This window comes from Paraburkholderia sp. BR14374 (genome assembly GCF_040948685.1).
In the GTDB taxonomy this organism is placed as follows: Bacteria; Pseudomonadota; Gammaproteobacteria; order Burkholderiales; family Burkholderiaceae; genus Paraburkholderia; species Paraburkholderia youngii.
In genome coordinates this window covers 1-54,812 of the sequence record NZ_JBFPKF010000024.1, presented here as the reverse complement: position 1 = coordinate 54,812, position 54,812 = coordinate 1, and the positions used below count along the sequence as shown (strand labels likewise).

General features: G+C 62.6%; 60 protein-coding genes and 1 pseudogene (1 of these 61 running past the window's edge). 28 read left to right on the top strand and 33 right to left on the bottom strand.

The window, feature by feature from the left end; all coding sequences use genetic code 11:
* Nucleotides 1-121, bottom strand: the 5' end (the start) of a protein-coding gene (locus AB3X86_RS33325; protein ID WP_368599246.1) for a TIGR03118 family protein. 1,058 nt of this gene lie to the left of the window's left edge; only the first 121 of its 1,179 coding nucleotides appear in the window; it begins with the start codon at nt 119-121; its stop codon lies off the left edge, out of view.
* Nucleotides 122-431: 310 nt separating this feature from the next.
* Between AB3X86_RS33325 and AB3X86_RS33320 the strand changes: the two genes are divergently transcribed.
* The 4 genes from AB3X86_RS33320 (at nt 432) to AB3X86_RS33305 (ending at nt 3,919) form a co-directional block, all read left to right on the top strand.
* A complete protein-coding gene (locus AB3X86_RS33320; RefSeq protein WP_176122759.1) occupies nt 432-1,172 on the top strand; it encodes an ATP-binding cassette domain-containing protein in 741 nt (246 codons plus the stop codon).
* Nucleotides 1,173-1,314: 142 nt separating this feature from the next.
* Nucleotides 1,315-2,223 carry an ABC transporter permease gene (locus AB3X86_RS33315; protein WP_368599245.1) on the top strand — a complete coding sequence of 303 codons (909 nt, stop codon included), beginning with the start codon at nt 1,315-1,317 and terminating at the stop codon, nt 2,221-2,223.
* 116 nt (nt 2,224-2,339) lie between these two features.
* Nucleotides 2,340-3,332 carry a sugar-binding protein gene (locus AB3X86_RS33310; RefSeq protein WP_176380516.1) on the top strand — a complete coding sequence of 331 codons (993 nt, stop codon included), beginning with the start codon at nt 2,340-2,342 and terminating at the stop codon, nt 3,330-3,332.
* Nucleotides 3,333-3,379: 47 nt separating this feature from the next.
* Complete coding sequence (locus tag AB3X86_RS33305) at nt 3,380-3,919, top strand: SRPBCC family protein (RefSeq protein ID WP_368599262.1); 540 nt, start codon at nt 3,380-3,382, stop codon at nt 3,917-3,919.
* 25 nt (nt 3,920-3,944) lie between these two features.
* Here AB3X86_RS33305 and AB3X86_RS33300 read toward each other — a convergent pair whose 3' ends face one another.
* From AB3X86_RS33300 to AB3X86_RS33285, 4 genes are all read right to left on the bottom strand, one after another.
* On the bottom strand, nt 3,945-4,289 hold the full coding sequence (locus AB3X86_RS33300; protein WP_368599244.1) for a hypothetical protein: 345 nt from the start codon (nt 4,287-4,289) through the stop codon (nt 3,945-3,947).
* A gap of 132 nt (nt 4,290-4,421) precedes the next feature.
* On the bottom strand, nt 4,422-4,676 hold the full coding sequence (locus AB3X86_RS33295) for a hypothetical protein (RefSeq protein ID WP_368599243.1): 255 nt from the start codon (nt 4,674-4,676) through the stop codon (nt 4,422-4,424).
* Between the two features lie 109 nt (nt 4,677-4,785).
* Nucleotides 4,786-5,418, bottom strand: coding sequence for a LysE family translocator (locus AB3X86_RS33290; protein ID WP_176111699.1), 633 nt, complete (start codon nt 5,416-5,418; stop codon nt 4,786-4,788).
* Between the two features lie 15 nt (nt 5,419-5,433).
* On the bottom strand, nt 5,434-5,706 hold the full coding sequence (locus tag AB3X86_RS33285) for a hypothetical protein (protein WP_368599242.1): 273 nt from the start codon (nt 5,704-5,706) through the stop codon (nt 5,434-5,436).
* On the opposite strand from AB3X86_RS33285, the gene AB3X86_RS33280 reads away from it, so the two are divergent.
* From AB3X86_RS33280 to AB3X86_RS33265, 4 genes are all read left to right on the top strand, one after another.
* Nucleotides 5,707-5,877, top strand: a complete 171-nt coding sequence (locus AB3X86_RS33280; protein ID WP_368599241.1) for a LysR family transcriptional regulator — start codon at nt 5,707-5,709, stop codon at nt 5,875-5,877. It abuts the gene before it with no gap.
* A gap of 227 nt (nt 5,878-6,104) precedes the next feature.
* The gene (locus AB3X86_RS33275; RefSeq protein WP_018435075.1) at nt 6,105-6,512 is read left to right on the top strand and encodes an OsmC family protein; all 408 of its coding nucleotides are present in this window, start codon (nt 6,105-6,107) and stop codon (nt 6,510-6,512) included.
* Between the two features lie 184 nt (nt 6,513-6,696).
* Nucleotides 6,697-8,172 (top strand): hypothetical protein, encoded by a 1,476-nt coding sequence (locus AB3X86_RS33270; RefSeq protein WP_368599240.1) that lies wholly within the window; start codon nt 6,697-6,699, stop codon nt 8,170-8,172.
* Nucleotides 8,173-8,485: 313 nt separating this feature from the next.
* Nucleotides 8,486-8,890: a hypothetical protein gene (locus AB3X86_RS33265; RefSeq protein ID WP_368599239.1), complete on the top strand. Its 405-nt coding sequence runs from the start codon at nt 8,486-8,488 to the stop codon at nt 8,888-8,890.
* Nucleotides 8,891-9,126: 236 nt separating this feature from the next.
* Here the strand turns inward: AB3X86_RS33265 and AB3X86_RS33260 are convergent, their stop codons facing one another.
* On the bottom strand, nt 9,127-10,626 hold the full coding sequence (locus AB3X86_RS33260) for a trypsin-like peptidase domain-containing protein (RefSeq protein WP_368599238.1): 1,500 nt from the start codon (nt 10,624-10,626) through the stop codon (nt 9,127-9,129).
* Nucleotides 10,627-10,910: 284 nt separating this feature from the next.
* Nucleotides 10,911-11,822, bottom strand: a complete 912-nt coding sequence (locus AB3X86_RS33255; RefSeq protein ID WP_368599237.1) for a sterol desaturase family protein — start codon at nt 11,820-11,822, stop codon at nt 10,911-10,913.
* Between the two features lie 385 nt (nt 11,823-12,207).
* On the opposite strand from AB3X86_RS33255, the gene AB3X86_RS33250 reads away from it, so the two are divergent.
* Together AB3X86_RS33250 and AB3X86_RS33245 are read left to right on the top strand one after the other, a co-directional pair.
* Complete coding sequence (locus tag AB3X86_RS33250) at nt 12,208-13,038, top strand: 3-keto-5-aminohexanoate cleavage protein (protein WP_176380586.1); 831 nt, start codon at nt 12,208-12,210, stop codon at nt 13,036-13,038.
* 204 nt (nt 13,039-13,242) lie between these two features.
* Nucleotides 13,243-14,151, top strand: a complete 909-nt coding sequence (locus AB3X86_RS33245) for a LysR family transcriptional regulator (RefSeq protein WP_368599236.1) — start codon at nt 13,243-13,245, stop codon at nt 14,149-14,151.
* Between the two features lie 39 nt (nt 14,152-14,190).
* On the opposite strand, the gene AB3X86_RS33240 is transcribed toward AB3X86_RS33245, so the two are convergent.
* From AB3X86_RS33240 to AB3X86_RS33225, 4 genes are all read right to left on the bottom strand, one after another.
* Entirely contained in the window at nt 14,191-14,505 is a 315-nt protein-coding gene (locus AB3X86_RS33240; RefSeq protein WP_176122768.1) for a four-helix bundle copper-binding protein, read from the bottom strand.
* Nucleotides 14,506-14,651: 146 nt separating this feature from the next.
* Nucleotides 14,652-14,795, bottom strand: a complete 144-nt coding sequence (locus AB3X86_RS33235; protein ID WP_368599235.1) for a hypothetical protein — start codon at nt 14,793-14,795, stop codon at nt 14,652-14,654.
* Nucleotides 14,796-14,897: 102 nt separating this feature from the next.
* Entirely contained in the window at nt 14,898-15,158 is a 261-nt protein-coding gene (locus AB3X86_RS33230; RefSeq protein ID WP_184228661.1) for a hypothetical protein, read from the bottom strand.
* A gap of 397 nt (nt 15,159-15,555) precedes the next feature.
* A complete protein-coding gene (locus AB3X86_RS33225; protein ID WP_368599234.1) occupies nt 15,556-17,847 on the bottom strand; it encodes an FdhF/YdeP family oxidoreductase in 2,292 nt (763 codons plus the stop codon).
* A 190-nt stretch (nt 17,848-18,037) separates the two neighbouring features.
* On the opposite strand from AB3X86_RS33225, the gene AB3X86_RS33220 reads away from it, so the two are divergent.
* Complete coding sequence (locus AB3X86_RS33220; RefSeq protein ID WP_368599233.1) at nt 18,038-18,442, top strand: CBS domain-containing protein; 405 nt, start codon at nt 18,038-18,040, stop codon at nt 18,440-18,442.
* Nucleotides 18,443-18,504: 62 nt separating this feature from the next.
* Here AB3X86_RS33220 and AB3X86_RS33215 read toward each other — a convergent pair whose 3' ends face one another.
* The 11 genes from AB3X86_RS33215 to AB3X86_RS33165 form a co-directional block, all read right to left on the bottom strand.
* Nucleotides 18,505-18,747 carry a hypothetical protein gene (locus tag AB3X86_RS33215; protein WP_368599232.1) on the bottom strand — a complete coding sequence of 81 codons (243 nt, stop codon included), beginning with the start codon at nt 18,745-18,747 and terminating at the stop codon, nt 18,505-18,507.
* Between the two features lie 55 nt (nt 18,748-18,802).
* Nucleotides 18,803-19,294 (bottom strand): Hsp20/alpha crystallin family protein, encoded by a 492-nt coding sequence (locus AB3X86_RS33210; protein ID WP_368599231.1) that lies wholly within the window; start codon nt 19,292-19,294, stop codon nt 18,803-18,805.
* Between the two features lie 216 nt (nt 19,295-19,510).
* Complete coding sequence (locus tag AB3X86_RS33205) at nt 19,511-19,843, bottom strand: Rieske (2Fe-2S) protein (RefSeq protein WP_368599230.1); 333 nt, start codon at nt 19,841-19,843, stop codon at nt 19,511-19,513.
* Between the two features lies 1 nt (nt 19,844).
* Nucleotides 19,845-20,201, bottom strand: coding sequence for an SUF system Fe-S cluster assembly protein (locus AB3X86_RS33200; RefSeq protein WP_176365455.1), 357 nt, complete (start codon nt 20,199-20,201; stop codon nt 19,845-19,847).
* A gap of 26 nt (nt 20,202-20,227) precedes the next feature.
* Nucleotides 20,228-20,677, bottom strand: a complete 450-nt coding sequence (gene sufU, locus AB3X86_RS33195; protein WP_176111685.1) for a Fe-S cluster assembly sulfur transfer protein SufU — start codon at nt 20,675-20,677, stop codon at nt 20,228-20,230.
* The gene (locus AB3X86_RS33190) at nt 20,674-21,927 is read right to left on the bottom strand and encodes a SufS family cysteine desulfurase (protein WP_368599229.1); all 1,254 of its coding nucleotides are present in this window, start codon (nt 21,925-21,927) and stop codon (nt 20,674-20,676) included. The genes sufU and AB3X86_RS33190 overlap by 4 nt, the downstream gene beginning before the upstream one ends.
* The gene (sufD, locus tag AB3X86_RS33185) at nt 21,924-23,249 is read right to left on the bottom strand and encodes a Fe-S cluster assembly protein SufD (protein WP_368599228.1); all 1,326 of its coding nucleotides are present in this window, start codon (nt 23,247-23,249) and stop codon (nt 21,924-21,926) included. The genes AB3X86_RS33190 and sufD overlap by 4 nt, the downstream gene beginning before the upstream one ends.
* 42 nt (nt 23,250-23,291) lie before the next feature.
* A complete protein-coding gene (gene sufC / locus AB3X86_RS33180) occupies nt 23,292-24,074 on the bottom strand; it encodes a Fe-S cluster assembly ATPase SufC (protein WP_368599227.1) in 783 nt (260 codons plus the stop codon).
* A 14-nt stretch (nt 24,075-24,088) separates the two neighbouring features.
* Nucleotides 24,089-25,537, bottom strand: a complete 1,449-nt coding sequence (gene sufB / locus AB3X86_RS33175) for a Fe-S cluster assembly protein SufB (protein WP_368599226.1) — start codon at nt 25,535-25,537, stop codon at nt 24,089-24,091.
* A gap of 107 nt (nt 25,538-25,644) precedes the next feature.
* The gene (locus AB3X86_RS33170) at nt 25,645-25,797 is read right to left on the bottom strand and encodes a hypothetical protein (protein WP_368599225.1); all 153 of its coding nucleotides are present in this window, start codon (nt 25,795-25,797) and stop codon (nt 25,645-25,647) included.
* Nucleotides 25,798-26,072: 275 nt separating this feature from the next.
* Nucleotides 26,073-26,390, bottom strand: a complete 318-nt coding sequence (locus AB3X86_RS33165) for a hypothetical protein (RefSeq protein ID WP_368599224.1) — start codon at nt 26,388-26,390, stop codon at nt 26,073-26,075.
* A 550-nt stretch (nt 26,391-26,940) separates the two neighbouring features.
* On the opposite strand from AB3X86_RS33165, the gene AB3X86_RS33160 reads away from it, so the two are divergent.
* The 3 genes from AB3X86_RS33160 to AB3X86_RS33150 all read left to right on the top strand — a co-directional run bounded on the left by AB3X86_RS33160 (nt 26,941) and on the right by AB3X86_RS33150 (nt 30,492).
* Nucleotides 26,941-28,083, top strand: coding sequence for a porin (locus tag AB3X86_RS33160; RefSeq protein ID WP_368599223.1), 1,143 nt, complete (start codon nt 26,941-26,943; stop codon nt 28,081-28,083).
* Between the two features lie 12 nt (nt 28,084-28,095).
* Entirely contained in the window at nt 28,096-29,823 is a 1,728-nt protein-coding gene (locus AB3X86_RS33155; protein ID WP_368599222.1) for a tannase/feruloyl esterase family alpha/beta hydrolase, read from the top strand.
* Between the two features lie 153 nt (nt 29,824-29,976).
* On the top strand, nt 29,977-30,492 hold the full coding sequence (locus AB3X86_RS33150) for a hypothetical protein (protein WP_368599221.1): 516 nt from the start codon (nt 29,977-29,979) through the stop codon (nt 30,490-30,492).
* A 268-nt stretch (nt 30,493-30,760) separates the two neighbouring features.
* Here the strand turns inward: AB3X86_RS33150 and hmpA are convergent, their stop codons facing one another.
* Entirely contained in the window at nt 30,761-31,975 is a 1,215-nt protein-coding gene (gene hmpA, locus AB3X86_RS33145) for an NO-inducible flavohemoprotein (protein ID WP_368599220.1), read from the bottom strand.
* Between the two features lie 78 nt (nt 31,976-32,053).
* Nucleotides 32,054-32,356 (bottom strand): hypothetical protein, encoded by a 303-nt coding sequence (locus AB3X86_RS33140; RefSeq protein ID WP_368599219.1) that lies wholly within the window; start codon nt 32,354-32,356, stop codon nt 32,054-32,056.
* Nucleotide 32,357: 1 nt separating this feature from the next.
* Between AB3X86_RS33140 and AB3X86_RS33135 the strand changes: the two genes are divergently transcribed.
* Nucleotides 32,358-33,242, top strand: a complete 885-nt coding sequence (locus AB3X86_RS33135; protein ID WP_368599218.1) for a manganese catalase family protein — start codon at nt 32,358-32,360, stop codon at nt 33,240-33,242.
* A 27-nt stretch (nt 33,243-33,269) separates the two neighbouring features.
* Here AB3X86_RS33135 and AB3X86_RS33130 read toward each other — a convergent pair whose 3' ends face one another.
* Nucleotides 33,270-33,395 (bottom strand): hypothetical protein, encoded by a 126-nt coding sequence (locus tag AB3X86_RS33130; protein WP_265102377.1) that lies wholly within the window; start codon nt 33,393-33,395, stop codon nt 33,270-33,272.
* A 412-nt stretch (nt 33,396-33,807) separates the two neighbouring features.
* Here AB3X86_RS33130 and AB3X86_RS33125 point away from each other — a divergent pair, with 412 nt between their 5' ends.
* The 4 genes from AB3X86_RS33125 (at nt 33,808) to AB3X86_RS33110 (ending at nt 35,403) form a co-directional block, all read left to right on the top strand.
* Nucleotides 33,808-34,005, top strand: coding sequence for a hypothetical protein (locus tag AB3X86_RS33125; RefSeq protein ID WP_368599217.1), 198 nt, complete (start codon nt 33,808-33,810; stop codon nt 34,003-34,005).
* Between the two features lie 86 nt (nt 34,006-34,091).
* On the top strand, nt 34,092-34,349 hold the full coding sequence (locus AB3X86_RS33120) for a hypothetical protein (protein ID WP_368599216.1): 258 nt from the start codon (nt 34,092-34,094) through the stop codon (nt 34,347-34,349).
* 43 nt (nt 34,350-34,392) lie between these two features.
* Nucleotides 34,393-34,716, top strand: coding sequence for a hypothetical protein (locus tag AB3X86_RS33115; RefSeq protein ID WP_368599215.1), 324 nt, complete (start codon nt 34,393-34,395; stop codon nt 34,714-34,716).
* Nucleotides 34,717-34,803: 87 nt separating this feature from the next.
* Nucleotides 34,804-35,403: a hemerythrin domain-containing protein gene (locus AB3X86_RS33110; RefSeq protein ID WP_368599214.1), complete on the top strand. Its 600-nt coding sequence runs from the start codon at nt 34,804-34,806 to the stop codon at nt 35,401-35,403.
* A 31-nt stretch (nt 35,404-35,434) separates the two neighbouring features.
* Here the strand turns inward: AB3X86_RS33110 and AB3X86_RS33105 are convergent, their stop codons facing one another.
* Both AB3X86_RS33105 and AB3X86_RS33100 read right to left on the bottom strand, forming a co-directional pair.
* Nucleotides 35,435-35,722 (bottom strand): hypothetical protein, encoded by a 288-nt coding sequence (locus AB3X86_RS33105; RefSeq protein WP_176380489.1) that lies wholly within the window; start codon nt 35,720-35,722, stop codon nt 35,435-35,437.
* A gap of 101 nt (nt 35,723-35,823) precedes the next feature.
* Nucleotides 35,824-37,641, bottom strand: coding sequence for an HAD hydrolase family protein (locus AB3X86_RS33100; RefSeq protein WP_368599213.1), 1,818 nt, complete (start codon nt 37,639-37,641; stop codon nt 35,824-35,826).
* 138 nt (nt 37,642-37,779) lie between these two features.
* Between AB3X86_RS33100 and AB3X86_RS33095 the strand changes: the two genes are divergently transcribed.
* Genes AB3X86_RS33095 through AB3X86_RS33085 form a run of 3 tightly spaced genes read left to right on the top strand, consistent with a single transcriptional unit; the run spans nt 37,780 to nt 40,322 of the window.
* A complete protein-coding gene (locus AB3X86_RS33095; protein WP_368599212.1) occupies nt 37,780-39,216 on the top strand; it encodes a cytochrome ubiquinol oxidase subunit I in 1,437 nt (478 codons plus the stop codon).
* Complete coding sequence (cydB, locus tag AB3X86_RS33090; protein ID WP_368599211.1) at nt 39,197-40,213, top strand: cytochrome d ubiquinol oxidase subunit II; 1,017 nt, start codon at nt 39,197-39,199, stop codon at nt 40,211-40,213. The genes AB3X86_RS33095 and cydB overlap by 20 nt, the downstream gene beginning before the upstream one ends.
* A gap of 1 nt (nt 40,214) precedes the next feature.
* On the top strand, nt 40,215-40,322 hold the full coding sequence (locus AB3X86_RS33085; protein ID WP_368599210.1) for a DUF2474 domain-containing protein: 108 nt from the start codon (nt 40,215-40,217) through the stop codon (nt 40,320-40,322).
* Between the two features lie 51 nt (nt 40,323-40,373).
* Here AB3X86_RS33085 and AB3X86_RS33080 read toward each other — a convergent pair.
* From AB3X86_RS33080 to AB3X86_RS33070, 3 genes and pseudogenes are all read right to left on the bottom strand, one after another.
* Nucleotides 40,374-40,673, bottom strand: a pseudogene (locus AB3X86_RS33080) (membrane-bound PQQ-dependent dehydrogenase, glucose/quinate/shikimate family); the annotation flags it as partial.
* Between the two features lie 13 nt (nt 40,674-40,686).
* The gene (locus AB3X86_RS33075) at nt 40,687-40,908 is read right to left on the bottom strand and encodes a DUF2795 domain-containing protein (RefSeq protein WP_368599209.1); all 222 of its coding nucleotides are present in this window, start codon (nt 40,906-40,908) and stop codon (nt 40,687-40,689) included.
* 415 nt (nt 40,909-41,323) lie between these two features.
* Nucleotides 41,324-42,355 carry a glycosyltransferase family 4 protein gene (locus tag AB3X86_RS33070; protein WP_368599208.1) on the bottom strand — a complete coding sequence of 344 codons (1,032 nt, stop codon included), beginning with the start codon at nt 42,353-42,355 and terminating at the stop codon, nt 41,324-41,326.
* A 161-nt stretch (nt 42,356-42,516) separates the two neighbouring features.
* Between AB3X86_RS33070 and AB3X86_RS33065 the strand changes: the two genes are divergently transcribed.
* A complete protein-coding gene (locus tag AB3X86_RS33065; RefSeq protein ID WP_176122798.1) occupies nt 42,517-43,059 on the top strand; it encodes a DUF4142 domain-containing protein in 543 nt (180 codons plus the stop codon).
* Between the two features lie 51 nt (nt 43,060-43,110).
* On the opposite strand, the gene AB3X86_RS33060 is transcribed toward AB3X86_RS33065, so the two are convergent.
* Nucleotides 43,111-44,097, bottom strand: a complete 987-nt coding sequence (locus tag AB3X86_RS33060; protein ID WP_368599207.1) for a hypothetical protein — start codon at nt 44,095-44,097, stop codon at nt 43,111-43,113.
* Nucleotides 44,098-44,437: 340 nt separating this feature from the next.
* Between AB3X86_RS33060 and AB3X86_RS33055 the strand changes: the two genes are divergently transcribed.
* From AB3X86_RS33055 to AB3X86_RS33040, 4 genes are all read left to right on the top strand, one after another.
* Nucleotides 44,438-44,842, top strand: a complete 405-nt coding sequence (locus AB3X86_RS33055; protein WP_176122800.1) for a DUF427 domain-containing protein — start codon at nt 44,438-44,440, stop codon at nt 44,840-44,842.
* A gap of 276 nt (nt 44,843-45,118) precedes the next feature.
* Nucleotides 45,119-46,801 (top strand): alkaline phosphatase family protein, encoded by a 1,683-nt coding sequence (locus AB3X86_RS33050; RefSeq protein WP_368599206.1) that lies wholly within the window; start codon nt 45,119-45,121, stop codon nt 46,799-46,801.
* 189 nt (nt 46,802-46,990) lie between these two features.
* Complete coding sequence (locus AB3X86_RS33045; RefSeq protein ID WP_368599205.1) at nt 46,991-47,377, top strand: MAPEG family protein; 387 nt, start codon at nt 46,991-46,993, stop codon at nt 47,375-47,377.
* Nucleotides 47,378-48,436: 1,059 nt separating this feature from the next.
* A complete protein-coding gene (locus AB3X86_RS33040) occupies nt 48,437-49,474 on the top strand; it encodes a glycosyltransferase family 2 protein (protein ID WP_368599204.1) in 1,038 nt (345 codons plus the stop codon).
* 147 nt (nt 49,475-49,621) lie between these two features.
* On the opposite strand, the gene AB3X86_RS33035 is transcribed toward AB3X86_RS33040, so the two are convergent.
* Entirely contained in the window at nt 49,622-50,287 is a 666-nt protein-coding gene (locus AB3X86_RS33035; protein ID WP_368599203.1) for a trans-aconitate 2-methyltransferase, read from the bottom strand.
* A 96-nt stretch (nt 50,288-50,383) separates the two neighbouring features.
* Complete coding sequence (locus AB3X86_RS33030; protein WP_368599202.1) at nt 50,384-51,826, bottom strand: N,N-dimethylformamidase beta subunit family domain-containing protein; 1,443 nt, start codon at nt 51,824-51,826, stop codon at nt 50,384-50,386.
* 619 nt (nt 51,827-52,445) lie between these two features.
* Here AB3X86_RS33030 and AB3X86_RS33025 point away from each other — a divergent pair.
* A complete protein-coding gene (locus AB3X86_RS33025) occupies nt 52,446-54,728 on the top strand; it encodes a filamentous hemagglutinin N-terminal domain-containing protein (RefSeq protein ID WP_368599201.1) in 2,283 nt (760 codons plus the stop codon).
* Nucleotides 54,729-54,812: the final 84 nt, after the last annotated feature.

Below are 54,812 nucleotides of genomic sequence, written 5' to 3'. Positions count from 1 at the left end.
CTGCCACGTTGGACACGAGCGGTTTGACGACATAGGCATCATCAGCAGCGGCATGCCCGATTGTGAAACCGGCGGCGAGCACAATCACAGCCGCCTTGAGACCACGCGAGATCAGAGACATAGCTACCCTCCTCGGCACTGGCGAGACATCGCCGCAAGCTAAACGACCGCAGGACTTCGAATATTCCCGCTCTACAAGAAGAATTCCGAAGCCACGACTTGCCACGACCGGTTGCTTCAGAGTCGACGACGTCGATCTATCTGCATAGTGATGAAGTGAAGCGGGCACGGCAGATGAGCGAGTTCGGCAGGTGGCTAAAGTGCCTTGCTAAAAGCCGCATCGTGCACTAAAAAACATCTACCTAGCTCGTACGTCTACTGGCCGCCCAGCCAATGCGGTGGGCGCCTCCACCCAGCGAACGCGACAGTCTATGAGTCTTCTCGAGCTCAGAGGCGTTTCCAGACATTTCGGCGCCATTCAGGCCCTGATCGACGTGACGCTCAGCCTGGAGCCAGGCGAGGTGGTCGGGCTCATGGGCGATAACGGGGCCGGGAAATCGACATTGGTGAAGGTGGTCGCCGGCAACTTTCCGCCTTCGCACGGTGACATTCTCATCGATGGAAATCCCGTGCATTTCAACAAGCCGATCGACGCCCGCACGCGCGGCATCGAGGTCGTCTATCAGGACCTCGCGCTTTGCGACAATCTGACGGCAGCCGCCAACGTCTTCCTTGGCCGCGAACTGCGGATCGGGTTCGGACCTATCCGCGTGCTCGATCACGCGACCATGTATCGGCGTGCGGGTGATCTGTTCAAGCAACTGAAGTCCGAGACGCGCCCGCGCGACCTCGTCAGGCAAATGTCGGGAGGGCAGCGGCAAGCGGTGGCCATCGCCCGCACACGCCTCTCCGAAGCGAGGCTCGTCCTCATGGACGAGCCGACCGCCGCAATCAGCGTCCGCCAGGTCGCCGAGGTGCTTGATCTCATCAAACGCCTGTCCGAACACGGTATCGCCGTCATCCTCATCAGCCACCGCATGCCTGACGTATTCGCCGTCGCCCACCGGGTGGTTGTCATGCGGCGCGGGCGCAAGGTCGCGGATAAGAAGACCGAAGCGTCCTCCCCGGAAGAGGTGACTGGTCTCATCACCGGCGCCATCGCCGCTGCCTGAAACTGCCTTGCCTCGGAGCCCCACATTGAACGACGCGTCGCGAAGGCCCCCCACAATGCCGCCATTGCTCGATGATCCACAGTCCGCGAGGACGCATACTCGCTGGTCGGGACTACTCGCAAGCCAGGTGTTCTGGGTCGTGATGGCAACGATCGTTGCCTGTATCGCCCTATCGATTGCGACCTCGACCTTCGCGACCTCCGAGAATCTTTTCAACGTTACGCGAAACTTCGCCTTCGTCGCCATCGTGGCGCTGGGAATGATGGCGGTGATCGTCACGGGCGGCATCGACATTTCGGTCGGCTCGACCATCGGCATCAGCGGTATCGTGCTCTCGGTCGTCATGAACGCGGGCTACCCGATCTGGGCCGGCATCGGCATGGGACTACTGACCGCCGGGCTGGTCGGCCTCGTCAACGGCTTGCTGATCGCGTATCTCGGCATGCAGCCTTTCGTCGTGACGCTCGCCATGCTGAGCGTCGGCCGGAGCCTCGCACTCGTGATTTCCCGCAGCCGGACCATTTTCGATTTCGGCCCCGACGGCAGCAAACTCCTCGCGCTCGGCGGCGGCGCGACGCTCGGCGTCGCCAATCCGGTGTGGTTCCTGATCCTGCTTGGGCTGTTGTTCTGGTTCGCGTTCGGCTGGACGCGCTGGGGCCGCTACGTTTTCGCGATCGGCGGCAACCGTCATGCGGCGACGCTCACCGGCGTACCGGTACGCCGCATCGTTTGCAGCGTCTACGTGCTCTGCGGCCTGATGGCGGGCGTCGCGGCGATTCTCGAAGTCGGCTGGCTGGGCGCAGTCACGACAGGCCTCGGCACGGGCGACGAGCTGCGCGTGATCGCGGCCACCGTGGTCGGTGGGACCAATCTGATCGGCGGGGTTGGCAGCGCCTTCGGCACGGTCGTCGGCGCGGCGCTCATCGAGGTCATCCGCAACAGTCTGATCCTGCTCGGCGTCGACGCGTTCTGGCAGGGCACGGTCGTCGGCAGCTTCATTGTCGTCGCGGTGCTCTTCAACCGGCTCGGTGGCGAGCGGCAAGGGGATTGAAGTGTCTCTGGACGCACCGGCCGCTTTCGAGCCGGTGCGCAGGACGCGGGACGCGTTACGAAGACTGTGTAAGCCGACATGGGCACCGTAGAGCCGGCGCTCAACAGGAGGAAGCTATGAAAAAATTGTGGATGTGTCTTGCTGCGGCTGGAGGACTCGCGATGCTGGCGTCCCCGGGCTTTGCGGCCGATAAGACCCTTGCGCTGGTCGTCAAGGGTCTCGACAACCCGTACTTCGACCTTATGCATCAGGGATGCGAACGGGCGAACAAGGAACTCAACAAGCAAGGCTACAACTGTTATTACACCGGTCCCGCGACCGCGGCCGACGAGAGCGCGCAAGTGCAGATCATCGACGACCTGCTGACCAAGGGCGTCGCGAGCATGGCGATTTCGCCCGCGAACGCGCCGGCTGTGGCGGAGGTGCTGCGCCGCCGCGGCGGATCGGTCCCGGTCATCACTGCGGATGCCGATCTGCTGCCGAAGGATGCGTCGCTGCGCAAGAGCTATGTCGGCACCGACAACTACGAGCTGGGCGCCAAGCTTGGCGAACAGTTGAAGATGCTGATGCCGAAAGGCGGCAACGTCTGCCTCGTGATGGGCAATCCGGCAGCGGAGAACATCAATCAGCGGGCCCAGGGCGCACGCGACGTGCTATCCGGCAAGAAAGGCGTCACCAAGCTCGCTGGCGAGAACGGCTGGCATGAGATCAGTGGCTGTCCGCTCTACGTGAACGACGACGCCGCGAAGGCGAACCAGATGATGCAGGACACGCTGACCGCCAACCCCACGGGCCTCGACGCCTTTCTGCTGGCGGGCGGCTGGCCGCTCTTCGCTCCGCAGGCCTTTTCGCAGGTCGTCGCCCCGATCACGGACAAGATCAAAAACGGCAAATTCGTGATCGTCTCGGCTGACACGCTCGGGCCCGAACTGCAGGCGCTCAAGGACCGCAAGGTGAATGTGCTCGTCGGCCAGCGGCCCGAGGAAATGGGCTACCGCGCCGCGATGGTCATGCGTGACCTCGCGGAAGGGAAGTCCGTGCCTCCGGTCATTCACACGGGACTCGACGTCTGCACGTGGAAGAACGCCGACACTTGCCTGAAGCATTGAAAGCCGGTGACCACGGCGACGACGAAGCCGTACTTCGCGAGTCGCGGATGAAATGGCCATCGAAATGGATGAGCGCGGTCCTGGCAGTCGTCGCGGTCGCTGCTCTGCTTGCCGTCCCGTTGCCTGGGCCGGTCGATCTTACGACGAGGATTGCCACCGTGATCTCGATCGAGCGACCGGATACGGTGGTTTTCGATTACGTAACGACACCCGCTCACTGGCCCCGCTGGCACCCGTCTTCGCTATCGGTAAGAGGGGCGATCGACCACTCGTTAAACGTTGGTGAACAGGTTGCGGAAGAATTTCGCGTGGCGGGTCGCCGGGGAAGCGTCCTGTGGACCGTCGCCGTACGGGACCGTCCGCGCAAATGGGCGATTGTCGGCACGATAGACGGGAAGCCAGCAGGCACAGTGAGCTACGCTCTGACGCCCGTAGCGTCCGGGACACGATTCGAGCGCGAGTTCGTGTACCGCGCACCGACACTGTGGTTTGCGGTGTTAAATGTCTTGTTCGTTCGAACGAGAATCCAGCAGGAATCCGACGAGGCAGTCGCGCGACTGAAGAAAGCCTTGGAAACAATGCCGTAGCCCGGATTTTTTCCGAATCTTTTGTTCACACACATTGCACTACAGAACCTGGAAGGCGGCGAATGCGCCGCCCGCGAACACTTGCTGCGAGAAGATCTGCCAGATGCCGCCCACTCGCGCGCCAATCATGCACATGTATTGGAGTGGATTCGCGCCAGCGCCCGGCACCGGGTAGCCATTTGGAAAGCCGGGGATGCTCCTCGATCAGGCGCGGTGCGCTTGGCCAGCCCGGTTTGCGCAGATCGTTGATCGAGCGCGCCTTGTACCAGACATTCCATTCATCGAACGACAGCATGATGCGTTTGCTCGAATGCTTGCGCGCCGCCACGCTGTCCGCAACGGCGACGCTCTCCTTGATGAACAGATCCATCACGTCGATGTTGCCGAAGAATTCCGCGGTCGAGTCATGACGGTTCTCGAAGTACGTGTGCAAGGAGATGAAGTCGACCGATCGAAGCAGTGTTCGAGCACGCGGTCTTCCCGCGCTCCATAGGTCGGCATGTCATGGGTCGACGAGCCGCACGCCGCGAGTTGAATGGTGGGATCGACCGCGCGCATCAGTTTGGCCGTTTCGGGCGCGACGCGGCCGTACTCGTCGGCGGTCTTGGGCCGCGGCAGCCGAATAGCCGAACAACCATTGGCGGAAGCCGGATTCGTAGATGAACTGGACGAGCGGTCGCGATGCATTGTTCGGTCCGCCGCCGGTCAGCAATTGCGCCTGACCGAACAGCTGGAACTGGAACACCGCTTCGATCACCGCAACCAGCGCGACGGTGCGCCGGATCGACGGCAGCGTGATCGCTCAGGGAAGGTCGAGCGGCGCTGCTCTTCACCTTCCCCCATTCGTGGGCGCGGAACAGGAAAGCTTACCGGCGGGCCTCCGTTGCCATACGGACTGCAAGGCCCGCTAGCACTGTGCCCATCAACCAGCGTTGAAGCGTAATCCACGTCGGGCGGCTCGCGAGAAATCCGGCAATCGAGCCAGCCATAGTCGCAATGGCTGCATTCACGCAGACGCTGATCACGATCTGCGTTGCACCCAGCGCAAGCGATTGATGAAATATGCTGCCGTGCGACGGATCAATGAACTGAGGCAATAGCGACAGGTAAAGCACGGCGATTTTGGGGTTCAGCAGATTGGTGGTGAACCCCATCAGGAACAGTTTGCGACGGCTGTCCACGGGAAGATCGCGGACCTGAAATGGTGAGCGTCCGCCGGGCTTGACTGCTTGCCACGCAAGATAGAGCAGATACATCGCGCCGCCAAAGCGGAGCGCATCGTAGGCGTAGGGTATAGCGAGAACCAGAGCGGTGATGCCGAATGCGGCACACAGCATGTAGAAGACGAAACCAAGGGCGACGCCAGCCAAGGAGATAAGTCCAGCTTGACGACCTTGGCAGATGGAGCGTGAAATCAGATAAACCATATTCGGTCCGGGTGTAAGCACCATGCCGAATGCAACGAGACCGAATGAAAGGAAATGGCTTAGATTGGGCATCGAAAAACTCCAAAGTTACGCGTATCGAAGGCGGCGAATTTTCATGCGTGATTTTCCATTAGCTTTGCGGGTTGCCGCCAGCAGATGTTTTGCGAGACTCAAGCGAACGGATGCAGCGCCAGTTCGAGAACCCAGGACGATGAGGAATAGGAGAAAGCAACAGCGGAAGGTTTTTGGACTGATCTTCTGCCGCACGATCGAGCCCGACCACATTCCAGCTAGAGCGGGCACGACCGCCAGCAGCGACAAGCCGAGCTGGTCAATCCTGAACGCGCCACGGGCGAGCATATGAGATTCGATCTCGCGGATCTGCGTCTGTTCGTTTGCGTGGTCGATGCTGGCAGCATTGCAGCCGGGGCCCGACAGGCAATTCTCGCATTGACGTCGGCAAGCGAGCGGATTAGTAACATCGGGTCGGATGCAGGTGTCGTTCTGCTTGAAAGAAGCCTCCGGGGGTAGTGACCACCGAGGCAGGAGAGGCGCTCGCGCACCATGCGCGTCTGATTCTCCAACACAGTCTGTTGCAGGGGGAACTACGCGACTTCGGTGCCGGTGAACGTGGTACGTTGCTGCTGTACGCAAATACGGCAGCGCTTACTGGCCTCTTGCCGCACGCAGCCGGCGATATTGAACGCGCCCCCGCAATCGACCACCGCTGCGGTGGCGCCCAGTTCCGAGGAGTTACCATGCCGCTCGCCACCGCCTCCGCACGGCTCGCCGCCGATGCCCCCAACTATCTCGTGGCCCTCGAAGCCGGCCGCCATGCGCTCGCTGGCGACGAAGGCCCGCACGAAGGCGGTCAGGATCGCGGGCCTGCCCCTTTCGAATTCGTGCTTGCGGGCCTCGCTGCGTGCACGTCCGCGACGCTGCGCATGTACATGCAGCGCAAGGGCTGGCCCGACGGCGCCATCGATGTGACCACGACGCTGCACGCGGACCAGGAGCGCAACCCGTACATTCGTCGCACCGTCAACGTGGATGCGCCGCTCGACGCCACGCAACGGGCTCGACTCGCGGAGATCTGCGAAAAGACGCCCGTCACGCTCTTCATCAAGCGCGGCACGCGCATTGACACCACGATGATAGAGCGGTGAAGAGCGGACGAACGCGTACTGCAGGCTAGTTCCCGTCATTGCTCTCATATGGTCGATGCGCTTCGGCAACTGACGTTTGCCGCTCAGTGTTGCCAGAACAGGGCGGCCGGCTGCATACAGCCATCGGAGGGACATACGAAGGGATTTATTTAACCCTTCAAGTTCCATCCGATCTTGCCGCGCATTGAACAAGAGCCGCATCGGCGACAATCAAAAAAAGCGCGTCAATCAACATCGGCTCATCAACTTCGCCGCGACATTCACCTTGCGTGGGGCGCAGTTCTCATTCAGATTGTCGCGCCACACGATAGGGACTACCCGTCGGATAGCCGCTATGACCTTCGTCTCGTGCACGATAGCGCGGCCGAAAATGAGGCGGCGGATTACCTTGACCCGCCCGAGCCCGAACCGCCTCCGCCGTAACCGCCACCGCCCGAACCGCCTGAGCCGTGACCGCCTCCACCCGGACCGCCTGAGCCGTGACCACCCGCGCCCGAACCGCCTGCACCCGAATTGCCTGCACCGTGACCGCCCGCGCCCGAACTGCCTGCACCCGAGCCGCCTGTGCCCGAGCCGCCTGAACCTGAACCGCCTGAACCTGAACCGCCTGCGCCCGAGCCGCCTGCGCCCGAACTGCCTGCACCGTGACCCCCTGCGCCCGAACTGCCTGAACCCGAACCGCCTGCGCCCGAACCGCCTGCGCCCGAACCGCCTGAACCCGACCCGCCTGAACCTGAACCGCCTGCGCCCGAGCCGCCTGCCCCCGAACTGCCTGCACCGTGACCACCTGCGCCCGAACTGCCTGCGCCCGAGCTGCCTGCGCCCGAACCGCCTGCGCCCGAGCTGCCTGCACCCGAACTGCCTGCGCCCGAGCTGCCTGCGCCGTGACCGCCTGCGCCCGAACTGCCTGCGCCCGAGCTGCCTGCGCCCGAGCCGCCTGCGCCCGAGCCGCCTGCGCCCGAACTGCCTGCGCCCGAACTGCCTGCGCCCGAACTGCCTGGGCCCGAGCTGCCTGCACCCGAGTTGCCTGCACCCGAGTTGCCTGCACCCGAGCTGCCTGCACCCGAACTGCCTGCGCCCGAACTGCCTGCGCCCGAGCTGCCTGCACCCGAGCTGCCTGCGCCCGAACTGCCTGCGCCCGAACTGCCTGCGCCCGAGCTGCCTGCACCCGAACTGCCTGCACCCGAACTGCCTGCGCCCGAACTGCCTGCGCCAGAACTACCTGCGCCCGAGTTGCCCGCACCCGAACTGCTCGCACCGTGACCGCCTGCGCCTGAACTGCCGGCATTCGAGCTGCCGGCACCCAAACCACCGGCACCGGAACCGGCTGCGCCTGCGCCCGAGCTGCCTGCACCTGCACCCGCGCCACCGGCACCTGCACCCGCGCCACCGGCACCTGCACCAGAACCACGTCCGCCCGAACCGGCCGCGCCTGCACCCGAGTTGCCGGCATTCGAACCGCTCGCACCCGGACCGGCTGCGCCTACCCCTGAACCGCCCGCGCCCAACCCGCCTCCTGCGCGAGCGCCTGCAGGCTGCCTTTGAACCAGTTGCAGTGAAGCAGAATGCCGAGAAGGTGCGCCGCGAGTATTCGGAGAAGGTGCACTGCGGTGATCGAGCGAAGCGGAAGACCCGCGTGGGGCGTGCTCAGCACTGCTAGTTGCAGATCCCAGCGCAGGAACTGGCGATGGTCCCGCGACATGATCGGATGAAGACGCTCTTGGCGTCGGCGATTTGGGTCCAGTGATCCCGCTCGCATGCCGCTCGATTGCTCTTACGTCCGGCGCCGAATGGCGGCGAGCTTGTGTAGCGGTATAGCTTGCCTCGTCGGGCCCTCGCTTAACCGACTGCGGCGCAGCACTATCCGGAGTAGCTTTAGCGCCATGATCGGACGGAACGGAAAACGCAGGCGGGGCGAGTTCAGCACTGCCAAGCGCGGTTGGGTGAGTGGGAGGCGACGGCGGCAGCGCGACATGCCCGAACCACGTCGTGTGTGGCGCGGGCGACGTGGTTTCGATAATCCCGAGCGCCTGATCATCGTCGAACCGATCGATTTGCGCGACCACTCCCATGACGGCGACAGCCAACGCGCTTGCCGACCCAGCCCAAAGCGCGAGATGTCGGCCACGCGAACGCTGCGCGGTATTGATGTCTGCATCCGCGCTACCTGCACCAGAACCCGGAAGCCCGGTCCGCCTGAACATTCCAACACGCTTCGGATCGTTTCGCCTGGTCCTTCCATTCACTACGTTCATCTGCCGTCCCCTTACGGAGAGCTCATCGAAATGAGCCGCGGTTCGGCCTGTTCGCCCACGGTTCCGTCACGGCAATGGGGCGCCGTGAAAACGCCCGTCATCTTCGTGGCTGATCTGGACTAGTGGCCGGAATTGCCGTCCGGCGCACCTCTGCGCGATCCCTCGGAAGTCGGCGGCGACTCATGCGCATGCAGCATTCGCTGTGCCTGATGGGTCGCATCCCAATGAAGCTATGAGATCGTGGACATAGCATGGACATACACGGCTCAACAGGGTCCGTGCGGGCGGGGTTGCGGTTTGTGTCGCCTTAATCCCGCTTGCGTTATGAGGCACTTTGCATGCGCATCACGCAGCGACGGTCACCTGAGCGTGACGGAGACAAACCGGCGAGCATTTTGACGCTGGATCAGCACCGATATCGCTTTCTTCGCCTTTTCTTCCACTGCGCTCGCTTGCTCCCGGGATTCGATCAGCTCGCCATTGAACGACAGGACGATATCGCCAGTGCGAATGCCAGCCGTCGCCGCAGGTCCAGTCACCTGGTCCACCATCATCCCTTCCGGAAGATCATTCGCCCGCTTCTCGTCGTTGTTCAGCGGATGCATCGTCAAGCCAAGGCGATCCGGTGCGGCGCTTGCACTTTGGGCCGGAGGGGGATTCGACGCTGCGTCAGGGGTTTGCACGGCGCTTGGGGTTGCGCCGGGCGCGCCGACGATGATTTCAATCGTCATCGGCTTTCGGCTGCGGATCAGCGTGAGCGTCGTCTTCGTTCCGGGCTGCAGCCCGGCGGCATACTGGGACAGTTCGGCCGAGCGAGCGATCGTCCTGTCGCCAATCTGCATGATCACGTCGCCAGGCCTAATGCCACTCGCGGCGGCCGGCGTACCAGGCGTGACGACGTTGACGAGCGCCCCGGCCGGCCGTTGCAGGCCAATGGCCACCGCCAACCCAGGTCCGACGTCCTGAACCTCTACACCAAGAATGCCCGCCGGGCCATTGCTCTGGGTTTGCAACTGCGCTCGCACCTTATTCGCCGAGTTGATCGGAATCGCAAAGGTCAGGCTCGGGTACCGCTCCGCGTCCGGATAAACCTGCACGTCGATGCCGATCACGTCGCCCGCCCGGTCAAACAAAGGACCGCCCGAATTGTCGGGACTGGCGGCGACCTCGGTCTCGAAAAAGGGAAAACTGCTGCCGTCGGGCAACAGGCGCGACGTGGCGCTAACAATGCCAGTTGTAACGGTGTTCTGGTAACGGTCGGGCGATCCGATCGTCAGCACCTGTTCACCGACGCGCACGCGCGACGAGTCACCAAGCTTGACGGTCGGCAGCGTCGCAGCATCGATCTGAATCACCGCAACGTCGCTATCTGTGTCGACGACGAGCACCTTGCCTTTGAACTCCCGCCGGTCGGTCAGACTGACCGTGACTTCGTCCGCCTGATCCACCACATGTGCGGTGGTCAGAATGAGGCCATCGGGGCTGATGATGAAACCGGAGCCGGTGCCCGTTGTCACGCGAGCAATATTGCGTTGCGGCTCCGGGGATTGCGGGGCGACGCCGCTGAAAAACGCGGCAATCGGATCGTGGGGGCCGATGTCCTCAGGGGGCGGCGCCGATGTTTGCTTCTCTGCAGCCGTTGCGCGGATATGGACTACAGCGGGCCCGTATCGCTCGACCATGGTGGGGAAGTCAGATGGCGTCGTGGCATTGGCCGGTGCAACCAACTTCCCCTGGGCGGGCTTGGGTGAGGCGTTGTCGGCGGCGAGCGCAGCTGGCAAGAGGCACGGACAGCCGCCCAGAAGTCCAGCTACCACCGCAGCATGGAGCAAGGTGCGATTCAAGGTCCGGCGGAACACGGCGCCTCCGAGGCGGTCGTCATCGCAGCGTATCGAAGTCTGAAGCGACCAAGGCTAACAGCGATGGCGAACAGGACAGACGCTGATGAAATAATTCTATGCCTCTGGCGGCGCTCCGGTGTGACACGACTCACCACGAAAGCAAAATCACCCAGCTCTGGCGCGCCAGAATATAGAGAATGACGTGGATGACCGAGACAACTCGATACCACCCAGATCAGCTACGGATTTCGCGAGTCGCTTGACCACGGACCAGTGCAATTTCGTACTACCTGACTAAAAGCTTAGCCGTTGACCGCTCCCGCCGCGCCGGGTTGTTTGCGCTTGCGGCGCAGTTCTTCGGTCGCTTCGCCTCCGCCGTGCGGCAGCCAGCCCGGCGGCTGGATCACGTGATTGATCGCGATCCACGGGCTCTTCGCGTTGAACATATCGCGAATCAGCGTGGCCCAGTGCTCGAACTCGACGACGAGCGGGTTGCGCGACGTGGTCGGCGTCACGAGACCGTAGCGACACGGTTCGTCAGCGCGTTCTTCCACGTAGGTGCCGAACAGCCGGTCAAAGATGATCAGCACGCCACCATAGTTCGCGTCCAGATAATCGACGTTCGATGCATGGTGCACACGGTGGTGTGACGGCGTATTGAACAGATATTCGAACCAGCCCAGCTTGGGAATGTAGGTGGTATGCAACCAGCCCTGGTACATGAGATTGAGGAACAACGTGAGCAGCACGACCTCCGGCTTGATCCCCAGCCATACGAGCGGCGCGAAGAACAGCGTCGAGCCAGTCAGTTTGCCGGTCAGGCCGAGACGATAGGCCGTTGAAAGCGTCAACTGGTTCGGCGAATGGTGCACGGCATGCGTGGCCCAGAAGAAGCGCACGCGATGCGACGCACGGTGATACCAGTAGTAGCAGAACTCCATTCCGATGAAAAGCGCGAACACCATGAGCGCGCTATTGATGCCGACCGTAAAGATGCGATGGTCGTAGACGAAGCTGAAAACTGGCGTCGCGACCGATATCGGCAGCAGCGACATCAGCCTGCGCGCGGCCAGGTCGAACAGTGAGATCCACACCTCGTGCCAGGCAAATGGTGAGGACGCACTCTTCCTGCGGCTCAGCACGACTGCTTCGATCAGCGAAACGACAACGACGACGCCGGTGACGGCAAGAAGAAGTTTTGTGAAGGATTCCATGACGATGCCATATCGGGTGGTGGCGGGAGGTATCGTCTGCGGTGGTGAGGGGTCAGTGCATCGCATCGATACACGCACTTTAGATAGGGTTCGCGTGACTGGCTACGCAAAAGGTATTTCACCGCGTGTCATGGGATCACTATTCACGGGTCGCGGCGAACAAGGCGATGTGCCGCCGCTTCGCCCTCGTTGACTTCGAGAGCATCCTACCGAATTATTTCAACAAACTTACATCGTGACTGCGCGATTATCGGCAATACGGCACGCGCAGCCTTCCCGAATCTTTTATTCACAGACGCGAACCTGCCCCCTTCCCCGGCAATATAAGTTGCACCCTTTTGAACTAGACTTGGAAAATGGAAAATCGGGAACGGGAGTGTTAGCCATGAGTGAACCGTGCATCATCTCCGTTGCGATCACTGGCTCAGTTCCGCGCAAGAAGGACAACCCGGCTGTGCCGATCACGATCTCCGAGCAGATCGAAAGCACCCACGAAGCGTACGAAGCCGGGGCATCACTCGTTCATCTGCACGTGCGCGACGAACAGGAGAACTCGAGTTCCGACCGATCGAGTTTCGCCGCACTTCAGGACGGTATCCGCAAGCACTGCCCTGACATCATCATTCAGTTTTCGACAGGCGGTCGTGGCCGTTCGTTCGAGCAACGCGGCGCGATGCTCGACCTGCGCCCGGATATGGCGTCGCTCGCAACAGGCTCCGTCAATTTCCCGACTACCGTCTATGAAAATCCGCCGGACTTCGTGCGCGCGCTTGCGCAAACGATGCTCGACTACGATGTCAAACCGGAAATCGAAGTCTTCGATCTGGCGATGTTGTACAGCACGGCAGATCTCGTCCAGCAGGGGCTGCTGAAGTCTCCTGTGCACGTTCAATTTGTGATGGGTGTAAAGAACGCGCTGCCTGCGCGCCGCGAGATTCTCGAGTTCGAGGTCCAGCAACTCAAGACGCTATTGCCGGATGCAACATGGACCGCCGCTGGTATCGGACGGCATCAGTTGGAGGTCAATCATTGGACTCTTGAGATGGGCGGGCACTGCCGCACCGGTCTCGAAGACAATGTGCGCTGGGACAAGGACACGCTGGCAAAGAGCAACGCGCAACTCGTTGCACGGGTGGCCGCTTTGTGTGATGAATACGGCCGGCCGGTGGCAAGTGCGGCCAAAGCGCGCGAAATGCTCTATCTTCCCGCGAGATAAGCCGACTGGGCGGGCCACTCGCTCCCGTCCGGCGTCCGCGTAAGGGACGCCTGAATGCGCTACTCAACCCGACCGGGGCTCCGAGCCTTAGGTATTCGCTCAATGCTCCCGGCGTCGGCTGTCGCTACCTTTCCAGGTTTGGCAGCCCGACCGCATAATCGCGCTACGATACGCGTCGCACTTTGTCGAATCTCATACCCCCTCATGCTCGAACGCTTTCATCTCACCCTGATCCGCGAAGTGGACCGGCAGGGCTCGCTCACGGCAGCAGCCGGAGCGCTGCATCTGACGCAATCAGCGTTGAGCCATACCGTCAGGAAGCTCGAGCAGCAGCTCGGCACGCCGGTCTGGGACCGTGACGGCCGCAACCTGCGCCTCACCCAGGCGGGTCAGTATCTGCTGTCGCTCGCCGACCGGCTGCTGCCGCAGTTCGAGCATGCCGAAGCGCGCATGAAGCAATACGCGAACGGCGAGCGCGGCACACTGCGCATCGGCATGGAATGTCATCCGTGCTACCAGTGGCTGCTGAAGGTCGTGTCGCCGTACCTCGCGCGCTGGCCCGATGTCGATGTCGACGTCAAGCAGCGCTTCCAGTTCGGCGGCATCGGCGCGCTGTTCGGCTACGACATCGACGTGCTCGTCACGCCTGATCCGCTGAAGCGGCCCGGCCTCAGCTTCGAACCCGTGTTCGACTACGAGCAGGTGCTGGTGGTGGCCGACGGGCATCGGCTGGCCAACGCGCGTTACGTGGAGCCCGAACAGCTCGTCGATGAAACGCTGATCACCTATCCGGTCGACACCGACCGCCTCGACATCTACAACCTGTTCCTGCGCCCCGCCGACGTCGCCCCGCGCCGTCACAAGACGATCGAGACCACCGACATCATGCTGCAGATGGTCGCAAGCAAGCGCGGCGTGGCCGCGCTGCCGCGCTGGCTCGCCGAGGAATACGCCGACCGCATGCCGGTGGTCAGCGTGAAGCTCGGCAAGGCCGGCATCGCCAAGCAGATTTTTCTCGGCACGCGCGATGCGGATGCGTCGCTCGACTATCTGGCTTCGTTCGTCGAGTTCGCACGCAAGTCGAACTGGAAGGGCTCGAAGCCGCGGCGCTAAAGCTTGCATCTCGCGGATCGCACGCGGACCCGCGTTCCGTCATAGCGCGCGGCACGCTTCCGCGCAACGGCGACACGCATCGCTGCAATCCTGGCAATGCTGCGCCGGATGACGCGCGCATTCGTCGGCGCAGACATCGCACAGGCGCGCGCAGAGGTCGCAGAAATCGCGCATGAACTGCGTGTCGCGCGCGAGGGCCTCCGAAGTCAAGCGGCACAGCGACGCGCAATCCATGTCGAGCCGGATGCATTTTTCCATTTCATCGAGATGCCGCTCAGCGATGCACGCGGAGTAACACCGGGTACAGGCGCTCGCGCAACGGTCGAGCGCGTCGATACAGTCCTGGGGGGTCATTGCGGTTCCTTGGCAGCCTCGTCGCGCAGTAGAACAGCAATCAGCATGCCGTCTCGCGCTTACACCGTGCGACGCGTGAGCATCGTGCGTAGTTCGCCGATCGCGCGTGCCGGATTGATGGTGCGGCAAGTCCGCGGCTGCGCGCGTCAACCGTCCTCGCCCACTTCCTGCGGCTCGGGCAGATCGGGGAGGTCTTCGGTGGTTGGCGGCTCCGGTTCGCCCGGCATGTTCGGCAGGTCCGTGTCGTCGTTGGCGGGCGTCTGTTGCACGGAATGCTGCGTTGCGCTCATGGTCTGCTCCTTCAGGTTTCGTTCGATATGCCTGTCAGTGAGCATGCGGCAGACCCGCGACGCACCACAATCGGCCAGGGACGCCGATGCGGCGCATGTGCGTCATGGGATCGGCATCGGGCGATTGGTTGCCGCTCTGTCCCGAGCGCCGTTTTCGAGTGTCAGCAGGCGGCCTATGAGCTCGCCCTTGAGCTGATGCAGCAGCGACAGCTCCCGGCGAGTCGTGTCGAGCGCATCGCGCAGCAGAGGCTCGTCGCTGCGGGCGAGGCTTCCTTCCATTTTGGCCAGCGCGGATGTTCGCACCCTGATCTCGGTGCTTACGTTGATCATCTCCGCCAGCACATCTTCAATCCGTTCTGTCATCGTCTCCCCCAACCTTCGGGTTATTTACCTTCACATTCGACGCGTAAGCCTCCTTCGAGCGGTGCTCCGTGAAAAAAGGCGATCACCCGACATTGCGGCGTGATCGCCATTAAGCGTTTCTGGAGAAACGCTGTCCCCGAATCCGTGGGGGACGTCGCAGTATACGAACACTGTTTGGCGTAGTGCCATGTCCTTAAGTATCGGGTAACGGACAGTCTGGCCGCCCGACACCCGTCCGCAACTCATGAGTTATCAACACCCGATGCGTATGTCCGCGCGCCGCTGGCGCGACTATCATAAAAGTGGGCACGCGCTTATCATGCCCTTCACGCGCTGCCCGGGTGTAATTCAGCGGCCGGCACAGGTAACGATGCCGGCCTTTTTGTGTCAGCGCTGATCATCGCGTGGCCGTCAGCACGCGCACCGGAATCGACTTGGCACCCGGCACCTTGCTCTCTTTCGCGTAGTGCCACAGCGGCAGCAGCGGATTGCATTCCGGGTAATAGCCGCCGATGCATCCCTGCGGCACATCGAACGGCACGACGCTCAGCCCGTCGACGCGGCGCTCGACGCCGTCGTCCGCGATCGTCTCGAGGCCGATGCGGTCACCGTGCGCGAGCCCGCGCTTCTCCATGTCGGCGGGATTCATCAGGATCACCATGCGCGAACCCTTGATGCCTCTGAAACGGTCATCGAGGCCATAAATGGTCGTGTTGAACTGGCTGTCGCTGCGCAGGGTCATCAAGCGCAGCGAATCGGGCTCACGCTCGGGCATGTCAGGATCTTCGCCGATCGAAGTCGGCGCCATGAACTCGGCCTTGCCGCTCTTGGTCTTCCACTTGCGCTCGCGCGCGGGCAGCGGCCGTATCAAGCCGCCGGGTGTCCACATGCGTGACTCGAAATCATCGAACATCTCGGGCCACGTCTTCGCCATTTCCAGCCGTACCCGCGAATAGTCGTCGCGCCATGCATCCCAGTCGACGCTGGAGCGCTCGCCGAGGGTCGCCTTCGCGATGCCCGCGACGATGAACGGCTCCGAGCGGATCGTCGGCGCGGCGGGTTCGACCATGCCATGCGAGCCATGAAAGTGCGCCGTGCTGTCTTCCATCGATACCGCTTGCGCGCCGCCCGCCTGCCGGTCGATCTCGATGCGGCTCAGGCACGGCAGCAGATACGAGCGCTGGCCGTGCACCAGGTGGCTGCGATTGAGCTTGGTCGCCACATTGACGGTCAGCCCGAGCGCGGCCCACGCCGGTTCGGTGCGCCCCCGGTCGGGCACCGAGCGCACGAGGTTGCCGCCGAGATTGATCATCGCGTTGACCTTGCCATCGAGCATCGCCTCGAAGGCCTCGACGATGTTCATGCCTTTCTCGCGCGGCGGCTCGAACGAAAACTGTTTAGCCAACTGATCGAGGGGCGCGAGTTCCGGCTTTTCGGTGATGCCGACCGTGCGCTGACCCTGCACGTTCGAATGGCCGCGCACCGGCGACGGCCCCGCGCCCGGCTTGCCGACATTGCCGCGCAGCAGCAGCAGATTGCAGAGCATGCGCACGTTCTGCACACCCATCCGATGCTGCGTGAGACCCATGCCATAGTGGATCATCACCGCGTTCGCCTTCATGTATTCGTCGGCGGCCGCTTCGAGCGCGGCGCGCGGCAAGCCGCTCACGCGTTCGATGTCGTCCCAGTTCGCCGCGCGCGCGTACTGCGCGAACTGCTCGTAGCCGTTCGTATGCTCGCGGATGAAATCGACATCGACGACGCGCGCGCCGCCCGTACCGACCGCGCGATCGTCCGCTTCGATCACGAGTTTGCAGATGCCGAGGATCGCGGCGGTATCGCCACCCGTCTTCACCTGATGGTATTGCGTGCTGATCTGCGTATCGGTGGGTGTGAGCATGTCGACCGGTGACTGCGGATTTGCGAAATGCAGCAGCCCCGGTTCGCGCAAAGGATTGAACGTGATGATCGGCACGCCGCGTTTGCGCGCGTCCTGCAACTGATGCAGCATGCGCGGGCTATTCGTACCGACGTTCTGGCCGAAGAAGAACATCAGGTCGGTCTTCTCGAAGTCGTCGAGCGAGACCGTGCCGACGCCAACGCCAATCGCTTCCTTGAGCCCGACGCTGGTGCTCTCATGGCACATGTTCGAGCTGTCGGGCAGATTGTTGGTGCCGTACATGCGCGCGAAAAGCTGCAGCATATACGAGGTTTCCAGCGATGCGCGGCCCGACGTGTAGAACACCACGCTGGCCGGGTCGAGCGTGCGCAGCTCGGCGCCGATCGCATCGAATGCCTGCTGCCACGACACCGGCACGTAGCGGTCGGTAGCCGGGTCGTAGCGCAGCGGCTCGGTGAGCCGCCCCGCTTCCTCGAGATCGTGATCGTGCCACTTCGCAAGCTCGCTGACAGTGTGGACCTCGAAGAAATCCGGCGTTACGCGTTTGGCCGTCAGATCCCACGCAGTGGCTTTCGCGCCGCTTTCGCAGAACTCGAACGTATGCGGATCGGCCGGCTTCGCCCACGAGCAGCTGACACACATGAAACCGTCGGGCTTGTTCTGATGCATCAGAACCTGGCTATCCTTCAGCGGTGCTTTTTCCCGAAGCAGGATCGTCGCGACCGCCTTGACGGAACCCCATCCACCCGACGCATAGGGATATGCAGCGCTTTTGGCTTCATTGCTCATGAGTCCACCCCGTCTGGTCAAAAATGTCACGTCATGATGGGTCAGCACGTCACGTTCCTGGCTGCGGCCTCGGGGGGTACGGTGATTGCTGCGCCGCTGATTGCGGTGATGAAAGACCGGTTCCACAGGCTGTCGTCAGACAGCATCGGCCCACTGGAAGGAGAAGATCACGACAACTGTTGCAGAAGTGATGACACGCAATCCAGCGTCCATCGGACCCCGCCTGACCATACGAGAAGCTGCACAATTGATGACTGAACTGAACGTCGGCGTGCTACCCGTTTGCGAGGACGGGGAAGTGGTGGGCATGCTGACTGACCGGGATATCGTGACGCGCGCGGTAGCGCTAGGAGCGTCGCCCGAGGAAACGATAGAAGGAATCGTCAGTGGTGAACCGAGCTGCTGCTACGAAGACGACGACGTCCAGGCCGTCAAAGACAGGATGGCGGACGCGCAAGTCCGCCGGATTCCGGTCGTCGATCAAAGCGATCACCTGATCGGAATCCTTTCCCTCGGGGACCTTGCCACCCGCTCCGACGACGAAATTTCTTCAACGCTGGGGGCGATTTCCACGCCTTGCGAACCAGAGCGCTAAAGCACCTATACGTGCCGTGAATTCAACAGCCAGCCATTCGACGGATGCCGGCGTAGCCTGATCTATCCCCGGCGTACGTAGTGATCGGATACAACGTGGCGCCCATCGATCCAGGCGATCGCGAGTTCCGTCGCCTGAACGTGGGCGTCGTTCGGCTCCCCGAAATCGCCGTCGACGCCCAACGTCCGCGTTTCGCCTGTCGGGTCGGTCACGATGGCTGCCGCCCTGTAGCGATCGCTGTCCGCGGGAGTAACGACTGATCGGATCAACAAACCGCGGTACTTGGTAACTTGATCGGTTTTCATAGAGCCTCCGCCGAATACTGTCGCGCGGGCCGCGGATGCGGCCCGTATGCTGCGATCAGCCATTGACCGGAATACGCCGCACATGGGTCTGCGCGTCGGGTCGTTTTGCAACAGTTACTGTGAGCACGCCATTGCGAAAGTCGGCCGTGACCTTGTCAGGGTCTGCATCCGGACTGAGCTGTACGGAGCGCTGGAAAGTGCCCTGCCAACGCTCGCTATACACCGCGCCGGCCGACGATCCCTTCTTTTCACCGCGGATGGTGAGAACGTCCTTGTTCAGTGACACATCGACGTCCTTCTGTTCCAGTCCAGGCAGTTCAGCTACGACCTTGATCTCCTTGTCGGTTTCGCTGAGTTCAATGTTCGGCCAGCCAAAAGACGGCCCAAACGATGAGCCGAGTCGCGCCGGCAGCTCAAATCCCCGGAAAAAGTCGTCGAACAGACGGTTCATTTCGCGATGCAGCGCGAACACGGGGTGATCGTCGCGTTGATGAGCGCTCGGAAGATTGCTGTCGCGATTCCACGGAATAAGGTTTCTGAAGTCCATCTTTCACCTCCGTCACTAGCAGGCGAGCGAGCCACGGCATGCCGCCTGTCCGTGCTCCTTGCCTATACGCACGAATAATCGAAAGCGTACCCGCGGCATTGGCCCGGCCCACACGGTTGACGTAGCAAACTGCATATGCCGACAATCGGACGCGGCCTCGCCCGGCCTCGAGTTCAGCAACGCTCATACCCGGGCAAGCGCTATTGCTGAATGCTTTCATGAAGCGCTGTCCTCCTCGCGCGCGTCGCGCACCTGCAGGACTCCAGCCTCGATGCGCACCGGAAACACCGCCACGTCTTCGTAGGCCGGCGGAGCCAGCACCTTGCCGGTCCTGATACAAAAGCGGGCGCCATGGCGAGAACACACCACCTCGTCATCCTCGACGGCACCGCCCGTCAGGATGCCGCCGTCGTGCGGACAGGTATCTTCGATCGCGTAGCAGACGCCGTCGAGATTGAACACCGCTACCTGTGTGCCGTCCACGTCGACGCTACGCACCGAACCGGGCGGGAAATCCGTCATCGCCGCGACATCGACCCAGCTTGTCATGTCAAAGCATTCCCAATTGCAGGCGGGCGGCTTCGGACATCCGCTCTTTCGTCCACGGCGGTTCCCACACCAGCTCGACCCGTACCGTATTGACGCCCGCCACCGAATAGACGACATCTTCGATCGTCGCCGGAAAGGTCTGCGAGACCGGACAGCCCGGCGCCGTTAGCGTCATGCGTATGGACACGCTGCCCGTATCGCCATCGACGTCCAGGCCGTACACCAGCCCCAGATCGTAGATGTTCACGGGAATCTCCGGGTCGAACACCGTACGCAACGCGTCGATCACACGCGAGCGCAGGTCGCCGTCGCCGGGCTCCGGCCCATCTGCCCGTTTCAGCCAGTCGAATGCGCTCATCCTGTTCACCTCACTTCCTCCACTAATCATTCCGTCGAGATGGTGCCGCACTCGTCATGCAGCGCCGCATGGAGCGTGTGCCATGCGAGCGTCGCGCACTTCACGCGCGCCGGAAATTCCCGTACACCCGAGAACACCGCGAGCTTGCCGAGGTGCGAAGACGCGTCCGCTGGCGGCGCCGTCATCATCATGTCGTGAAACGCCCCGAAGAGCGCCTCCATTTCCGATTCCGTGCGCCCCTTGAGCGCTTCGGTCATCAGCGATGCCGATGCAATGGCGATTGCACAACCTACACCCTCGAACCCAACGTCCGCCACGACGCCATCCTCGATGCGCAGATACAGCGTGATGCGATCTCCGCACAACGGGTTATAGCCCTCCGCCTTGCGATTGGCATCCGGCAGCCGGTGACGGTTTCTCGGTCTCCGGTAGTGGTCGAAAATCACTTCCTGGTACAGGTCGCGCAGACTGCTCATTGCCCAAATACCTCCTGCACGTGCGCCATTGCCTTGACGAGCGCCTCCACGTCGGCTCGCGTGTTGTACAGCGCGAATGACGCGCGCACGGTTGCCGGCACGCCGAAGCGCTGCATGACGGGCATCGCGCAATGATGGCCGGCGCGCACCGCGACGCCGTACTGATCGAGAATCGTACCGACGTCGTGTGCATGCACGTGGTCGAGCACGAACGACAGAATGGCCGCCTTTTCGGTTGCGGTACCGATCAGCCGCAGATGTGGCATCGCACGCATTGCATCGGTCGCATACGCGAGCAGCCCGGCCTCATGTGCGCCGATCGTTTCGCTGCCGATTGCATTCACATAGTCGAGCGCCACCGCGAGCGCAATCGCCCCGCTAATGTCTGGTGTGCCCGCCTCGAACTTCCAGGGAATGGCGTTATAAATGGTCTTGTCGAACGTCACCGAGCGGATCATGTCGCCACCGCCCTGCCACGGCGGCATCGCTTCCAGTCTGTCCGCCTTGGCGTACAGCACGCCGATTCCCGTCGGTCCATACACCTTGTGCCCGGAGAACGCATAGAAATCGCAATCGAGCGCGCGCACGTCGACAGGCAGATGTGCAACCGCCTGCGCGCCGTCGATCAGGACAGGCACGTCGCGCGCGTGCGCGGCCTCGATCATCCGCGCGACCGGGTTGATCGTACCGAGCGCGTTCGATACATGCGTGATCGCCACGATGCGCGTACGCTCGCCGATCATCTGCCGGTAGGCATCGAGATCGAGCGCGCCGCAGTCATCGATCGGCACGACCTTCAACACCGCGCCCGTCTGCTCGCATACGAGTTGCCACGGCACGATGTTCGAGTGATGTTCCATCGCGCTGATCAGGATCTCGTCGCCGGGCTTCGCAAGAGGACGCACATAGCTCTGCGCAACCAGGTTGATCGCTTCCGTCGTGCCGCGCACGTAGACGATTTCCTCCGCGCGCGCCGCATTGATGAAGCGCGCAATCCGTTCGCGCGCACCTTCGTACGCGTCCGTGGCGCGCTGCGACAACTCGTGCACGCCGCGATGTACGTTCGCGTTTGCATGCTCGTAGTAGTCGCGCTGCGCGTCGATCACGGCCGAGGGTTTCTGGGTAGTCGCGCCGTTGTCGAGATACACCAGTGGATTGCCGTGTATGAGCTCGCGGAAAATCGGGAAGTCGCTTCGCCAACGCGCCACCGTCTCGTCGTCCGGGATCATCACAGGTTCGATCGGTTTCATACCAGTCCCCGAATGCGCTCACCTTCCGGCGTGCGCGCGAGCAGCATTTGCGTCAGTCGGTCGCGCACCGCCTCGATACGCACGTGCTCCAGACTGCTGCGGGCAAACGCCCAGATGAGCAAAGCCCGCGCCACGCGCTCGTCGATGCCGCGTGAGCGCAGATAGAACAGCTGGTTCTCGTCAAGCTGGCCAACGGTTGCGCCATGCGTGCACTTGACGTCGTCGGCGTGGATCTCCAGTTGCGGCTTCGTGTCGATCTGCGCATCGCGCGACAACAGAAGATTGAAGTTCGACTGATGCGTGTCGGTCTGCTGCGCGTGACGATGCACGACCACGTTGCCGTTGAATACGCCATGTGACGCACCGTCGAGCACCCCGCGGTAGTGCTCGCGGCTCGTTCCGTGCGGTTTCTCGTGATCGATGCGCGTGTGATGATCGACATGCTGCCTCGCGCTCGCGAGATACAGCCCGTTCAGTTCGGCGCGGGCATCGGCGGCCTGCAGCCGTGTGTCGATCTGCGTACGCGAGAGTGCCCCACCGAATGCGAACGAGTGCGACGTGAAGCGGCTCGCCCGCTGTTGCGAGACGTCGACATGCGCAATATGGAACGCGCTGCGTGCTTCATGGTGGACGCGGCAATGCTGCACGTCGGCCTCGTCGCCCGCCACGATCCTCGTGACGGAATTGACCAGATACGCGTCGTCGGAGAAACCGGCAAACTGCTCGACGATCGAGCACCGCGAGCGCCCGTCCGCCAGTACTGTGTTGAACGGATGTATCGCGAGGCCGGCTTCGTCGGTTAGGAACAGCATGACGAGCGGCGCATCGATCGCACAGTCCGGCGGCAGCAGGACCACGTAACCGTCGCTCAGGAACGCCGTGTTCAGGGCCGCGAAGCCATCGGGCGCTGCCTGATGCGCAATGACGGCTTTCAGCCGCTCCGGTATCTCACGAATGGCACGCGTGAGACTGCCGACAAATGCGCCGTCCGGCAAAGGCGGCATGCGCGACAGCTTCGGCATATGGCGGCCGTTGACGAACACGAGCCGACCCGCTGTCCCGTAGGGCACGAGATCGTCGACGATGCGCTCCACATCCAGGTTGTCGCTGCGCCGCGACGTGAAATGCCATGACCGCTTCGCGATGGTCGCCACATTCGTGTACTTCCAGTCTTCGAGCCGAGTTGTGGGAAAGCCAAGCCCTTCGAATTTTTCGAACGCCTGGCGCCTCGCGCAGCGCAACCACGGAAGTTCCGCGCCGGGCAGCGTACTCGACAGGGTCTGGAAAGCCTGATGGAGGTACTCGAGCGTCGGTTCATTCATTTGACGTCTACTCCTCGCGATATCACGTATGACCGCCTCGTGTCAGTACGGGTTAGGTGGCCCAGAATCCGGCCCGTTCGGCGCATCGCCATCGAGCCATCCATAACCCTTGCGCTCCAGTTCAAGTGCCAGCTCGCGCGTTCCGGATTTCGCAATACGCCCCTTTGAAAGCACGTGCACGCAATCGGGCACGACGTATTCGAGCAAGCGCTGGTAGTGCGTCACCAGGACGATTGCGCGGTCCGCATCGCGCATCCGATTGACGCCTCGCGCAACCACTTGCAACGCATCGATATCGAGCCCCGAATCGGTTTCGTCGAGAATCGCGAGGCGCGGCTCCAGCACCGCCATCTGCAGCACCTCGTTGCGCTTTTTCTCACCCCCTGAAAACCCTTCGTTGACCGCGCGATGCAGCAGGCTTTCGTCCATCTGCATGAGCGCCATTTTCTCCTTCACCAGTTGCAGGAATTCCATTGCGTCCAGTTCGGGGTCGCCGCGGTGCGTGCGCTGTGCATTCAACGCGGCCTTCAGCAGATACACGTTGCTGACACCCGGTATTTCGACAGGGTATTGAAACGCGAGAAAAAGCCCTTCGCGTGCGCGCTCTTCCGGCGCCAGCGAGAGCAGGTCACGGCCCGCATACTGGACGCTGCCACCTGTTACGCGGTATTGCTGGTGGCCCGCCAGCACGTTGGCAAGCGTGCTCTTGCCCGAACCGTTCGGGCCCATGATGGCGTGCACCTCGCCCGCGTTCACACACAGATCGACCCCGCGCAGAATCGGCTTGCCTTCTGCTTCAACGCTCAGTTTGCTGATTTCTAGCATGACCGTTGTCCCTGTCAGCCCGTGCTGCCTTCAAGACTTACGCCGAGCAGCTTTTGTGCTTCGACGGCGAACTCCATGGGCAGCTCCTTGAGGACCTCCCTGCAAAATCCGTTGACGATCATCGACACCGCTTCTTCCTCCGAAAGGCCTCGCTGTCGGCAATAGAAGAGCTGGTCCTCGCCGATGCGCGATGTCGATGCCTCGTGCTCGACCTTCGCGGTCGGGTTTTTCACCTCGATATAGGGAACCGTGAGGGCACTGCAGCGATCGCCGAGCAGCAGCGAATCGCACTGTGTGTAGTTGCGCGCGTCCTCCGCCGAGCGGGCAATTTTCACGAGCCCACGATAGGCGTTCCTGCCGTGGCCGGCGGAAATGCCCTTCGACAGGATAGTGCTGCGCGTATTGCGACCCAGATGCGTCATCTTCGTGCCGGTGTCGGCCTGCTGATAGTTGTTGGTGAGCGCCACCGAATAGAATTCGCCGACTGCGTTGTCGCCTTGCAGGATCACGCTCGGGTATTTCCACGTGATGGCGGAGCCAGTTTCGACCTGCGTCCACGAAATCTTCGAGTCCGCTTCACGGCAATCGCCACGCTTGGTCACGAAGTTATAGATGCCGCCGCGCCCGTGCGCATCGCCCGGATACCAGTTCTGCACCGTCGAGTAGCGGATTTGCGCACCCTCCAGCGCGACCAGTTCCACCACTGCAGCATGCAACTGGTTCTCGTCACGCATCGGCGCGGTACAACCCTCCAGATAACTGACGTAGGCTCCCTTGTCCGCGATGATCAGCGTTCGCTCGAACTGTCCCGTGTTCTGCGCGTTGATGCGGAAATACGTGGAAAGTTCGATCGGGCAACGCACGCCCGGTGGGATATAGCAGAACGACCCGTCGCTAAAAACCGCGGAGTTCAGCGCAGCGAAAAAGTTGTCGGTATGCGGCACCACTGAGCCGAGGTATTGCCGCACCAGTTCGGGATGAGTCTGCACCGCTTCCGAAAACGGACAGAACACGATGCCGAGCGCGCCAAGCTTTTCACGAAACGTCGTCGCGACCGACACGCTGTCGAACACCGCATCCACGGCGACGCCCGCGAGCATCTCGCGCTCCTCCAGCGGAACGCCGAGTTTCTCGTATGTGCGCAGCAGTTCCGGATCGACATCCTGCAGACTCTTCGGGCGATCCTTCGGAGCAATCGGCGCCGAATAATACGCAATGTCCTGATAGTCGATAGGCGGGTGCTCAACCGATGCCCAATGCGGTTCGTTCATCGTGAGCCAGTGCCGGTAGGCCGAGAGGCGCCAGGCGAGCATGAAGTCGGGTTCATTCTTCTTTGCTGAAATCAGGCGGATGACATCTTCAGACACACCGCGCGGCAACGTATCCGACTTTACATCGGTCACGAATCCGTGCCGGTATTCGCTCCGGATCAGCTCGTCGATTCTCGATACACTTGAACTCATACAGACCTCCGCTTTCAGCGTTGCGGCGGCCGGATCGTGCGCTTGGGGCGATCACGGAATCACGTGTGCGTAGCCGCTGGCGGGCTGTCCTGACGGCTTCAATTGCGTCAAACAGCGTGATCCGCCTGGCGACTGCCGTAGCCAATAGCGGATACCCTTGCTTCGGCGAGGCTGCCAATACTCTCCACGGTGTCCGGATCGCGTGCCATTGTGATCGTGATCACCGTGACATAGTCGGCAAGCGTGCTCATGCGCAACATGATTAAGCCTCCGCGAACCGTACCTGTCTGGTCTGGTTTCACATTCAACCCTAACACCGCGCCGCCGCTGATAAAAGAAAGACATCACTGCGCGTGTACGTTCTCGCTGCTGTCGTCAACTCGGCCTTGTCGCGGCTTGCGTCGAGGTATGACGATTGCCGAGCTTGAACTCCCGCGAAGGTGTCTTCTGATCTTTGACACCAGACAAGCGCAGTGCGCCGGACCGTAGCGTAGTCGAATGCCGGTGCTCGGACCGGATCACGCGTCGAGGCGAATTACCGGGAACAACGTTCCAAAGCAGCTACTGCTCTGTGGGTCGCTTCGACGATTTCCACGCACTCTGCGTGACGACGGGTGTGCTCGATCGCTGAACATTCACCGGCGCGGCTCACTTGCGCCAGATCGGCGCGAGCTTTTTCCAGCGCCGCCGACGGTGACCCATTGTCTGCAATCAGCTTCGCCAGATCGAAGACCGTGCCGGAAGACAGTTCCACGTATGCCGGGCAAGCAGCGCTGGCGGCGCCGCTGTACACCCAGAACCCCGCAATGGCAAATACGACGCGTCGTGCGACGCTAGTAGTCAAATTACTCATGGCAACATCCTGTTTGCTCCTTACTGGGCCTAAGCCGATTCGTGTGTTGTTTGTATAACTCCAGCGTCCACGAAACGGCCAGCAAAAATACCCGCGTCAGTGCCGAAATTCCCCCGCAAGCTTGCGCCCTCACTTCCGGCCTGGCGCTCCGTGGCCGCCGCATCCCGCATTCCCGCTCCAACTCTACGAGATGGAAGATAGGCGCGAACGCAGCACAAACGCGCTACCAACGGACTAAAAGCTTACTCGGACGCAGAGTTGTGCGGGTCCATCGGGGCGCTGGAATGTAAGACACCGTCGAACTAGGGGAATCTACCGAATACTTCGCGCTTGCGTTGTCAGGGTACCTGATATCAAATACGAAACATCACGAAGGACGGACGGGCGCGTTTTCAGAACGCGTTTAATTTTAACCTTAATATCAGCCTACCTGATATTTAATTGCCGCGCTCAGGCCGCTGCGCCGGCTCGGAGCGAAAGACCAGGTCGTACCCAAGATCCACAACCGCAGCTCAACAAAAAAAGCAAACAACAGGTCCGGAGATATCACATGCATTTGAAGTCGACTCACGTCGTCATGTTCGGTGCGCTCTGCGCGCTGAGCGCAGGAGCCTCGGCGCAATCGAGCGTCACGTTGTACGGCATCGTTGACACAGGGATCGAGTATGTCTCGCACGCGAACGCGAAGGGCGACAGCGTCGTTCGCATGCCATCCGTTACCGGAGAGTTCCCATCGCGCTGGGGGCTGCGTGGCAACGAAGATCTCGGCGGCGGCTACAGCGCCGTGTTCACTCTCGAAAGCGGCTTCAACCTGCGCGATGGCAGTTCCGGACAGGGCGGCAGGCTGTTTGGACGCCAGGCGTTCATCGGCGTGAAGAGCCCGTATGGGACGCTCGCGTTCGGCCGTCAGTACACGATGACCTATCTCGCGGTCCAGGGCGCCGACATCATCGGTCCGGACATTTACGGCATGGGCTCGCTGGATGCCTATGTGCCCAACGCGCGCACCGACAACTCGATCACCTATCTCGGCTCGTACAAAGGCTTTACGTTGGGCGTGGGTTATTCATTCGGACGGGACGCTGCGGGTACCGGCAACTCGCCGGGACAGGGAACCTGTACCGGCTCCGTTCCAGGCCACGCCACGGAATGCCGCGACTGGTCCGCAATGCTCAAGTACGACTCGCAATATTTCGGCGCTGCCGCGTCGTACGAGGAGCAACGAGGCGGCGCGACAGCAGCCGCCAACTTCTTCGACGGCGTTGCGCCGACACCGCTGATCAACGCCGCGGACAAGGACGCCCGTACGCAACTGAGCGCCTATGCACAATATGCAGGCGCGAAGATCGGCGCCGGTTGGATTGGACGCCGCGTAGTGACCCAGTCGCCGAGCGTGCCCAATATCCGTTCGGACCTGTTCTTCCTCGGCGCTTCGTACATGGTCACGCCTGCATTCCTCCTCGATGGCGAAGTGTTTCGCATCATCAATAGCGACCACGATACCCGCGCCACGATGGGAACGTTACGCACCACCTATCTGCTGAGCAAGCGTTCGTCGGTCTACGCGCAGGCAGCGTATCTGGCGAACAGTGCGAAGGCGCGCTACTCGGTCAGCGGCGGCGGTAGCGGGACCACGCCGGGCGCGGGCATGGGTCAAACGGGCGTGATGGTCGGCATCAAACACATGTTCTGATACGGGTCGAAAATGAAACGAACTTCAATTGCTGTGTGCGTATCGGCCGTGTCCGCGATGCTGGCGGCTTGCGGCGGCGGTTCCGACTCCCTCTCCACCAGTGCGACGCAATTGCCTCGGCTCTCCGCCGCACAACCCGCGACGCTGTCGGGAGACTGCGCCGCGCTCGCCGCCAGGTTGACGTTTGCCAACACGACCTTCACCTCCGTCACCGACGTGCCGGCCGGAACGCTCACGGTGGCGGGAAAGTCCGTCCCCGAACATTGCGTGATCGAAGGAAAAATGAATCAACGCACGAGCGCCGTTGACGGCCGGACTTATGCGATCGGTTTTGAAATGCGGCTGCCAATTGCGTGGAATGGCCGCTTTTTCTATCAGGCCAACGGTGGTCTCGACGGCAATGTGACGCCGGCGACGGGGGTGCTCAGTGGCGGGGGCCCGCTGAACAACGCGCTGAACATGGGGTTCGCCGTGATCAGTTCGGATGCAGGTCATTCCGGGTCGCAAAACCCGTTGTTCGGTCTCGATCCCCAGGCGCGTCTCGACTATGGCTATAACGCCGTCGCTACGCTCACGCCGATGGCCAAGCAGGTGATCAGGTTGGCCTATGGCAAGGGCCCCGACCGCAGCTACTTCGAAGGCTGCTCGAACGGCGGCCGTCATGCGATGGTGGCGGCAGCCAGATCTTTCGCGGATTACGACGGCATCATTGCCGGTGACCCCGGCTTTCATTTGCCAAAGGCAGCGATCGGGGAGTTGTGGAGCGCGCAACAGCTCGCTACCGTCGCGACCGCGACGACCTCGTCCGGCATTGCCGATATCACCACCGGCTTGACGACCACTGAAAGGCAGCTGATCGCATCGAAGATCATCGCGAAGTGTGATTCGCTCGATGGTGTAGCGGACGGGATGGTCCAGGACATCAAAGCGTGCCAGGCGAACTTCAATCTGGCCACCGACGTACCGACGTGTTCGAGCAATGGGCGCGACGGCAGCTGTCTTACGGCGGCTCAAAAGCAGGCGGTTGGAAATATTTTCTCCGGGGCGAAAAACAGCGCCGGCACGGCGCTCTATGCGAGCTTTCCGTATGACGTCGGTATCAACGGATCAGGCTGGGCCGCGTGGAAGCAAGGCAATTCCATCAGCCTTGATCCGGCCGCGGCAGCCTTCGTGTTCACGTCGCCGCCGCAAAGCGCTTCGGTCCTCGGTTCGATGGGTGCCTACGGTCTGAACTTCAGCATGGACAATGATGCGCCGAAGATCTTCGCCACGAGCGGGGTCTATTCCGAGTCTTCGTGGTCATTCATGACCCCGCCGAACGAGACCGATCTGAGCGGTCTGCGCAGCCGGGGCGCGAAGTTGATCGTCTATCACGGAACGAGCGATCCGGTGTTCTCGTCGAACGATACGACCGACTGGTATCAGCGCCTATCGACGGCTAGTGGCGGAGACGCAAGCAATTTCGCGCGGCTCTTCACGGTAGCAGGGATGAACCACTGCAGCGGCGGTCCGACGGCCGATCAGTTCGACATGCTGACGCCCATGGTGGCATGGGTCGAGCAAGGGCAAGCACCGAACCAGGTCATCGCAACGGCTCGCGACACCAGCAACGCGATTCCGAATAGCGAAGTGCCGACTAGCTGGGGTGCCGGGCGCACGCGTCCGCTGTGCGCCTATCCGAAGGTGGCCCGCTACACGAGTGGAGACGTGAACTCGGCGAGTAGTTTCACATGCAGCTAAGGCACTGACTCTGACCTGGCGAGGGAATCGGCGCAGTCGGCCCCGGCCGATGCGCTGTCCCGTCCGTGCGGAACGCGCCATGCTGCTCCTTGCGCATACGTCTGTCCGCGATCATCGGGCGTGCGTTTGCGCGCCCCGCACTGGAGCGCTGCCATGAAAATGCGCGAGTACAAAATCGGTACGCCGTGGTATCAGGCCATCCGTGCGACGCTACGCCGGGCCGTCCCATCGGGGCTGTTGTCCGGGTGCCTGTCGGCGGCGACGGCCTCGGCGGCATCCGCGGACGCATCGGGCAGCCCGCTCGCGCCGATCAATGCGGTTACCCACTCCGTGTGGCCGCAACGCGCGTTGCGCGAACGCGGCTTCAGCATCCGCCATACGGTGACCGGCTTCGCGATCCATCAGGCGGCCGCCATCTTCTGGGCATTCCTGTTCGAGCAACTCGTTGACCGGATGGCCGGCCCTGTCCCGTCACGACGGCCCGGCGCCGCCGCGCTAGCCGCCGCCGCGACGGTGGCAAGCGCGTATGTGGTCGACTACAAGGTGGTGCCCAACCGGCTCACGCCGGGATTCGAGGCGCACCTGTCGCGTCGCTCGCTCGGCAACGTCTACCTGCTGCTCGGCGCCGGCCTGCTCGCGGCCGCGCTGCTGCGGCGGCCGGATCGATGAAGACTGCGCGCGCAAAAAAAGCGACCAGCCTTTGACCGGCATGGTCGCCACAAGCGCATTTGAGAACGCTGTCCCCACGAGTCCAAGCGGAGGACAAATCGAGTATAGGAAACAGGTCCGCACCGCAGTCTGTCCGTAAGCCCTGCGTCGCGGACAGTTCTCTGCGCGAAACGCGGTCGCGCACCCTCATGCCGCGCTCCCCGTCTTGGTAACTGCATTCCCGCTTGACGCTTCCGCGGCAGCCGTTGCGCGGAACTCGCCGTATGCGTCATTCAGCGAACAGATCCGGTCCGAACACCTCGTAGTGAATCTTCGACTCGTGAATGTCCAGGTTTTTCAATGCGTCGTGCTGTAGCCGCATGAATGGAACCGGACCGCAGATGTAGTAGTCGGCGTCGGGCAACAGGATCTCGTCGCGCAGCTTGCCGAGGTCGATGAAACCGGCGTTGTCGTAGTCGCGGCCCTGCACGTCGGTATCGAGCGGCGCGTCATAGAACACGATCGCGCGGAAGTTGGGCTGGGTGGCGGCGGTCTGCTGCAGACGGTCGCGCATCGCGTGCACCGCGCCGTTGCGTGCACCATGAATGAACACCACGCGCCGCTGCGGGTCCTGAATCGCGCGCTTCAACATGCTGACCATCGGCGTCAGACCGACGCCGCCGCTGATCAGTACGATCGGCGTCTTCGCATGGACATCGATGTAGAACGTGCCGTATGGCGCTGCCAGCTTCACCTCGTCGCCGACGTTCACGTGATCGTGCAGCAGCGAGGACACATAGCCCGCCGGCCGCCCCGCCTCGCCGCTCTCGCGCTTGACCGAGATCCGATAGCTATGGCCATTCGGCACGTCCGACAAACTGTATTGCCGGATCTGCTGCAGGCCGAGCGCGGGCACATCGACGGCAATGCCGATGTACTGTCCGGGCTCGAAGTTGGCGACCGGCTGTCCGTCCTTCGGTTCGAGAATGAACGACGTGATCACGCTGCTCTCGGGCCGCTTCTCCTTGACGACGAACGTGCGCCATCCGGTCCAGCCGCCTAGCTGCGCCGCGCGCGTTTCGCGCAATTCGGACTCCATGCCCATCAGCACGTCCGCGAGATTGCCGTATGCCTGCGCCCACGCGGAGATGATGTCGTCGGTCGCGGCGTCGCCGAGCACGTCCTTGATCGCGCCGAGCAGATGTTCGCCGACGATCGGATAGTGCTCCGCTTTCACGCCGAGGCTCGCGTGCTTGTTGGCGATATTGCGCAGCACCGCGGCGAGACTGCCGGGGTCCTCGATGTTCTCGGCGTACGCGTACACGGCGCGCGCGAGCGCTTCCTGCTGCTGCCCCTGCTCCTGATGCGCCATGTTGAAAACGTTTTTCAGTTCGGGATGCGCTTCGAAGAGCCGTCTGTAGAAACGTTGAATGATCGTATAGCCGTGCGCGGCCAGAACCGGGGCCGTCGCTTTTACGATGTCCTTGGTTTTCTGCGTCAGCATTTTTTCCTCCTGCAGTAGGACGACTGGTTACCTCGCTCGTGCGCGCAGCAGCGCGACTACCTGAGTCGAGTGCCTCGCTCACATGCAAGTTCCCGGGGCATTCGCCCGCTGCTTCAAGCCTATCCAGGCGACCATGCTGCTCAAACCGATGCCGGCTGTCCATATCCCGAAGGCCACGGACACGCCGATGACGCACAGCCCGCGCACGAGGTAGGCGATATCGGCCGCCGCGCACGCCATCGCGGGCCGGCTGATGACGCGATGCGAGCCGGCTAGGAACGCTGCATGCGAGGCGATCCACGCGCCGCTCGCGACGAACGGCGCTCCGCACGCGTGGCACGGCGGATGGAAGACCCAAGTGCCAACTCCAATGGAGGTCACGATGTTCATGCACAACAAAAGGCTGCAATACACGGTTCGCGTCGGCATGACCAATCCCGGGCTCGCGAACCTGATGCTGGAGCAGTTCGGCGGTCCGCAAGGCGAACTTGCCGCCGCGATGCGCTACTTCACGCAGGCCGTTGCGGAAGAAGACCCCGGGCGCAAGGACATGCTGTTCGACATCGCCACCGAAGAGCTGAGCCATCTCGAGATCATCGGCTCGATCGTCGCGATGTTGAATCGCGGCGCGAAGGGGGAACTCGCCGAAGCGGTCGAGCAGCAAGCCGAGCTGTATCGCAAGCTCAACGGCGCGGGCAACGACAGCCACCTTACGCAGGTGCTATACGGCGGCGGGCCGCCGCTGACGAACTCCGGCGGCGTCCCGTGGAGTGCCGCGTACATCGACACGATCGGCGAGCCGACCGCGGACCTGCGCTCGAACATCGCGGCCGAAGCGCGCGCGAAGATCATCTATGAACGGCTGATCAACGTCACCGACGATGCCGGCGTGCGCGAGGCGCTCGGCTTTCTGATGACCCGCGAAGTCGCGCATCAGAAGTCGTTCGAGAAGGCGCTGTATGCGATCACGCCGAGTTTCCCGCCGGGCAAGCTGCCGCCGAGACAGGAATTCGCGAGCGTCTACTACAAGATGTCGCACGACGGAGCAGTGATCAACACACCGTGGAACAGCGGCACCGGTCTCACGATACGGACCGGTGAACCGGCGGTGGATGGCGGCGACGGAAGTGCGTCGGTGGGACTCGAAGCGCAACAGGAAACCGCCGTGACTGCGATGGCCACGCGTCTGCGCTCCGACCCGTCGAGCGATCCGACGACCGGTGCCGAAATAGGCAGCGAAGTCCCGCGCAGCAACCAGGGCGGGTGATCGCTCAAGGCGCTGCCGCAGGTATCGTCAAGGTCCGAAAAACGTGTTGCAGAACTTGCCGGCCACGTTGCAGGTCGGTTGACCCGAAGGCTGCGCGGTGCCGGGTTCGGGCGGCGTCGCGCACGCGGCCGTCGCGGCGATCGCGAATGTCATGACGAGCGCTGTGCGCAGCGCCGCCGCGCGACGGTTTTTCGCAGCGCGCGCCGCGTCGCGATTCGGATCGCACCTCGCGGAATTTTCGCGCTCCCGCGCATCGATGGCGCGAGGGCAGCCTCGTCGAACGTCAGGCATTGCGCCCTCCTTCAACCGCCATTCACATTGACTACACTACGCCAAATCGGTCGCGAAAGGGTTTCTTCGAATTCGCGCGAAGGCGGGGCCGCCCGTCCCAGCATGGCTGTCCGCAACGTCCGAGTTTCGGACATACGCCTCTATGCACCTTCTTGCGGTTGCCGGCGTATGCTGATTCCGGCGTTTTCCGACACGTCGACAGACCGGTACGACTTACTGTCGACAACGCGAGAAACGTACGTTCCGTGAAAAATTGACCGCTCAAGGAAAGACCATGCTGAGCCCTCATGAATTTGCGGTTTTGATGCTGGTGAAGGCATCGCCGGAGTACACCGATATAGAGCGCGAAGAATTCAACGCGCTGCTCGAGCGCCAACTGGTCGCGCTCGAAAGCACACCGTCAGGCGCGCATCGTCCGCGCGTGACGAACCACGGCGAATCGTTGCTCCAGACCCTGATGCGAAAACGTTGAGGCGGTACAGGCGCGCCGAGCGAGCGACGCGGTATGGTCGAAACGCTGACTCACGACAACGACTAACAACAAATCGGAGACAACCTGTGAATGCCGCGCGTAACTATAACGACGCCGCCAACGAACTGAAGCACATCAGCACGATGGTCCAGCGCCTCGAACAACTCGTTAAACGCGACTGCCTCGACTGGCAGGGCACGGTAGTTGCAACGCCCGCTTACTGGCGCGCGCGCATCGAGGCCACTGCCGAACTGCCGCCGGCGCTGCAACCGCAAGCGCGCCTGCTGCTAGCGCGGCTCGCCACGCTCGAAGCACGCAGCGAGCGCCGTGGCCGTCGTGCATGATCGGCGTGCGCCGGCGCGATCACACACTTAGGCGACGAAGGACATGATGATGCGGACCTACGAATACCACGGGTTCACGATCGAGGTAACTGTCGAGGCGGATTTCACATTGCGCCCCGCCGGGCGCGCGGCGGTACGCACGCGCTATGCGGCGGTGGTTCACATCTATCAGGCGGGTGCCGCGGTTGCCACGTTCTCGCCGCTGCGCTTCGACATTGCCGGCGGACGGCCATTCGACACCGAGGCCGATGCGTTGATGGGCGGATATAGCGCGGCGCGCCGAATCGTCGACGATCTGTTCGCCCATGCGGCGGATGCCACGGACTCCGCCTTGAGCGCACTTTCGAGCAGCAAAGAGCTCCGCTAGCGGGCGCTGGCGCACGATTGACCCATTGTGGGGCATCAGGAATGGCGCATGCGGTATCCGCGAGCACCCTTTCCGTGGAGAAACGCCATGTCCAATGACGCCTCATCGTTGTCGCCGTCGATTACGTCGATGATCCGCCTCGACCATATGCACGTGCTCGCCGCTTCGCACCGATACCACGCGTCCACGCCGTGGTGGCGAAAACGCGCGATCGTCAACGGCGTGTGCGATGCGCTGGAAATCCACGCGCAACTGGAGGAAGAAATTTTCTACCCGGCGCTAGACCGCGCGCTGGGCAACGACGAGACACTGACGAAAAGTCGTTCCGAGCACAACGAGATGCGCGCGACGATCGCAAAGCTGCGCGCAATGGGCCCCGAAAACGCCGCGTACGACGGGCTGTTTCTTCAACTGATCCGCGAAGTCGCCCATCACGTCGCCGACGAGGAAACCATCCTGCTGCCCGACGCCGAGCGCGTGCTGAAAAACGAACTGCAGTCGCTCGGCGCCGCGATGACGCGCCGCCGGATGCAGTTGCTCGGAGAGCGTCCGATGAACATTGCAATGAACGCGGCGGGCACGTTTCCGATCGCCACGCTGCTGCTGGGATCGACCTTATTGCTCGCGTTGCGGCGCAGCCTGCCGAGGTCGCGTCGCGCGGCACGGACGCAGCGTCAATATGAGTAGCGGATGCGGGAACGACTGGCGCAAGCGGGCATCAACGATTCGCGCCGGGCGCCGCCGGCGTCCGCGCGCGCCGCTGTTTCGTCTTGTCGAGCGTGCCCGGGTCGACGAGCGTGGCCGCGACGCGGCGCGCATTCTCGGCCGCGATGTCCTGCGCGTCGCCCCACGACACGTGGCCACACGTCCCGCGTCGCTCGAAGACCGTGCCATGTCCCCCGCCCCGCTCGGTCACGAGCACGATCCATTGGAAAGCACCTTCCGAATCCCTGATGACGGTCCAGCTTACGAGGAAGTCGGCCATCTCTATCGCCTGCACACGCATGTTCGGCTCCTTCGGTCCGTTGCATCGGACCGTTTTGAGCGGAGATGCGCATTGCGCGTGCCTGGCGCGGACCGCGCGCGCGTCGCGTTGCAATCCCCGCCTCACGGCCGCTGATCCGTGTCGGACCGACGCGGATGGGGCTCGTCGCGACTTTGCGGCGAGCCTGTCAACACCGCGGGCAGCGAAGGATTCTCCGGTTGGGTGTAACGCGCGTGGATCGCCGCGCGGATGCGCGCGAGGCTTTGCGCGGCATCGAGCGCGCTGTCCTGCTCGATGCCGCGTGCTTCGTCGGCCAGATCCGTGTCGCCGATCTGCTGTTCGAACCAGCGCGAATAGTCGCCACGCTGGCGATGAAACTGCCATGTCGCCGCATCGACACCCTCGGCAATCTCGACGAACAGCACGAGGTTGTGCGCGCGCAGGTTAAGCGCGTTGTGCTCGCCGCGAAAGTAAAAGCTGCGCTCGGGAATCAGCAGCCCCTCAGCGTACTTGCGACGATGCCGGCGCTTTTCCTTGCGACCGGGCTCGAGCCGCACGAGCTGCGGCGGCGCGGCGGCGCTGACGCGCCATAACAGCGCGTCGCCTTTGGCAAGTTGCGCCCCGTCGCCGCTCGACGCTGGCGGCTCACGTCCACTTGCCGCAGCAAAGCGCTGCAAGGCCGCATGCGCGCCGTCGCCCATCGCGAGCACCGTGCCGACCTGCTGCAGCAACACCGGCGATAACTGCTCCGGCGACACGGTGACCGCGAGCGCCGTTTCCAGCGCATCCGGAATCGCCTGGTTCGCGCCGGCCCATTGCGCGGGAAACACGTGATGCGCCTCTTCGAACACGAGCCAGTGCGGCCGCCCGGTGCGCGTGCGCAGACGCTGCACCTGCAACAGCAGATTCGCGCAGAACAGCGGCCGATCCGACGGCGGCACCCGCAGCAGATTGAGCGCGATGGCGGGCCGCGCCGGACGGCGCAGCAACTGCATCGCCTCGTCGATCGACGGTGCATTGCCCGCATCGCCGAGCACGACGGTCGCATCGTCATTGTCATAGTCGCCTTCAGGATCGACGATGCACATCTGGCAGCCCGCGCCCGCGAGCCGTTCGAGCAGGCCCGCCGTCGCGGTGGACTTTCCGCAGCCCGATTCACCGACGAGCAGCACGACGCTGCCGTACGCGGGCAACGACAGCGGCTCGCTGTCCGGCGCATCACAGCGAGGGCCGAGCACGATGCGATTGCGCGGCGACGCATCGGCGATGCTGCGCAAATCGTCGGCGACGAGTGCGTCGATCAGTTCGGCGACGCCCGTGCCCGCCACGCCGCCCGTCACGATATCGGCGTGCTTCTGCAACTCCGGCAACGCGTTCGCGACAGCCGCCGCGAGGCCGCACGCGTCGAGCAGCGCATGGTCGTTTTCCGCGTCGCCGATACCGGCCACGTTCAGCGGCGACAGTTCGAGATCTGCGAGCGCCGCGCTCAGACCGCTCGCCTTCGACACGCCCGGCGCCACGATCATCACCGCGTCGCCGTTGAAGATGATCCGCAATTCGAGCCCGAGGTCGCGAATCACATCGAGCGCGACATGCTCATGGGGCTTCATCGTCGCGACCAACGTCTGGCTGACACTGAAAGCGTTGGGTGCGCGCCGCCGTAACTCCGCGACGAAATTCTCCGGCGGTGCGGGTGCGAGCAGACGGCGCGCGCCATCGGCCGGGCAATACAGCACGCCGCCGTTTTCCGCGACCACGCGCGAAAACAGCTCGATGCGCGGGCAGATCGCGAGCAGGTCGTCGAGCTCGCGTCCGCTGACGAGAATCGCGTAACGGCCCGACGCGCGCAGGCGTTCGAGCGCGGCCCACGTCGAATCGGCGACCTGGCCGTCGGTGGCGAGCGTGTTGTCGTAGTCGGTCGCGAGCGCAAAAAATCGCATGGTGCACGACTCCTTCGATCGATTCATGGGTCCGTTCAGCAAGCGCTATACCTCGCGACCCGCGCCCAACGGTATGGGGCTTGCTGCGGGTCGTGTCGAAGCAGCGGAGCCGCCGCCAGCCTGCCCCGAGGAACCCTGATGTCCATTCCCATCGATGCCGTGACCCTCGCGCGAATGCAATTCGGCTTCACGATTGCTTTCCACATCATCTTTCCGGCGCTGTCGATCGGTCTCGCGAGCTACCTCGCCGTGCTCGAAAGCGCATGGCTCGTCACCCACAAGCCCGTATATCTCGCCGTCTACCGCTACTGGCTGACGATTTTCGCGGTCGTGTTCGGCATCGGCGTCGTGTCGGGGCTCGTGATGTCGTATCAGTTCGGCACCAACTGGGCGGGCTTCGCGTTTCGCGCGGGTCCGATCGTCGGGCCGCTGATGGGCTACGAAGTGCTGACCGCTTTCTTTCTCGAGTCGGGATTTCTGGGCGTGATGCTGTTCGGCATGAAACGCGTCGGCCCGCGTCTGCACTTTCTCGCGACCGTGCTCGTCGCGATCGGCACGCTAATGAGCGCGTTCTGGATTCTCGCCGTCAATTCATGGATGCAGACGCCGCAGGGCTATGCGATCGTCGACGGACGCTTCTTTCCGGCCGACTGGATGCGCATCATCTTCAATCCGTCATTCCCGTTCCGGCTCGTACACATGGTGCTGGCCGCGTATCTGAGCGTCGCGTTCGTCGTCGGCGCGGTCGGCGCCTGGCATCTGCTCGGCGATTCGCGCAATGTCTGCGCGCGCCTGATGGTGTCGATGGCGCTATGGATGGCCTGCATCGTCGCGCCGATCCAGATGGTGGTCGGCGACCAGCACGGTATCAACACGCTCAAGCACCAGCCGGCCAAAATCGCCGCGCTCGAAGGCGACTGGCTCGCGCGTCCCGGTCAGCCGTTGATTCTGTTCGGGTTCCCGAACATGCGCACGGAGACGACCGACTATGCGCTCGAAATACCGCATCTCGGCGCGCTGATTCTGACGCACACCTGGGACGGCTCGATCGCCGGCCTCAAATCGTTCCCGCCGTCCGAGCGCCCGTTCTCGCCGGTCGTGTTCTGGGCATTTCGCGTGATGGTCGGACTCGGCATCCTGATGGCGCTGCTCGGACTGGGCAGTCTCGCGTTGCGCTATCGAAGGACCCTGTACGAAGCGCGCTGGATGCAGCGGATCATGGTCGCGATGGGCCCGGCTGGTCTGATCGCGTTGCTGTGCGGCTGGACCGTCACCGAAGTCGGCCGGCAGCCGTACACGGTGTACGGTCTGCTGCGCACGGCCGACAGCGTGTCACCGATCGCCGCGCCCGGCGTCGCGGTATCGCTCGCGAGCTTCGGCGTGGTGTACGCGATCGTGTTCGGCGCAGCCGTGGTCTTTCTGTTCCGGCTGATGGCGGCGACGCCCACGCTCGACACGCCCGGCCCCGCGAAGGACAAGCCGCATCGCAGCGCCGGCATCGCACCGGGCCCAGCACAGGCACCGTCCGTCCCATCAACTCCGGGGAGTCACGCCGATGACGACAGGCACGTTTGATCTCGCTTTGGTATGGGCCGCGATCCTCGCGTTCGCGGTGCTCGCATACGTGCTGCTCGACGGCTTCGATCTCGGCGTCGGCATCCTGTTCGCGGTCGAGCACCACCGCGACGACCGCGACGTGATGGTGAATTCGATCGCACCGGTATGGGACGGCAACGAGACGTGGCTCGTGCTCGGCGGCGGCGGCTTGTTCGCGGTGTTTCCGCTTGCCTACGGGGTGATTCTGCCGGCGCTCTATCCGCCGATCATCGCGATGCTGCTCGCGCTGGTGTTCCGCGGCGTCGCTTTCGAATTCCGCTTTCGCGCGATAGGTCGCGGCCGCGCATGGTGGGACGCCGCGTTCTTCGGCGGCTCGGCGCTCGCGGCGCTGTGCCAGGGGCTCGTGCTCGGCGGCCTGCTGCAAGGTATCGAGGTCTCGGGGTTCTCGTATGTGGGCGGCTGGTGGGACTGGCTGACCGGCTTCACGGTCCTGTGCGGTCTCGCGGTGATGGCCGGTTACACGCTGCTCGGCTCGTGCTGGCTGATCTGGCGCACCGAAGGACCGTTGCACGAGCGTTGCCGGCGACACGCGCGCACGATGGCCGTCGCCGTGCTCGCGCTGATCGTGGTGGTCACGCTATGGACGCCGATGCTGCCCAACTCGCTGACGGCGCGCTGGTTCCGTTGGCCGGATCTGCTGTTCACCGCCTGGGTACCGGTGCTGGTCGTTCTGCTGGCCTTCGGATTTTTCCGCAGCCTGTCTGCGCGCCGCCATCTGTTGCCGCTGCTGTTTGCGTACGGCATCTTCGTGCTGTGCTACGCGGGGCTCCTGATCAGTCTTTATCCGAACCTCGTGCCACCGTCGATTTCGTTCCGCGCGGCGGCAGCGCCGCATGCGAGCCTGCTGTTTCTGCTGGTCGGCGCCGCGATCACGGTGCCGATGATTCTCGGCTATACCGTGTATGCGTACTCGGTGTTCAAGGGAAAGATGCGCGCGGGCGAGGGGTACCACTGACGTGTGGCGCCGCCTTGCGTGGTTCGCCGGCCTGTGGCTCGCCGGCGTCGTCGCGGTCGCGACGGCGGCGGGTGTGTTGAAGCTTCTGCTGCGCGCGGCCACGCATTGAGCGTGGCGCGCGCTTGCAGTGTGCGCTTGCAGCGTGATTACCGCGGCGCGACTACGGCAACGTATAGGCGACCACAGAGTCGCCCTGCTTCGTGCCGAGCGAGCCATGTCCGCCCGCTACCACCAGCACGTACTGCTTGCCGTTGCTGTCGGCATAAGTCATCGGCGTGGCCTGGCCGCCGGCCGGCAGACGCGCTTGCCACAGTCGCGCGCCGGTGCGCACGTCATAGGCGCGCAGGTAGTAGTCGAGCGTGCCGGACAGGAACGCGACGCCGCCGCCGGTGGTGATCATGCCGCCGAGGCTCGGCACGCCGAGCGGCATCGGAATCGGCAGCGGCGCGCTATCGCGGATCGGAGTTTGCGGGCTATTCATTGCCCACGCCCTTCGAGACTTCGGCGGGGCTCTGATACTGCTGGTCGGGCAGGTCCTGGAGCCGTTGCAGTACGTCATCGTCGGCGCCATTGGCTTTCGCGGTTTCGATGAGGCTGTCTTTGTCGGCGGGATAGGAAGCGCCCTTCAGCGCTTTCTGCACGTCGATGAACGGGTTCAGCGGGCGCTCGCCCGTGGTCGAACGGGAGTTGCTCATTTCGTTCCCCTGATGGGTTGCGTGGAAGGAAGGTCAAGTGCTGGCCGGGGGGTGGCGCGTCACGGCGGCGCCGAGCCCGGTGCTTGCACGTCCGGCGTGTCGCGTACCGGCTGCTGCTCCGGCAGTACGTCCGTGCCGGGCATCGCTTCGGGCACGCGCGGATGCTCGTGCCTTCGCATCCGGCGTGCCTGTAGGACGCCGGGCGGCGCGCTGGGATGCGCGCTAACGGTCTGCCCGGCTCGTGCTTGCCGATCGCGATACGCTCGGCCCGCTGCGCGCGTGCACCCGGCGGCCGCGTGACGCGTGGATCTGTCCCATGCCTCCGCTGCCGCCAGAGCCGATGGCGTTGGTCAAGAATGGTGTGCCGCGTTAGAAAAAATCCACGCTCGCGCTGGTGTCGTTGCGCTTCAACGCTTCAACGCTTCGACGCCAACAGCTTCCTGTACACCTCGAGGTACTCGTCGGCCATGCGTGCCGCGGTGAAGCGCCGCTCGAAGGCTTCGCGACAGCGCGCGCGGTCCAGCTCGCCGATCCGGTTCACCGCATCGACGGCCTCGTCGACACTATCGACGATGAAGCCGGTCACGCCGTCGTCGATGATCTCGCGGACCGAGCCGCGGTCGAATGCGATCACCGGTGTGCCCGCCGCCAGCGCCTCGACCAGCACGAGCCCGAACGGCTCGGGCCAGTCGATCGGAAACAGCAGCGCTCGCGCGGCGCCGATGAAGCGATCCTTGTCACGGCCACCCAGCTCGCCGCGATAGCACACATGCGGTTGCCGCATCAGCGATGCGACCTCGTGCTCGTAGTAGACGCGATCGCCGTCGTCGATCTTGGCCGCGATTTCGAGCCGCGCGTTCGCCCGGCGCGCGATCTCGATCGCGAGATCGGGTCGCTTGGTCGGCGCGATACGGCCGACGAATGCCAGGTAGTCGGACGGCGTGCGGCTGAAGGTGTGAAGGTCGCGCGGCAGGCCGTGATGGACCGTGCGCTGCCACGCGAGTCGCGGCAGCGGCGCGCGCTGCGCGTCGGAGATCGATACCAGCGGCACGTCGCAAAACTCGCGGTACAGCGCATCCAGACCGGGGATGTCGAGCCGCCAGTGCAGCGTCGTCACGTGCGCGCAGGCGAGCCGCCTGCCGAACGGGAAACTCGTGTAGTCGGTATGGAAGTGCACGACGTCGAAATCGGCCGAACGTTGCACGACCCGTTCGAGCATCGCGACATGAAACGCCTGCGGGTCGGCAGTGTTCTCGAGCTCGCGCAGAGGCCGCGGATAGACGGACACGAGATGCGCGCGCGTCAGCGAGTCGCCGCTCGCGAACAGCGTGACCTCATGGCCGAGTTCGACCAGCGCCTCGGTCAGCCACGACACGACGCGTTCGGTGCCGCCATAGGCGACGGGCGGCACGCGCTCGTAGAGCGTCGACACTTGCGCGATGCGCATGCGAGCCTCCGTCGTTCTTCCGCCGTGCAGACCTCCGTCGTCGAGCATCCACCATTCCCGACGCGCGGTGGACGATGGTATGGCGCTTGCGGGGTGTCGACCGAAGCGTGTCATCCGTCCCGCTTCGATTCATCCCGTTCCACTTCGTAGAGGAGAAAAACATGAAGCGCGTTACCGCCATTGCCGCACTTTGCTGTGGGCTTGCCGCTATCCCTCATATCGCCGGCGCGCAAACCGAGGCCGCCTCGACCACGAGCGCCAATCCGCTGCCTCAGGCCGACAAGGACTTCGTGCAGGCGGCGAGCATGTCGTCGTCGACCGAAATCGACGCGGCCAAGCTCGCGACGAAAAACTCCAGCGACAAGGATGTGAAATCGTTCGCGCATCACATGATGCTCGATCACGCGAAGCTCACGATGCAACTGAAGATGGCTGCACCACACGGCGTCGCGGTGCCGAAGGACAATTCCGACACCACGGTGCTGGACTCGCTGAAGAGCCTGCATGGCAACGCATTCGATCAGGCGTATATCCAGAAGGTCGGCTTGCAGGGACACGAGGACGCGCTGAGCGCGTTCAAGAAAGAAATCTCGGATGGCCAGAACGCTGATCTGAAGAAGGCCGCGCAAAAAGCGCTGCCTACCATCGAGGAACACTACAAGATGGCGCAGGATCTCGCGACGAAGAAGGGGGTGACGAAGTAGCGCCGAAGGCAGGTACCCGCGCCATTCGTGTAGTCCGGCAAGCAGGCCGCGCTAGAAACTCATTGCGAATCCGAACGACACGCCGTGCACGTTGCGACCGAACACGTAGCGCACGATCGCGCGCGTGCGGGTAACGATGACGGGATACCTGCTGCTGTCGAGCTCGAGGCCGACTCCCAGCGACGTGAGGTCGTTGAAACCCAGCACCCCGGCACTGTCGCCGAAATAGTGCGAGTAAGCGGCTTCGAGCACATAGCGGACTGGCCGATCCAGCGCGTGCCAGCCAGTGGGCGCGCGCCAGCGTGTCCATAGGCTCACTTGCTGTGCCGTGGCCGACCCCTGAACGGCCTGCGATGAACCGCCGAAACTGCGCAGGTAAATATCGGTCGCCCGCAATTCGGCGTCGATTTCGTAGTTTTCGCGGTAGTGCTCGTAGTCGAGCATCAGGGAGCCGCCATAGCCGTAGGCATCGAGCGAGCCGTTCTCGAGGAACCGCAGGTTGCTGTCGGTGACGTGATTGAACAGCGTCTGCCCCACCTTCAGGTCACTCGACACGCGCCCGATCGTACCGTTCAGGATCGGACGGAATGCCAGTTCGTCCGTGATGCGGAAATCCCAGCCCAGGCCGACCGTGCCGCTGAAGGTGTTCCACTTCGTCGGCACCGCACGCTGCTGGGCGCCATCCGTGGCGATGAAAACCGGATCGTAGCGGCTGTAAGCGAGCGTGCCCTCCATGTACAACGGAAACGACCTGCTGAGCGTGAAGCCGCCGCCGAATTGGGTCTGCCCGAAGCCGGGATTACCGGTCAGGCCGTTATTGACCGACAGGTTGCTGGTCGTGACGTCCGGAACCGTCGTGTAGCTCATGATCGCGAGCACAGCGTCCGCGTGCTGCTTTACATTGCCGCCAATCACGGTATTGCTCGACAATTGCCCCGGCACGGCCTGCGCGTGCGAGGCGCAGGACAGCAGGCTCAAAGGCAGAGCGGCACCCGCGCCCCATGCGCGAAGTGACCAACGCTTCCGAAGTGCCGGCATAGTCAAACAACCTCGCCATTTGTCGACGACGAGATTGCAGACTGACTTGCAGGCTCACTTGCACGCTCACCCACGGCGTATCCAACCAGCATCATGCACTCCTGTCAGTCGGCCAATTGTGTTCGTCTTCCGCGAAGTCGCGATTCCGCTGCACTGAAACAGGTGTACGCAGTCGATGCGACTCCGGCGGGCGTTGCGCCGCTCACAGCACCTGGAAGGTCTGCGCTAGTATGTATAGAAATACCCGAAGTGAAGTTGTACGGCAATACGGGCATATCTTCAGTCGCTTGCCTTCGCGCTCGGGCAAGGGACACCACCCACTTCCCCACGGAGCATCGTTATGTCCACCCATTCGGTCCCGAACGACAAACCCGTCAAGATCCCCGGCCCGGACCATCCGATCACGATCGAGCAGCACCGCGCACGCGTGATCGTGATGGCTGGCGGCCAGGTGATCGCCGATACACACGATGCGTTGACGCTGCGCGAGGCCCGCTATCCGGCCGTGCTGTACATCCCCCGCAAGGACGTGGACATGACCCGGCTCGAACGCACGGCGCACGCGACTTATTGTCCATACAAAGGCGATTGTGCCTACTTCTCGATTCCATCGGCCGGCGAGCGCGGCACCAACGCGGTGTGGACCTACGAGCACCCTTACGACGCCGTCGCGTCGATCCGCGAACACCTCGCGTTCTACCCCGACCGCGTGGATTCCATCACGCAGGAGCCGGCCGCTCATTAGGCGGACTCGCGCGGGTTATTTACCCGGCAACCGGCGCGGCGTGGCGGTCCCTGTTCCGCCACGCCCTCGCGGCATTTGACCACCGACCGACGGCACGGACTGCGATAACCCGTGCCGTTTTTTATGCTTGACGACTCGCGCGGATCACACCGACCTTAACAAGACCTTAAGACTTCAGTATCGCCAAATAAAAAAACCAAGGTCACGTAAATGACTTTTTTACGGTTCAAATTCGTCCCGCTTTACCCAAATTCGTTGTCAAGCAAAGGACGAGACATGAAACCGATTACGAAATGGAAGCGTAAGCAAAGCGCAATGTGCGCCGCCGTCGCACTGCTCGCCGGGCTATACTCGGCAGTCGCGACCGCCGGCGACGATCACGATCACGGCCGCGATCACGAGCGCGATCGCGCGTCGGTCAAGCATGTGCTGCTGATCAGCTTCGACGGTCTGCATGAGCAGGACGTCGCGCGTTGCATCGGCGCGAACACCTGCCCCAACCTGGCGCTGCTTGCGAAGTCAGGCACCACGTACACGAACGCGCATACACCGGGACTGTCGGATTCGTTTCCGGGCCTCGCCGCACTGGTGACCGGCGGCTCGCCGAAGTCCGCGGGCCTGTTCTACGACGTCTCCTACGACCGCACGCTCTATGCGCCGTCCGATACCGGTTGCACGGGCCCGACCGGCTGGAATGTCGTGTTCGATGAAACGACCGGCATCGACGGCGAGAACGGCGGCGCGCTGATCCATCTCGACGGCGGCGGCGCGTTCAATCCGCAGGCGATTCCGCATGCGCTCGTCAATGGCGTCTGCACGCCCGTCTATCCGCACAACTATCTGAAGACCAACACGGTCTTCGAAGTGATCAAGGGCAACGTGAACGGCGCGCGCACCGCGTGGGCCGATAAACACGCGTGGGGCTACGACTGGCTCAACGGACCGTCCGGCACGGGTGTCGACGATCTTGCGCGCACCGAAATCAATTCGATCGATCCGGATACCAATACCAACTATCTCGACACGTACACGCACACGGAGAAGTTCGACAACTACCATGTGCAATCGCTGATCCATGAAATCGATGGCAAGGATTCGACTGGTCAAAAGAATGTCGCGGTGCCGACCGTGTTCGGCGCCAACTTCCAGACGCTGAGCGTCGCGCAGAAGGCCACGGTCGCGTCGGGCGGCGGCTATCTGGATGCGAGTTTCACGCCGGGTCCGCAGGTGGCCGGTGCGATCGCGTATATCGACGACGCGTTGGGACGCATCGTGTCCGAACTGAAGCAACGCAATCTCTATTCGTCGACGGCGATCATCGTGACCGCGAAGCATGGCCAGTCGCCGACCGATCATTCGAAGCTGGTGAAGAACGGCGATACGCTGACCAAGCTGCTAGAAGCCAACAACTATCTGGATTCGGGCGGCGCTTTTGGGCAAAACGCTACGACGAGCGGCAACCTGAACGATGGCACCGGGCTCGTCGGCACCGGCATGGTGCAGACCGACGACGTCGGTCTGATCTGGCTGCGCGATCAAAGCCAGACGGCCGCGGTCGTGAAGACGCTGAAAGACAATCTGAGCTGCAACGCGCCGGGGATTTGCGCGGACGGTCCGCAGGCGTACATCCTGTCCGGCCCGCAACTGGCGAACCGGTTCGGCGATCCGTCGCGCGGCCGTACGCCCGACATCATCGTTCAGCCGAACCCGGGCGTCATCTATACGTCGAGCAAGTCGAAGGACGAGGAGCATGGCGGCAACGCGCCCGACGACAGCCATCTCGGTCTCGTGATGTACGTGCCTCATGCGCATCATGCCGGGAAGGTCAACGACGAGCGAGTGCTGACCACGCAGGTCGCGCCGACGATCTTGCGTCTGCTCGATCTGAAGCCTGAGCTGCTGCATTCGGTCGCGATTGAAGGAACGCGTCCGCTGCCGGAGTTCGATCGCGAAGACTGAGTGCTTGCTGTAGTCGACGTATTCGAGTAGTGAGCTGCGCCGCGATCGGTGTTGGAACGATCGTGGCGCGGTCGTTTTTGCCGGGGTCCAGCCGCGCGGACCTCGCGTGCCGGCGCGTGCGAGAATGGGAGCCGCCTGATTTTCGCCAAACAGGCGTGCGTCGATCGCCTGACAAGGAGCCGCGCTGCCATGAACAACATTGCTCTCGGATGCGTAGCGGTGCTGGGGCTGCTGTTATTCGGCCTCGGCTTGTCGGTATCGATGCTGCGTTTTCGCGAACGTACCACTGCGGGCTGTGCCGATGATCCGGCCGACCTGTTGCACAAGCTGGTTCGGGCGCATGGCAACACAGCGGAATACGCGCCGTTTCTGGCGGTGCTATTTCTCTTTCTGGGCGCGAGATCGCCGTCCACGGTGACGGTGTCGCTGATGGTCATCGCGACCTTGTGCCGGTGCTTGCTCGTCGTAGGGCTTGTCGGGTTTCCGACGATGGCGAAGCCCAACCCTTTGCGCTTCGTCGGTGCGATTGGGACTTATGGCGCAGGGATTGCATTGTGTGTGGCGTTGATGCGCTGAGTCACGGTCCGGACCGACGCCCGCAATCAAAGGCCCGCAGCCAGTTCGTCGCGCCAACTCGTAATCGGGCGCCGGCTCACGCCTTTGCTAGTCCCTTTCAACACTTCGAATTCTGTGCTTCCGTCGGTTCGCGTGAACCGGATATCGAATATCTGCGCGCCTATCTTGAGGTTCGCAAGGTCAGCGTGTCGATCCAGGGGGGCAGCACCGGGTCGACATACAGCTGCCTGCGCGGCGCGTCGGGCTGAACACCCAGGATCGCATACACGAGCGAAAAAATCGATCCCGCGGCCCATGCCTGCGGCACATTTGCGCCCATGTACTGCACCGGAAAGCTCGCCTCCGTGCGCTGGAGGCCTGCAAATAGCTCGGGTAACTGGTTCAGCGCGAAATAGCCGCCTGCATCGCAGATGTCTTTCGCGATCCGTCCTGCCTAGCAGTTGAAGTGACAGCTGCCGGAACATGCGATCGGTCGGCTCATGCTTTCGAAACCGCAGCCGCTCGATCAGTGCCACGATCCATTCGGTGTAGTTCTTAGGCGGGTTTTTCGACAGAATCAACCCGAATGGGACGTTCGCTGTTGCGTTTCAACTGCCACTTACACTACTTACATATGGAAAGTGGCGCTTCACTCCGCTTCTGCGTTAAATTGGCTTCGACCTGTTTTGCATATGTTCAGGCCGCGCCAGGACGGTCAGATTTCATCTGACCTGCGTGTAATACCGCCGTGGTGTTGGCAGGATCTCACAGGATTCCTCGGCCTGTTCATTGCCATCTGCAGTGCTGACACACCTATCCAGGACAAACCCCCACCATTCGATCGTTATCTGTGGGGGCGCGCACCGAGACCACCAAATATCTGTCGACTCAGCGGGGCTTTGCCTCTATTACTTGGGTTGTCCGACTGCGAGGGCATCGTCGCAGGCGACCCGTCGATCTGGAAAATCTCCACCCTCGCTTTGGGGTGCGATACGGCATCGCCCGCGCTATTTCCGCCTATCCCGACTTCAGCAGAACGCTGTCCGACAATCTTTGCAAACTTGTGTCAGAACCATGACTATGAGCTTAAAGGGCAAAAATCTCGCATCGGCGCCACTTCAAAGCAGTTTCGACGACAAGGAGCCAGCCACCGCGAATCGTACGAGCATTTCCGCGTTGGCACCTTCTGTCACTGTCGTGATGGCCAACTTCAATGGAGAGAACTGGATCGGAGAGGCGATCAGGTCGGTCCAGAGACAGAGCCTCGCGGATTGGGAACTGATCGTTGTTGATGATGCGTCAACCGACGCCAGCACTGAGATTGTCCGCGCCGCTGCTGCTAACGACCCACGTATCGTTCTCCTCACATCTTCTTCCAACGCGGGGCCCTCGGTCGCGCGCAACCGTGCGCTGGCATGTGCGCGAGGACGCTGGATCACGATCCTCGACAGTGATGATGTGTTTGCGGACGGACGCCTTCAGTCGATGCTCGCAAGGGCCGAATCGGACGGCGCGGGCATTGTGGCGGACGACTTGCTCATCATGAGCGAAAGCGGCTCGCTGACCGGGTATTCGCTGCTTGGCCTGCGGACCGCGAGGACCGTCGATGCCGTTGCGCTTGTCAAAGCGCCGCAACTCGGCTATCTGCAGCCCATGATCAGAACCGAACTGCTGTCCGAGCTTCGGTATGACGAGCGGGTTCGCTCCGCCGAAGACTTCGATCTTTTGTTGCGCATGTTGGTCAGGCACGAAGCGGAAATGGTCGTCTATCCGGCTATGGGTTACCACTATCGCAGACGTGATGACTCGCTTTCCACAGACAAGTCAGCGGATCGACGGGCGCTTCGAGGCATGCTCGAAGCAAACGCGCGTTTCCGCGCATCGCACTCGCTGTCAGGAAGATTAGCCCACGCGTGTGCGCATCGGCAGCGAACCCTCGAAACCCAGCTTCGCTGGGTCGATGTCACCGAGGCAGTTCGTGAAAGGCGTTTCGCACAAGCCTTTCGGCACACACTGCATCACCCTTGGGTCCTCAGTTGCGCCGCGCGATTCCTTGCGAAGCATTTTCACTTTCTCGTACTCAGAAACAAACGCCGCGCCGTGACTTTGGGACTTTGAGCTGAGACGCGACGGATGCCGGCACGTCCGCAACGGAGGGTGCGGGCGCCCTTTGGGGCGCGGGCGATGCCTGCGATTCTCCAGAACAGCGTGGCTCGAGGCGGCCGCTCAGCGGGCGGCATTTGATCAGATGCATGCGTGCAAAATTTACCGCAACTTCAGCACGGCCACGTCCCATTTGAATCGCGTCGACGCGTGTGTGATACGGACACGATCGAGTTCGTCGAAGGCCGCCTTCAACCTGTTCCACGTCCGTATTCCGTCGTCGTGATACCAGATACTGACGATCAATAGCCCACCGGGCGCGAGACAGCGCGCGAGTCGACGAATCTGTTCCTCCGGTTCTTCCTGGTAATAAAGCATCTCGTTGAAGACGATGACGTCGAATACCTGCGAAGGCTCGAAGGTAGCGGCATCGGCGACGGCGAACTCCGCTCCCTCGATATTCGCCCGGCGGGCCTGCTCAATGGCGACTTCGGAAAGATCGACGCCGAAATAGCTGGAAATCGAGGCGCCCGAAAGCCAACTTGCAAGAACGCCAGCGCCGCATCCAACGTCGAGCACTCGCGCGGCGGGTTTCAGGTGCTTGCAATACCCGGCGATCACGCTATAGCGGGCAATCTCCTGCGTCGTCCCCAGATAATCCCAGGTGCCCGAGCCGTACGCCTGATTCCACGTCGCATCCGAGATTGAGACGCTGTGAGCCGGCAGTATCCTGGCCCTGATCGCTGGGGGGACAAACCTTTTAACAGGCCACTTTATGGCTTTACCGAGGAATCCGTACACTCCTCTTCTATCTGTCGGATTAAGCATGGTCGGCTCTCATGTCAAACCAACTGACGCTACGTGGCTTCTTCAGGCCGGCACCCGATATCCCCGCGCGACTTTAGGTGCGCGGCAGAATCGTCATTAAGCCTGTGCTGTACCGGACTGTCTGTCGCGATTGCTCGGATTGGCCAGCAAGCGTTCGAAGACGTTGCTGGTGATACGGTCGACGACAGCATGACTTTCGGCGTGCGGATCCATGAGGACGCGAGCCCAATCTGTCGTGCCTGCGTTGAAGACGATGCCCGGCTGAACTCCTCTTCCAGCCGCCCGCTGCAGCACGCCAAACACGCCGCGTCCGCCGACGTCCCATCCGTTCAGCGCGCTTGTCATGCCAAGCACGTGGAAACCATTGGGGTTCGGCGGCAAGCCGTCTACTTCGTAGCCCACCAGACGATCTTCGGCACCAAAAATGTCCCCGTTGTTCAACTCCGTACCGGCGAGCGCCCAGTGACTCGCGTCCTCGACCCGGAATCCGGTTGCTGGGCGCTCGCGCCGGATCCAGCCACCACGCAGTAGACGCCATTCTCCCCACCAGCCGCCGCCATAACCATAACTGAGCCCGATCAGGTCGCTTTCGTCGTGACCGGGCCAATTTTCAGCGAGGCGAGTCACGCGCAGATCGGGAGCATGAGGGCTGCCGCGCGAAAATTCGATTGGCCGATAGCAGGTGTTTCCACTAAAGATCGCGTAGTGTCCGCCGTTTGCAATGAAGCCGGCCATCCTGTCACGCATGCGCCTGCTCCAGTATTCATGATGACCCACGCTAAGCACGCAGCGATACTGGGTTAGATCAAGCCGGTCACCATCATCGAGATCCAGGTCGGAGTAGAAGTCGCAAGCAATGTTCTTCGCCTGCAGCCAGCGCACGAACTTCGCGTCCCAGTGTGGGAATTGTTGGCGCGGGGACCGAGGTTCATAGGGGTCGGCAGGCTCGCCGAACTGCGCCCCGAAGCCGCCACCTGGTCTTAGCAGGGTCACGGTCGTGACAGGTTTCTTACGTCGAACGGGATCGTGATAAAAACCGCCGCCGCCGATCGAGTTGTACGCTTGATACGTCGCGACAGGCACGATGTAAGCGACCGACGCCGATGGTCGCGGAGAGCGCGCGACCAACATTGCCATACTTCTGCTGTCCGGCGGCAGCCCGTATAGGGGCTCATGCGCGGCGCAGTTGCGCCCCAGCGGGCGCACGGGCTCGCCGTTGGCGCGCACCTCGTAAGCCACCGCGACGTACACCCCCGACGTCGCATCGGCTCGATCGAAGCGAAACCGGAAGCTCGGCCACCGCCATGCAGCGTCGCAACGCGTTGCGGTTCGTCCGCGCGGCGAAGTCAGCACCCATTGGCCGCTCACGCTGCCGCAATCCATCGCGCCGCGGTCCTCTACAAGGATGCCGCAGTGGAACTCGAGCGCTTCTCCGATGCCTTGCCGGTAGATTGCAACAGAAAAGCGGCGCCCTGGCTCGACGGCGAGTTCGAAAATGCCGCCGGCATCGTAGGCGGGCGCGAGCGGATATAACCTCATCGATCACTTTCTCCGATCTTTGACGAAGCTGCACGTGGACGAGATGGCGGGTCATAGTGGCAACCATGTCCCGCACCGGGGCAATTTGACGCGGGGTTACTCACTGCGACGTGAATGCTTTGGGCGCCCTTTGGGTCTGTTCGGAATTGGCAAAATGATACCTCCCGCGCTCCGCTTTCAATTACACGGTATGCGACATAAGATCCGCGGTATGCGCCGAGTGACATCGAAATGCTTGATCACCGGGCTGTTGAACGCCATCAAGCGACATTCGCCCCTCCCGTTAGACGGACGTTCAGACGTCGGCACCGCATTGCAAATGGTCCTTGGCCTTTGGGACGCGAATGCCGGTATCGTCCGTCGCCATAGGCTGTCCACAGCACGTATCACAGTCGACTGCAGTTTCGCGTTGATTTCGTAAAAGCATCCGGAGATGCCGCTACGCGCGAGGCGCCCACACGCGCACAGAATAAAACGCGAAGAAGGCACAAAACGCAGAGATATCGGCATACATTTGCGACGCCAGCGGCTATTCTTCAGACGCTGCGACTAACGCGTTTCCGGTCGGCTCTGCTGGTCGTCGGCAGCCATTCCGCGTCTCACGCGCAAAAGGGGGGCTATGTCACGTCCAAAACGGCCCGCGCGACGCGCACTGCATCGTCGGCAGTCAATCGCACGCATCTGGCTCGTCATCGGTATTTCAGTTACCGGGCTGTCGTTTGCACATGCGACGCTCGCGGCGGGCGCCCTTCCACAAGGCGGCGCTTACGTGGCCGGCACCGGCACGATAGCAAGCAAGGGGAACGGCCTCGTGGTTACCCAACCGGGTTCGACGCGTGGCGTGATCGAATGGAACAGTTTTTCCATCGGCAGGAACAACAGCGTGGCGTTCGACAACGGCTCGGGCGCGACGCTGAACCGCGTGAAGGGCGGCTCGCCCTCAGCCATCTTCGGCAGGCTCAGTGCAACGGGCAGCCTGTATGTGATCAATCCGCAGGGCATCGTCGTGGGACCCTCGGGCGTGATCAGCACCGGTGGCCGTTTCGTCGCGTCGACCCTTGATGTCTGCGACGACGCGTTCATGCAGGGCGGTGGCTCCATTACGCTGTCGGGCGACGCGGACGCAAGCGTGATCAACCTCGGCAAGATCAGTTCGAGTGGCGGCGATGTGTTCCTGATCGCGCGGGGCGCCGTCATCAACGCCGGCAATATCTCAGCACCCAACGGCACGGCCGAACTGGCTGCAGGCGAACAGGTGCTATTACAGGACTCGGGCAGCAGCAAACAGGTGTTCGTGCAGACGGGCAGTCAGGGCACCGTGATCAACAGAGGGCACATAAACGCCGCGCAGGTCAGCCTGCAGGCAGCCGACGGCAACGTCTACGCCCTCGCTGGCGGCGGCACGCGCATCCGTGCGACGGGCACGGCGAATCGTGACGGCCACGTGTGGCTCGTCGCCGATGGCGGCCGTGTCGAGCAGTACGGCAAGATCGCCGCGAGCAACGCGGATGGCAGCGGCGGAACGGTCGACACGCAAGCGGCACAACTGGCCTTCGGCAAGCACGCAGCCGTTCACGCGGGCCAATGGAACCTGCTGACGCCTACTTTCACGATCGATGACGCCGCCGCGCGCACCTTGCAGCGTAGCCTGGCCGCGGGCACGTCGATCGATGTCACGACGACAGGCGCGAACGGCGCAACGGGCGATCTGGGCGTCGCTTCGAGCCTGGGCTGGAGCGGTCCGGCTTCGCTCACGCTCGCCGCGTATCACGACGTGTCGGTGGCGACGGGCACGACCATCGCGAACTCCGGTGCGGGCAACCTGACGTTGCGCGGCGACGCAGCCGGCATCGACAACGGTGGCAGCGTTAACAACAACGGGACGATCGACTGGTCGCGCAGCACGGGCATCGTGAGTGCATTGCATGACATAGCTGGTGGATACTTACCGGGAAACATTCTCTCAAACAGCACATGGTCTGCCGCTCCAGACAGTGGTCTGGTGACGCAAGTTACCGCCTATGCGCTGGTGAATACCGTCTCCGATCTTGGCGCAGTTAACTTCAACCCTTCAGGCAACTACTCGCTCGGCAGGGACATCGACGCCACGCCCCCGCCCGGTGAATTCAGTCCGACCGTGGCTTCGTTCTCGGGCCAGTTTGATGGCATGGGACACACGATTTCGAATCTTTGGCTATCTGAATCGCTTTTCGGCGACATCGGGTCTTCGGGCGTCGTTCGGAACCTCAACATTCAGGGCACTGCCAACTTGCCCAGGTCTGACGCCTGGGCGGGCTTTCTCGCAGACAGGAACGACGGCACGATCGCATCCGTGCATTCAAGCGGCAGTGTTACTTCAATCGGTCGTATTTCAACTGGGGGACTTGTGGGCTTGAACTTCGACGGCACGATCACGCGTTCGTCAAGCACCGCCGGTGTTTCATCTGATTCGTTGACGGGAGGCCTCGTCGGAACCAACAGCTTCGGCGTAATCCGGCAATCGTTCGCATCGGGCGATGTCACCTCGACCCGTCTTCAGGGAGCGGGCGGTCTGGTCGGCTACAACTTTGGCGTTATCACAGAGTCTTATGCGACTGGAACAGTTCATGTGCAGCCGCAATGTGACACCGTCAATGCGTGCGGGGGTGGGTTAGTTGGCGGGACTTCAGGCACGATCAGTCAGTCGTTCGCAACCGGCAAGATTGACCAGCCATCCGGACCTGCGGGGGGGCCGGGCGGCATCGCGGATTACAACGCAAATTACATCGCGTCTTCCCCGGGGACCATCACAAAAGATGTCTACTGGGATACGCAAACGACAGGCGCGCCAGTCGGCGTCCGCACCACGATCCTAGGCGCTGTCACTGACCGGCATATTCGAGCCATTCCGGGATCGGCGTAATCGAGCCACCGGATGATCGCCGCAATCGAGCCAGTGCATGATCGGCGCAATCGGGCCACTCGATGATCGGCGTATTGGAGCCAC

Excerpts from the sequence above, each read along its gene's own strand:
- AB3X86_RS33035 (WP_368599203.1), bottom strand. The coding sequence starts at position 50,287 with ATGCTTAATCCGACAGATAGAAGAGGAGTGTACGGATTCCTCGGTAAA.
- sufB (WP_368599226.1), bottom strand. The coding sequence starts at position 25,537 with ATGAGTTCAAGTGTATCGAGAATCGACGAGCTGATCCGGAGCGAATAC.
- AB3X86_RS33060 (WP_368599207.1), bottom strand. The coding sequence starts at position 44,097 with ATGCCGGCACTTCGGAAGCGTTGGTCACTTCGCGCATGGGGCGCGGGT.
- AB3X86_RS33070 (WP_368599208.1), bottom strand. The coding sequence starts at position 42,355 with ATGCGCATCGCGCAAGTGTCGACGCTCTACGAGCGCGTGCCGCCCGTC.
- AB3X86_RS33075 (WP_368599209.1), bottom strand. The coding sequence starts at position 40,908 with ATGAGCAACTCCCGTTCGACCACGGGCGAGCGCCCGCTGAACCCGTTC.
- AB3X86_RS33205 (WP_368599230.1), bottom strand. The coding sequence starts at position 19,843 with ATGACAAGCTGGGTCGATGTCGCGGCGATGACGGATTTCCCGCCCGGT.
- AB3X86_RS33250 (WP_176380586.1), top strand. The coding sequence starts at position 12,208 with ATGAGTGAACCGTGCATCATCTCCGTTGCGATCACTGGCTCAGTTCCG.
- AB3X86_RS33245 (WP_368599236.1), top strand. The coding sequence starts at position 13,243 with ATGCTCGAACGCTTTCATCTCACCCTGATCCGCGAAGTGGACCGGCAG.
- AB3X86_RS33220 (WP_368599233.1), top strand. The coding sequence starts at position 18,038 with ATGACACGCAATCCAGCGTCCATCGGACCCCGCCTGACCATACGAGAA.
- AB3X86_RS33170 (WP_368599225.1), bottom strand. The coding sequence starts at position 25,797 with ATGTTGCGCATGAGCACGCTTGCCGACTATGTCACGGTGATCACGATC.
- AB3X86_RS33305 (WP_368599262.1), top strand. The coding sequence starts at position 3,380 with ATGAAATGGCCATCGAAATGGATGAGCGCGGTCCTGGCAGTCGTCGCG.
- AB3X86_RS33310 (WP_176380516.1), top strand. The coding sequence starts at position 2,340 with ATGAAAAAATTGTGGATGTGTCTTGCTGCGGCTGGAGGACTCGCGATG.
- hmpA (WP_368599220.1), bottom strand. The coding sequence starts at position 31,975 with ATGCTGACGCAGAAAACCAAGGACATCGTAAAAGCGACGGCCCCGGTT.
- AB3X86_RS33280 (WP_368599241.1), top strand. The coding sequence starts at position 5,707 with ATGAGATTCGATCTCGCGGATCTGCGTCTGTTCGTTTGCGTGGTCGAT.
- AB3X86_RS33165 (WP_368599224.1), bottom strand. The coding sequence starts at position 26,390 with ATGAGTAATTTGACTACTAGCGTCGCACGACGCGTCGTATTTGCCATT.
- AB3X86_RS33150 (WP_368599221.1), top strand. The coding sequence starts at position 29,977 with ATGAAAATGCGCGAGTACAAAATCGGTACGCCGTGGTATCAGGCCATC.
- AB3X86_RS33215 (WP_368599232.1), bottom strand. The coding sequence starts at position 18,747 with ATGAAAACCGATCAAGTTACCAAGTACCGCGGTTTGTTGATCCGATCA.
- AB3X86_RS33160 (WP_368599223.1), top strand. The coding sequence starts at position 26,941 with ATGCATTTGAAGTCGACTCACGTCGTCATGTTCGGTGCGCTCTGCGCG.
- AB3X86_RS33025 (WP_368599201.1), top strand. The coding sequence starts at position 52,446 with ATGTCACGTCCAAAACGGCCCGCGCGACGCGCACTGCATCGTCGGCAG.
- AB3X86_RS33240 (WP_176122768.1), bottom strand. The coding sequence starts at position 14,505 with ATGACCCCCCAGGACTGTATCGACGCGCTCGACCGTTGCGCGAGCGCC.
- sufD (WP_368599228.1), bottom strand. The coding sequence starts at position 23,249 with ATGAATGAACCGACGCTCGAGTACCTCCATCAGGCTTTCCAGACCCTG.
- AB3X86_RS33230 (WP_184228661.1), bottom strand. The coding sequence starts at position 15,158 with ATGACAGAACGGATTGAAGATGTGCTGGCGGAGATGATCAACGTAAGC.
- AB3X86_RS33210 (WP_368599231.1), bottom strand. The coding sequence starts at position 19,294 with ATGGACTTCAGAAACCTTATTCCGTGGAATCGCGACAGCAATCTTCCG.
- AB3X86_RS33050 (WP_368599206.1), top strand. The coding sequence starts at position 45,119 with ATGAAACCGATTACGAAATGGAAGCGTAAGCAAAGCGCAATGTGCGCC.
- AB3X86_RS33285 (WP_368599242.1), bottom strand. The coding sequence starts at position 5,706 with ATGCTCGCCCGTGGCGCGTTCAGGATTGACCAGCTCGGCTTGTCGCTG.
- AB3X86_RS33110 (WP_368599214.1), top strand. The coding sequence starts at position 34,804 with ATGTCCAATGACGCCTCATCGTTGTCGCCGTCGATTACGTCGATGATC.
- sufU (WP_176111685.1), bottom strand. The coding sequence starts at position 20,677 with ATGAGCAGTCTGCGCGACCTGTACCAGGAAGTGATTTTCGACCACTAC.
- AB3X86_RS33190 (WP_368599229.1), bottom strand. The coding sequence starts at position 21,927 with ATGAAACCGATCGAACCTGTGATGATCCCGGACGACGAGACGGTGGCG.
- AB3X86_RS33100 (WP_368599213.1), bottom strand. The coding sequence starts at position 37,641 with ATGCGATTTTTTGCGCTCGCGACCGACTACGACAACACGCTCGCCACC.
- AB3X86_RS33315 (WP_368599245.1), top strand. The coding sequence starts at position 1,315 with ATGGCAACGATCGTTGCCTGTATCGCCCTATCGATTGCGACCTCGACC.
- AB3X86_RS33235 (WP_368599235.1), bottom strand. The coding sequence starts at position 14,795 with ATGAGCGCAACGCAGCATTCCGTGCAACAGACGCCCGCCAACGACGAC.
- AB3X86_RS33030 (WP_368599202.1), bottom strand. The coding sequence starts at position 51,826 with ATGAGGTTATATCCGCTCGCGCCCGCCTACGATGCCGGCGGCATTTTC.
- AB3X86_RS33290 (WP_176111699.1), bottom strand. The coding sequence starts at position 5,418 with ATGCCCAATCTAAGCCATTTCCTTTCATTCGGTCTCGTTGCATTCGGC.
- AB3X86_RS33200 (WP_176365455.1), bottom strand. The coding sequence starts at position 20,201 with ATGAGCGCATTCGACTGGCTGAAACGGGCAGATGGGCCGGAGCCCGGC.
- AB3X86_RS33040 (WP_368599204.1), top strand. The coding sequence starts at position 48,437 with ATGAGCTTAAAGGGCAAAAATCTCGCATCGGCGCCACTTCAAAGCAGT.
- AB3X86_RS33055 (WP_176122800.1), top strand. The coding sequence starts at position 44,438 with ATGTCCACCCATTCGGTCCCGAACGACAAACCCGTCAAGATCCCCGGC.
- AB3X86_RS33065 (WP_176122798.1), top strand. The coding sequence starts at position 42,517 with ATGAAGCGCGTTACCGCCATTGCCGCACTTTGCTGTGGGCTTGCCGCT.
- AB3X86_RS33130 (WP_265102377.1), bottom strand. The coding sequence starts at position 33,395 with ATGACATTCGCGATCGCCGCGACGGCCGCGTGCGCGACGCCGCCCGAA.
- AB3X86_RS33155 (WP_368599222.1), top strand. The coding sequence starts at position 28,096 with ATGAAACGAACTTCAATTGCTGTGTGCGTATCGGCCGTGTCCGCGATG.
- AB3X86_RS33320 (WP_176122759.1), top strand. The coding sequence starts at position 432 with ATGAGTCTTCTCGAGCTCAGAGGCGTTTCCAGACATTTCGGCGCCATT.
- AB3X86_RS33125 (WP_368599217.1), top strand. The coding sequence starts at position 33,808 with ATGCTGAGCCCTCATGAATTTGCGGTTTTGATGCTGGTGAAGGCATCG.
- AB3X86_RS33045 (WP_368599205.1), top strand. The coding sequence starts at position 46,991 with ATGAACAACATTGCTCTCGGATGCGTAGCGGTGCTGGGGCTGCTGTTA.
- cydB (WP_368599211.1), top strand. The coding sequence starts at position 39,197 with ATGACGACAGGCACGTTTGATCTCGCTTTGGTATGGGCCGCGATCCTC.
- AB3X86_RS33275 (WP_018435075.1), top strand. The coding sequence starts at position 6,105 with ATGCCGCTCGCCACCGCCTCCGCACGGCTCGCCGCCGATGCCCCCAAC.
- AB3X86_RS33265 (WP_368599239.1), top strand. The coding sequence starts at position 8,486 with ATGCCCGAACCACGTCGTGTGTGGCGCGGGCGACGTGGTTTCGATAAT.
- AB3X86_RS33105 (WP_176380489.1), bottom strand. The coding sequence starts at position 35,722 with ATGCGTGTGCAGGCGATAGAGATGGCCGACTTCCTCGTAAGCTGGACC.
- AB3X86_RS33115 (WP_368599215.1), top strand. The coding sequence starts at position 34,393 with ATGATGATGCGGACCTACGAATACCACGGGTTCACGATCGAGGTAACT.
- AB3X86_RS33225 (WP_368599234.1), bottom strand. The coding sequence starts at position 17,847 with ATGAGCAATGAAGCCAAAAGCGCTGCATATCCCTATGCGTCGGGTGGA.
- AB3X86_RS33300 (WP_368599244.1), bottom strand. The coding sequence starts at position 4,289 with ATGGATCTGTTCATCAAGGAGAGCGTCGCCGTTGCGGACAGCGTGGCG.
- AB3X86_RS33255 (WP_368599237.1), bottom strand. The coding sequence starts at position 11,822 with ATGGAATCCTTCACAAAACTTCTTCTTGCCGTCACCGGCGTCGTCGTT.
- sufC (WP_368599227.1), bottom strand. The coding sequence starts at position 24,074 with ATGCTAGAAATCAGCAAACTGAGCGTTGAAGCAGAAGGCAAGCCGATT.
- AB3X86_RS33095 (WP_368599212.1), top strand. The coding sequence starts at position 37,780 with ATGTCCATTCCCATCGATGCCGTGACCCTCGCGCGAATGCAATTCGGC.
- AB3X86_RS33135 (WP_368599218.1), top strand. The coding sequence starts at position 32,358 with ATGTTCATGCACAACAAAAGGCTGCAATACACGGTTCGCGTCGGCATG.